At 24.8% G+C, this 57,671-nt stretch carries 58 protein-coding genes (2 of these 58 cut by a window edge); 48 read left to right on the top strand and 10 right to left on the bottom strand.

Going from position 1 to position 57,671, the window contains the following annotated elements; genetic code table 4:
* The 20 genes from AACK85_RS02975 to AACK85_RS02880 form a co-directional block, all read left to right on the top strand.
* Positions 1-908, top strand: partial view of a hypothetical protein gene (locus AACK85_RS02975; protein WP_338969270.1) — the 3' portion only. 532 nt of this gene lie to the left of the window's left edge; only the last 908 of its 1,440 coding nucleotides appear in the window; its start codon lies off the left edge, out of view; its stop codon occupies positions 906-908.
* A 73-nt stretch (positions 909-981) separates the two neighbouring features.
* Entirely contained in the window at positions 982-1,281 is a 300-nt protein-coding gene (locus AACK85_RS02970; protein WP_338969268.1) for a hypothetical protein, read from the top strand.
* Positions 1,265-2,359: a hypothetical protein gene (locus AACK85_RS02965; protein WP_338969267.1), complete on the top strand. Its 1,095-nt coding sequence runs from the start codon at positions 1,265-1,267 to the stop codon at positions 2,357-2,359. Before AACK85_RS02970 ends, AACK85_RS02965 begins: the two co-directional genes overlap by 17 nt.
* 93 nt (positions 2,360-2,452) lie before the next feature.
* Positions 2,453-3,997 carry a glutamine-hydrolyzing GMP synthase gene (guaA, locus tag AACK85_RS02960; RefSeq protein ID WP_338969265.1) on the top strand — a complete coding sequence of 515 codons (1,545 nt, stop codon included), beginning with the start codon at positions 2,453-2,455 and terminating at the stop codon, positions 3,995-3,997.
* A 164-nt stretch (positions 3,998-4,161) separates the two neighbouring features.
* Positions 4,162-4,734: a flavin reductase family protein gene (locus AACK85_RS02955; protein WP_338969263.1), complete on the top strand. Its 573-nt coding sequence runs from the start codon at positions 4,162-4,164 to the stop codon at positions 4,732-4,734.
* 195 nt (positions 4,735-4,929) lie between these two features.
* Entirely contained in the window at positions 4,930-5,115 is a 186-nt protein-coding gene (locus AACK85_RS02950) for a hypothetical protein (protein WP_338969261.1), read from the top strand.
* Positions 5,116-5,118: 3 nt separating this feature from the next.
* Positions 5,119-5,595, top strand: a complete 477-nt coding sequence (locus AACK85_RS02945; RefSeq protein ID WP_338970958.1) for an MmcQ/YjbR family DNA-binding protein — start codon at positions 5,119-5,121, stop codon at positions 5,593-5,595.
* A 120-nt stretch (positions 5,596-5,715) separates the two neighbouring features.
* Positions 5,716-7,182, top strand: a complete 1,467-nt coding sequence (gene guaB, locus AACK85_RS02940) for an IMP dehydrogenase (protein ID WP_338969259.1) — start codon at positions 5,716-5,718, stop codon at positions 7,180-7,182.
* Between the two features lie 61 nt (positions 7,183-7,243).
* Entirely contained in the window at positions 7,244-7,336 is a 93-nt protein-coding gene (locus AACK85_RS02935) for a lipoprotein (RefSeq protein WP_338969257.1), read from the top strand.
* A gap of 404 nt (positions 7,337-7,740) precedes the next feature.
* Positions 7,741-8,442, top strand: a complete 702-nt coding sequence (locus AACK85_RS02930) for a hypothetical protein (protein WP_338969256.1) — start codon at positions 7,741-7,743, stop codon at positions 8,440-8,442.
* A 286-nt stretch (positions 8,443-8,728) separates the two neighbouring features.
* The gene (locus AACK85_RS02925) at positions 8,729-10,237 is read left to right on the top strand and encodes a hypothetical protein (protein WP_338969254.1); all 1,509 of its coding nucleotides are present in this window, start codon (positions 8,729-8,731) and stop codon (positions 10,235-10,237) included.
* Between the two features lie 68 nt (positions 10,238-10,305).
* Entirely contained in the window at positions 10,306-12,390 is a 2,085-nt protein-coding gene (locus tag AACK85_RS02920; protein ID WP_338969252.1) for a hypothetical protein, read from the top strand.
* 197 nt (positions 12,391-12,587) lie between these two features.
* Positions 12,588-13,274, top strand: a complete 687-nt coding sequence (locus AACK85_RS02915; protein ID WP_338969250.1) for an MmcQ/YjbR family DNA-binding protein — start codon at positions 12,588-12,590, stop codon at positions 13,272-13,274.
* A gap of 92 nt (positions 13,275-13,366) precedes the next feature.
* A complete protein-coding gene (locus tag AACK85_RS02910; protein WP_338969248.1) occupies positions 13,367-13,747 on the top strand; it encodes a hypothetical protein in 381 nt (126 codons plus the stop codon).
* Between the two features lie 610 nt (positions 13,748-14,357).
* Positions 14,358-14,678, top strand: a complete 321-nt coding sequence (locus AACK85_RS02905; protein ID WP_338969247.1) for a hypothetical protein — start codon at positions 14,358-14,360, stop codon at positions 14,676-14,678.
* Positions 14,679-15,236: 558 nt separating this feature from the next.
* Entirely contained in the window at positions 15,237-15,830 is a 594-nt protein-coding gene (locus AACK85_RS02900) for a YqeG family HAD IIIA-type phosphatase (protein ID WP_338969245.1), read from the top strand.
* Entirely contained in the window at positions 15,793-17,118 is a 1,326-nt protein-coding gene (gene yqeH, locus AACK85_RS02895) for a ribosome biogenesis GTPase YqeH (protein ID WP_338969243.1), read from the top strand. Before AACK85_RS02900 ends, yqeH begins: the two co-directional genes overlap by 38 nt.
* A gap of 31 nt (positions 17,119-17,149) precedes the next feature.
* Positions 17,150-17,362: a DUF896 domain-containing protein gene (locus tag AACK85_RS02890; RefSeq protein ID WP_338969241.1), complete on the top strand. Its 213-nt coding sequence runs from the start codon at positions 17,150-17,152 to the stop codon at positions 17,360-17,362.
* A gap of 134 nt (positions 17,363-17,496) precedes the next feature.
* Positions 17,497-19,482: a transketolase gene (locus tag AACK85_RS02885; protein WP_338969239.1), complete on the top strand. Its 1,986-nt coding sequence runs from the start codon at positions 17,497-17,499 to the stop codon at positions 19,480-19,482.
* Positions 19,483-19,521: 39 nt separating this feature from the next.
* The gene (locus AACK85_RS02880; RefSeq protein WP_338969237.1) at positions 19,522-19,740 is read left to right on the top strand and encodes a YneF family protein; all 219 of its coding nucleotides are present in this window, start codon (positions 19,522-19,524) and stop codon (positions 19,738-19,740) included.
* Between the two features lie 107 nt (positions 19,741-19,847).
* On the opposite strand, the gene AACK85_RS02875 is transcribed toward AACK85_RS02880, so the two are convergent.
* Entirely contained in the window at positions 19,848-22,097 is a 2,250-nt protein-coding gene (locus tag AACK85_RS02875; protein WP_338969235.1) for a hypothetical protein, read from the bottom strand.
* A 502-nt stretch (positions 22,098-22,599) separates the two neighbouring features.
* Here AACK85_RS02875 and AACK85_RS02870 point away from each other — a divergent pair.
* On the top strand, positions 22,600-27,711 hold the full coding sequence (locus AACK85_RS02870; RefSeq protein ID WP_338969233.1) for an ABC transporter permease: 5,112 nt from the start codon (positions 22,600-22,602) through the stop codon (positions 27,709-27,711).
* A gap of 39 nt (positions 27,712-27,750) precedes the next feature.
* Here AACK85_RS02870 and plsY read toward each other — a convergent pair whose 3' ends face one another.
* A complete protein-coding gene (plsY, locus tag AACK85_RS02865) occupies positions 27,751-28,605 on the bottom strand; it encodes a glycerol-3-phosphate 1-O-acyltransferase PlsY (RefSeq protein WP_338969232.1) in 855 nt (284 codons plus the stop codon).
* Between the two features lie 112 nt (positions 28,606-28,717).
* Between plsY and AACK85_RS02860 the strand changes: the two genes are divergently transcribed.
* From AACK85_RS02860 to AACK85_RS02785, 16 genes are all read left to right on the top strand, one after another.
* Complete coding sequence (locus AACK85_RS02860) at positions 28,718-29,719, top strand: hypothetical protein (protein ID WP_338969230.1); 1,002 nt, start codon at positions 28,718-28,720, stop codon at positions 29,717-29,719.
* Positions 29,706-29,954, top strand: coding sequence for a hypothetical protein (locus AACK85_RS02855; RefSeq protein WP_338969229.1), 249 nt, complete (start codon positions 29,706-29,708; stop codon positions 29,952-29,954). The genes AACK85_RS02860 and AACK85_RS02855 overlap by 14 nt, the downstream gene beginning before the upstream one ends.
* Before the next feature lie 104 nt (positions 29,955-30,058).
* Complete coding sequence (locus tag AACK85_RS02850) at positions 30,059-30,274, top strand: hypothetical protein (protein ID WP_338969227.1); 216 nt, start codon at positions 30,059-30,061, stop codon at positions 30,272-30,274.
* A complete protein-coding gene (locus tag AACK85_RS02845; RefSeq protein ID WP_338969225.1) occupies positions 30,223-30,864 on the top strand; it encodes a hypothetical protein in 642 nt (213 codons plus the stop codon). The genes AACK85_RS02850 and AACK85_RS02845 overlap by 52 nt, the downstream gene beginning before the upstream one ends.
* Before the next feature lie 83 nt (positions 30,865-30,947).
* Positions 30,948-31,598 (top strand): hypothetical protein, encoded by a 651-nt coding sequence (locus AACK85_RS02840; protein ID WP_338969223.1) that lies wholly within the window; start codon positions 30,948-30,950, stop codon positions 31,596-31,598.
* 58 nt (positions 31,599-31,656) lie between these two features.
* Entirely contained in the window at positions 31,657-32,352 is a 696-nt protein-coding gene (gene pgsA, locus AACK85_RS02835) for a CDP-diacylglycerol--glycerol-3-phosphate 3-phosphatidyltransferase (protein WP_338969221.1), read from the top strand.
* A gap of 274 nt (positions 32,353-32,626) precedes the next feature.
* Positions 32,627-33,016, top strand: coding sequence for a hypothetical protein (locus AACK85_RS02830; protein ID WP_338969219.1), 390 nt, complete (start codon positions 32,627-32,629; stop codon positions 33,014-33,016).
* A 126-nt stretch (positions 33,017-33,142) separates the two neighbouring features.
* Positions 33,143-33,466 (top strand): hypothetical protein, encoded by a 324-nt coding sequence (locus AACK85_RS02825; protein ID WP_338969217.1) that lies wholly within the window; start codon positions 33,143-33,145, stop codon positions 33,464-33,466.
* 521 nt (positions 33,467-33,987) lie between these two features.
* Positions 33,988-34,653, top strand: a complete 666-nt coding sequence (locus AACK85_RS02820; RefSeq protein ID WP_338969215.1) for an MBL fold metallo-hydrolase — start codon at positions 33,988-33,990, stop codon at positions 34,651-34,653.
* Between the two features lie 213 nt (positions 34,654-34,866).
* The gene (locus AACK85_RS02815; protein ID WP_338969214.1) at positions 34,867-36,549 is read left to right on the top strand and encodes an ABC transporter ATP-binding protein/permease; all 1,683 of its coding nucleotides are present in this window, start codon (positions 34,867-34,869) and stop codon (positions 36,547-36,549) included.
* 232 nt (positions 36,550-36,781) lie between these two features.
* The gene (locus tag AACK85_RS02810) at positions 36,782-36,949 is read left to right on the top strand and encodes a hypothetical protein (protein WP_338969213.1); all 168 of its coding nucleotides are present in this window, start codon (positions 36,782-36,784) and stop codon (positions 36,947-36,949) included.
* A gap of 150 nt (positions 36,950-37,099) precedes the next feature.
* On the top strand, positions 37,100-37,354 hold the full coding sequence (locus AACK85_RS02805; RefSeq protein ID WP_338969211.1) for a hypothetical protein: 255 nt from the start codon (positions 37,100-37,102) through the stop codon (positions 37,352-37,354).
* 24 nt (positions 37,355-37,378) lie between these two features.
* A complete protein-coding gene (locus tag AACK85_RS02800; protein ID WP_338969209.1) occupies positions 37,379-37,615 on the top strand; it encodes a hypothetical protein in 237 nt (78 codons plus the stop codon).
* A gap of 80 nt (positions 37,616-37,695) precedes the next feature.
* Positions 37,696-38,595, top strand: a complete 900-nt coding sequence (locus AACK85_RS02795; RefSeq protein WP_338969207.1) for a riboflavin kinase — start codon at positions 37,696-37,698, stop codon at positions 38,593-38,595.
* Positions 38,543-39,508, top strand: coding sequence for a deoxyribonuclease IV (locus AACK85_RS02790; RefSeq protein ID WP_338969205.1), 966 nt, complete (start codon positions 38,543-38,545; stop codon positions 39,506-39,508). Before AACK85_RS02795 ends, AACK85_RS02790 begins: the two co-directional genes overlap by 53 nt.
* A gap of 22 nt (positions 39,509-39,530) precedes the next feature.
* Positions 39,531-40,058, top strand: coding sequence for a dual specificity protein phosphatase (locus tag AACK85_RS02785; protein ID WP_338969203.1), 528 nt, complete (start codon positions 39,531-39,533; stop codon positions 40,056-40,058).
* Positions 40,059-40,086: 28 nt separating this feature from the next.
* Here AACK85_RS02785 and AACK85_RS02780 read toward each other — a convergent pair whose 3' ends face one another.
* The gene (locus AACK85_RS02780; protein WP_338969202.1) at positions 40,087-40,503 is read right to left on the bottom strand and encodes a hypothetical protein; all 417 of its coding nucleotides are present in this window, start codon (positions 40,501-40,503) and stop codon (positions 40,087-40,089) included.
* A gap of 70 nt (positions 40,504-40,573) precedes the next feature.
* Here AACK85_RS02780 and AACK85_RS02775 point away from each other — a divergent pair, with 70 nt between their 5' ends.
* From AACK85_RS02775 to AACK85_RS02730, 10 genes are all read left to right on the top strand, one after another.
* Positions 40,574-41,533, top strand: a complete 960-nt coding sequence (locus AACK85_RS02775; protein WP_338969201.1) for a lipoprotein — start codon at positions 40,574-40,576, stop codon at positions 41,531-41,533.
* Between the two features lie 54 nt (positions 41,534-41,587).
* A complete protein-coding gene (locus AACK85_RS02770) occupies positions 41,588-42,007 on the top strand; it encodes a transcription antitermination factor NusB (RefSeq protein WP_338969200.1) in 420 nt (139 codons plus the stop codon).
* 22 nt (positions 42,008-42,029) lie between these two features.
* A complete protein-coding gene (locus AACK85_RS02765; RefSeq protein WP_338969198.1) occupies positions 42,030-43,502 on the top strand; it encodes a hypothetical protein in 1,473 nt (490 codons plus the stop codon).
* On the top strand, positions 43,492-44,823 hold the full coding sequence (gene xseA / locus AACK85_RS02760; RefSeq protein ID WP_338969197.1) for an exodeoxyribonuclease VII large subunit: 1,332 nt from the start codon (positions 43,492-43,494) through the stop codon (positions 44,821-44,823). The genes AACK85_RS02765 and xseA overlap by 11 nt, the downstream gene beginning before the upstream one ends.
* A gap of 5 nt (positions 44,824-44,828) precedes the next feature.
* On the top strand, positions 44,829-45,041 hold the full coding sequence (gene xseB / locus AACK85_RS02755; RefSeq protein ID WP_338969195.1) for an exodeoxyribonuclease VII small subunit: 213 nt from the start codon (positions 44,829-44,831) through the stop codon (positions 45,039-45,041).
* On the top strand, positions 45,034-46,656 hold the full coding sequence (locus AACK85_RS02750; protein ID WP_338969194.1) for a 1-deoxy-D-xylulose-5-phosphate synthase N-terminal domain-containing protein: 1,623 nt from the start codon (positions 45,034-45,036) through the stop codon (positions 46,654-46,656). Before xseB ends, AACK85_RS02750 begins: the two co-directional genes overlap by 8 nt.
* 1 nt (position 46,657) lies before the next feature.
* Positions 46,658-47,440: a hypothetical protein gene (locus tag AACK85_RS02745; protein WP_338969193.1), complete on the top strand. Its 783-nt coding sequence runs from the start codon at positions 46,658-46,660 to the stop codon at positions 47,438-47,440.
* Positions 47,433-48,266, top strand: a complete 834-nt coding sequence (locus AACK85_RS02740) for a TlyA family RNA methyltransferase (RefSeq protein WP_338969191.1) — start codon at positions 47,433-47,435, stop codon at positions 48,264-48,266. Before AACK85_RS02745 ends, AACK85_RS02740 begins: the two co-directional genes overlap by 8 nt.
* A 24-nt stretch (positions 48,267-48,290) precedes the next feature.
* A complete protein-coding gene (locus AACK85_RS02735) occupies positions 48,291-49,583 on the top strand; it encodes a DNA polymerase IV (RefSeq protein WP_338969189.1) in 1,293 nt (430 codons plus the stop codon).
* A gap of 71 nt (positions 49,584-49,654) precedes the next feature.
* Positions 49,655-50,497 (top strand): hypothetical protein, encoded by an 843-nt coding sequence (locus AACK85_RS02730; protein WP_338969188.1) that lies wholly within the window; start codon positions 49,655-49,657, stop codon positions 50,495-50,497.
* Between the two features lie 45 nt (positions 50,498-50,542).
* Here AACK85_RS02730 and coaE read toward each other — a convergent pair whose 3' ends face one another.
* From coaE to AACK85_RS02705, 5 genes are all read right to left on the bottom strand, one after another.
* Positions 50,543-51,334, bottom strand: a complete 792-nt coding sequence (gene coaE / locus AACK85_RS02725; RefSeq protein WP_338969186.1) for a dephospho-CoA kinase — start codon at positions 51,332-51,334, stop codon at positions 50,543-50,545.
* Between the two features lie 336 nt (positions 51,335-51,670).
* Positions 51,671-53,356: a hypothetical protein gene (locus AACK85_RS02720; RefSeq protein WP_338969185.1), complete on the bottom strand. Its 1,686-nt coding sequence runs from the start codon at positions 53,354-53,356 to the stop codon at positions 51,671-51,673.
* 226 nt (positions 53,357-53,582) lie between these two features.
* On the bottom strand, positions 53,583-53,837 hold the full coding sequence (locus tag AACK85_RS02715; protein ID WP_338969184.1) for a hypothetical protein: 255 nt from the start codon (positions 53,835-53,837) through the stop codon (positions 53,583-53,585).
* Positions 53,838-53,961: 124 nt separating this feature from the next.
* On the bottom strand, positions 53,962-54,858 hold the full coding sequence (locus tag AACK85_RS02710) for a lipoprotein (RefSeq protein ID WP_338969183.1): 897 nt from the start codon (positions 54,856-54,858) through the stop codon (positions 53,962-53,964).
* 112 nt (positions 54,859-54,970) lie between these two features.
* A complete protein-coding gene (locus AACK85_RS02705) occupies positions 54,971-55,867 on the bottom strand; it encodes a hypothetical protein (RefSeq protein ID WP_338969180.1) in 897 nt (298 codons plus the stop codon).
* Between the two features lie 92 nt (positions 55,868-55,959).
* Between AACK85_RS02705 and AACK85_RS02700 the strand changes: the two genes are divergently transcribed.
* Positions 55,960-56,766, top strand: coding sequence for a hypothetical protein (locus AACK85_RS02700; RefSeq protein WP_338969178.1), 807 nt, complete (start codon positions 55,960-55,962; stop codon positions 56,764-56,766).
* On the opposite strand, the gene AACK85_RS02695 is transcribed toward AACK85_RS02700, so the two are convergent.
* The gene (locus AACK85_RS02695; protein WP_338969177.1) at positions 56,763-57,572 is read right to left on the bottom strand and encodes a hypothetical protein; all 810 of its coding nucleotides are present in this window, start codon (positions 57,570-57,572) and stop codon (positions 56,763-56,765) included. The genes AACK85_RS02700 and AACK85_RS02695 overlap by 4 nt on opposite strands.
* A 1-nt stretch (position 57,573) precedes the next feature.
* Positions 57,574-57,671, bottom strand: partial view of a hypothetical protein gene (locus AACK85_RS02690; RefSeq protein WP_338969175.1) — the final stretch only. 1,477 nt of this gene lie beyond the right edge of the window; 98 of the gene's 1,575 nt are visible here — the last part of the coding sequence; the start codon falls outside the window, past its right edge; the stop codon is at positions 57,574-57,576.

Genomic DNA, 57,671 nt, shown 5'->3' with positions numbered 1-57,671 from the left:
ATTCAAATAATTTTAATTATTTTGGTAAATCCGTTATTAATCCATTACAAGATCCAAGATTCTATCCATACAATAAAAAAGTTAAGGGTATGAAATGAATTAGAATGTCAATTGCGATCGTTGCGATATTAATGGCTGTATTATTTATGACATTTTATACTTTTGCAATTAATCAAAAGATAAATATAGACAAATCTAATAGTGTATTTGGTAATCTATTTAATGGTTGAAAACCAGTTATTGAAGGTGATTATAATTATTCACAAAATATAAATTTATTAAATTTTACATTTTCTCGTGGTTTTTCAACTGGTACATATGGCTTGGTACTTAGCTATTTTTACGGTATTGCTGCTATTGCGACTTTTGTATATTTTACATTTTTTTTACCAATAAAAATTCCAGCAGAAGGATTTAGAATGCAACTCACTTTATATATTATTATCATATTATTTTTAATAATTAATTTATTTGAAACTACAAGTTTCTTTGATATAGATAAATTTATAAAAGCAAATATGAATAGTTATTTTAAAAGTGTTTTTTATAAAGATGGTGGAAGTTTAACATTAGATCAATTTAACTCAGATTTTAATACATTATGAACTGAAGTTACAAGACAAACTAAAACTGTTGTTTGAACACTTTTGGCTGTTCTTACTTCGGTATTCTGTTTTATAGCAGCAATTTTTGGTACTGCTGTAATAATAATTAACCCAAAAAGAGATCGTGAAAAAATAATGCGTGCAGTTATGTCATATCAACAAGCGATGGCAGCTGCTATGGCTGGAACACCATATTCTATGGATGAATCATTATATGACAAAGAATTAATGGCAATTTTAGAAGAACAGCGTATTAAAAAAGAGAAGAAAAATCAAACAAAAAAAGATAAACAAAAAGATTAATAACAAGTAATTTAATATTACTTGTTTTTTATTTAACTGTTGTTTTACAATATTAATGTAGAGGTGCATAACAATGAGTTATTATTTTCAACATAATTTGCAATTTACTACACACGGAATGCAAAGAATAAAGCAAAGATTAAATATGAATGATTTAGATGATTTTGAAGTAAAAGAAAAATGTGTTAATTATGTTGAAAAATCACCATATTTTTTTGAAACAAAGACAGATTTGTATTTTGAATTACCAATCAAAAAAAGAATGTTTTTTATTGTTAAGAAAAAAGATATGACAATAATTACTTGTACACCAATTTCAGTTGAAAGAGAATATATACTTACATCAGGAGATAATTATGGACCAAAATTTTAGCAATAATAACGAAACTGAAAAAGATGATGTTAATGAAGCAAATAATAATTCAACCAACAGAATTTCTCCAAATTTAATTTTACCAATGGTTTTTGCAAGAAATTGAATGAATAATAAAACAAATGAATTTACTTTTTTAAATCAAAATAATATGAAAAAAATAGCAGTTAAATTAAATAATATTCCATTTGTAGGTAAAATTTTTATTAGTGATTTAAATTTTGATATTGAAAAAATTTTAGTGCGTTTTAATAAAATTGCTGTTAAATATGATTCTTTATTTAAACAAAAAATTTTAAATCAAAAAAAAATAACTTTATCAAGTATGGAAGTTTTAGAGTGAAAGTATTTCTTCTTTTTAATGACAACTATTAATGGTATTTATAAATTTTATTTTGATGATAATGCCAAACCATTTAGAATGTTGGATGTTGTCGAAAGACGTTTATCAAATAAATATAATCACGAAATGCGATTAATATTAAATTACATTTTGACAGATTTTTATGACAAAATCAAAATGCAAAATTTCTTAGAAGACATCGATGGCTACATTAGAGAAAATAATTACAAAATATTTTCAAAAACAAATGAACGTGTAATTTTGGTACCAAAAAATTTTTATGAAACAAGAGATTTTAGATTTATTGATGTTTATTTTCATCAGTTAATTAATAATACTTTTTTAAAATGATTTAGTATTTCAAATTTAGATCGTGAAAGATTCTTTTTGACAAACAATGTATGTGCTAATTTTGTTGATGATAAAACTAAAATTAATATTTTATCTATTTTGCCATTACATCCTCAATTTGCTTTTGGCGTTGTAAATTTGGGACCTGGTCGTGGGGAAATAAGACCCATGTTTAAATACTTTAAAAACAATCGAATAAATATTGAAGTTATGCCAAAAGTTTTGGAACCAGATGTTGAGATATTAAGAATTGGAATAGAAATAAATAAAAATAATTTTTATGCTTATGTTCCGTATGAATTTCAACCACGTCAAATAGAATTGATAAATAAGTCTTTATCAATTAGAGTTGTAAAATTAGCAATTGAAAACATAAAAGGATAACAGAATTTTTTCTATTTTTTATTATTTTTAATTGTAAAAAAAGAAAAAAGTTAAAATATGCTATTATTTAATTAATTCAAAACGGGGGAGTTTATGAAAGAAACACAAATTTTAATTTTAGACTTTGGAAGTCAATATACACAATTATTGGCAAGAAGAACTAGAGAACAAGAAGTTTTTGCAGAGGTTGTTAATTTAAATATTACCTATGACAAAATAAAAAAAGATTATAAAAATTTAAAGGGGATTATTTTGTCTGGTGGACCTTCAAGTGCGTACGATCAGAATGCATATTCTGTTGATCCGAAAATTTTTGAATTAGATATTCCAATACTAGGGGTGTGTTATGGAATGCAATTAATGACAACTATTTTTGGAGGAGAAGTAGAATTAGCAGCTAATCAAGAATTTGGTAAATCAAAAATTTATTTTGATGTAGATAATTGCCCTTTATTTAAAAATATAACTAATGGTACACAAGTTTGAATGAGTCATGCAGATCATGTCACTAAATTACCAGCAGATTTTGTTTTAACTGCACATAGCGATTCATCTGTGGCTGTAATTTGAAACAATAAAATGAATTTATATGGTATCCAATTTCATGCAGAAGTTACTCATTCTGTTGATGGATTACAAATGATTAAAAATTTTTTATTTGACATTTGTAAATGTGATCCTAATTGAAAAATTGCAAATTTTGTTAGAGATACAATGGAACAAATTAAACTAACAGTTGGTAATAAAAATGTTATCTTAGGATTAAGTGGTGGAGTTGATTCATCTGTTGTGGCGGCGTTAATTTCAAAAGCAATAGGTCAACAATTAACTTGCATTTTTGTTGATACAGGCTTATTGAGAAAAAATGAAGCCAAAAATGTTATGGATGCATATAATGATAATTTTAATATCAATATAAAATTAATTGATGCTGCAAATATCTTCTTTGAAAAATTAAAAAATGTTACTGATCCAGAAGAAAAAAGAAAAATAATAGGCGCTGAATTTATAAATATTTTCAATCAAGAAGCTAAAAAAATTAAAAATGTAACTTTTTTAGCACAAGGAACAATTTATCCGGATGTAATAGAATCAAGTTCAATTAATCACTCATCAAAAACAATTAAATCACATCATAATGTTGGTGGATTGCCAGAAGAAATGGAATTAACACTTCTAGAACCAATAAGATTATTATTTAAAGATGAAGTCAGAAAAGTCGGAATGGAATTGGGTTTACCAGAAAGACTTGTAATGAGACATCCATTTCCTGGGCCAGGTCTTGGAATAAGAGTAATTGGTGAAGTCACAGAGGAAAAATGTAATATTTTAAAAGATGCTGATGCAATTTTTATTGAAGAAATGTATAAAAATAATTTATACGATGCAACATCACAAGCTTTTGTTACTTTATTGCCCGTAAAAACAGTAGGTGTTATGGGAGACAATAGAACTTATGAATTTGTTGCCGCATTAAGATGTGTTGAAACTATTGATTTTATGACTGCAACAGAATCACATTTACCATGAGATTTTTTAAGTGATGTAGCAAATAGAATTATTAATGAAGTTGATGGTATAAATCGAGTTGTTTACGATATCACTTCAAAACCACCTGGTACAATTGAATGAGAGTAAAACAATTAATAATATAATAGTTTTTTAATTTAATAATAATTACGAATTATAATTATATTTTGACAATTTAGATTTAGTTAAAATATAAAAAATGATATTTAATAGTTATAATTATGAATATTTTTATTATTTTAAAAATAAATATATGAAAGGTAAAAAAATAAATGGCAATTAAAAAAGTTGATTTAAAAAAAGCTTACAGATTATTGCAGATAGGACCAACAACTATGATTTCTGCAAAGCATAATGGTATTGAGAATGTTATGGCTGCTGCTTGAGTATCTCTTGTAGGAAATAATAAAGTTATGGCATTTATAGGAAAGCAAGCATTTACACGCGAACTTGTAGAAAAAAGTGGTTATTATGTAGTTCAAATTCCTACTGTTAAACAAATGAATACAGTTCTTTATGTAGGAGAAAATAGTTATAAAACAATTAATAACAAACTTGATAAAATACCAATATTTTATCAAGATGAATTTGATTTACCCTTAGTAGAGGGATGCGCAGGTTGATTAATTTGTAAAGTAATTCCGAATGCACGCAATGAAAAAGAACATAATTTATTTATGGGTGAAATTATTGGAGCATGAAGTGATGACCGTGTTTTTAATAACGGTCATTGAATTTTTGATGATGCCCCGGATGAATTACGTACAGTACATTATGTAGCGGGTGGACAATTTTATGCAATTGGCAAGGGAACAAAATTTAATCATGGACCTGGATCAGACTAGATAGAGTTAAAAAATATTAATTAAATGAAATCTATATTTATGTATAATTATTTTTGTTTAACAATAATATGTTAAAAATTTATATATATAAATTAAAAAAGTAATACTATAACATAATTAGTGATAGTAATTATTTAAATAAAAAATATATTTATTACTTTATATATTAAATTGGAAATAAAAGGTGATAATTTTTTGAAAAAAACAGATTTTTTTGGAAATGAAAAAGTTAACTTTGACAAATTGTTAGAATTTGGATTTTATTTGAAAAAGTATGTATATTATTATACAAAGATAATTGTAAATAATCAATTTAGATTAGATGTAATAATAACGTCAGATGGAAAAATTGATACTAAATTAACTGATGCAAAAACTTAAGAATTATACATTTTACATAAAGCAAATAATAACAGTAGTGAATTTGTTGATTTTATAATTAAGGAATATGATAATATTTTAAATCAAATTAAAAATGACTGCTTTGAAAAAGTAATTTTTCAAAGCAATGATGAAAAACAAATAATTGAATATGTTGAAAATAAATATCATAATAAATTAGAATTTTTATGAACAAAATTTCCAACTAATGCGGTTTTTAGACGCAGTGATACTAATAAATGGTACGCGATTATGATGATTATTCCAAAAAGTAAATTAAATTTAAAAGGCCATGGTGATATTGAAGTTTTTGATTTACGTTTAGAACCAGAACAAATTGAAAACTTAATTGATAATGAGAAATATTTTCCAGGTTATCATATGAATAAAAAATATTGATATTTAATTTGTCTTAATGGATCTGTAGAGATTGATAAAATAAAAAGTTTTATTGATGAAAGTTATATACTGGAAAAATAATTAGTAATATTTTAAGTATAATGAATATTTGCAATTAAATTAATAACTAAAATTTTATAATGAATAAAAAATATAAAGCTTGCAATTTTAAATAACAAAAGAAAGTGAAGGAAAATAAGCATGAAAAATGATTTAAATGGAAAGTTAATTATGGAGGGGATTACCTTTGATGATGTTTTATTAATACCTGCAAAATCTGATGTCTTACCAGATCAAGCTGATTTGAAGGCTAAATTAACAAAAAATATTACATTAAATGTACCTATTTTAAGTTCAGCTATGGATACTATTACTGAATCAAAATTAGCTATTGCACTTGCAAGAGTTGGTGGGGCTGGTGTTATTCATAAAAATTTAACCATTGCAGAACAAGCTTTAGAAGTTGAAAAAGTCAAACGCAACGAAGCAGGTTTCATTATTGATCCAATTGTAGTTTCAAAAGATGAAACAATTAAAAAAACAAAAGAGAAAATGAATTTTTATAATATTTCTGGTTTGCCTGTTGTTGATGACAAAGGTATATTACTTGGCATCATTACAAGTAGAGATATTAAGTATGCCCACGAAATGAATTATTTGGTTGAAAATGTAATGATAAAAGAAAATCTTATTACTGGACATGAAAATATTTCGTTAGCAGAGGCAAATAAAAAAATGTTATCTAACCGAGTAGAAAAATTACCTATTGTTGATGGAAAAAACAAACTAGTTGGTTTAATTACAACAAAAGATATTGAAAATAAATTAACTTATCCGAATGCTTGTAAGGATAAAAATGGCAGACTTGTGGTAGGTGCTGCAGTTGGAATTGGAAAAGATACATTGTCAAGAGTTGAAGCTTTAATAAATGCAGGAGTTGATTTTATCGTAGTTGATAGCGCTCATGGTCATAGCACAGGAATCATAAATACTGTTTCAAATATTAGAAAACAATATCCAGATTTAGATATAATAGCTGGAAATATTGTAACTGCTGCAGCAGCAGAAGATTTATACCAAGCTGGAGCAAATTCTGTAAAAGTTGGTATTGGTTCTGGTTCTATTTGTACAACTAGAATAATAGCAGGTGTTGGAGTTCCGCAAATTAGTGCTATAAATGAAGTTTATGAATGAGGGAAAGATAAAAATGTTACCATAATTGCAGATGGTGGCATTAAACAAACCGGTGATATTGTAAAGGCAATAGCTGCGGGGGCAAACTTGGTAATGCTTGGTAATTTTTTTGCAGGTACAGAAGAAACTCCGGGTGAGGAAGTAATTGTAAATGGTAAAAAATATAAAACTTATGTGGGAATGGGTTCTTTAGCTGCGATGAAACGTGGATCAAGTGATCGTTATTTTCAAACGGGTGCAAAAAAATTGGTACCAGAAGGAATTGAAGCTAGAGTTCCATTTAAAGGCTCTGTTGCAGAAATTGTTTTTCAAATCATTGGTGGTCTAAAATCTGGTATGGGGTATACAGGTTCAAAAAATATTGAAAATTTAAGAACAAATGCCAAATTTATAAAAATTACAAACGCAGGTTTAGTTGAATCGCATCCACATGATGTAGAAATTACCAGAGAAGCACCAAATTATTCAAATTAGGTTTACTTATTAGATATAGTGAGTTATGCTATTATAAGAATATTTTAGGGGGAAAATTAATATGAAAAAATTATTAAGCATGTTAGCTGTTTTAGGGCTCACAACTACTGGTGCAACATCAGTTGTTGCATGTGGCGCTATCAATTTAGCGTAGAAAACTGATCTAAAAGATATTACTTTTCAAACGTATACAAACTTAGTCAAAGATAGTAAAAATGTAACAGAACAAGAAGCAACAGATGCGATTAAAAATGTTTTTGATGAAATTTTAAAACAATTACAAGCAAACGATGCAACAAGCAAAGTTACAGAAAATGACTTTTAAATAAATGCAGAAAGTGTTATAGTAACAGGTGATTTATGAGATGGCGTAATAATAACAATTAACATATCATTAACTTCACAATATTTAACTGGAACAGCAAACTTTGAAGTAAATTTTGGCTCGTTTGTAGATTTAGTACTTTAAAAAATAATAGTATTGATTTTCAAACTTCAAATGATCTAATTACAGAAATAGAAGCTAAAAAAAGATGATTTAATTTAAATGAAGCTGATTTGAAATTAGCAAATAAAAATGTAGATATTTCTTGATTTGAAACAACAAATTTGACTGCCGGTGATAAAACTACTCCTGGTAGTGTAGACGTTTTAGCAGCTACAGCACAAAATAAAGAATTTTTAAACATCTCAAAAGCGTCAATTCAAACAATTATAAAAGAGTCAGAAACTATAGACACATCTGTTGGTAATGGAACCGGTATTATAGAAGGTATTTCTTCAATTACTGAACTATCAAATAAAACTATTTTTGCAAGCAGTATTAAAAAAATAAATATATTAACAGATGAGGGAAGAATATTTTCTGACGTTGAAAATGATATTACTAGTGTATCGTTTACTATTCAACTCTCAAATGAAACTATTTTGGCTACATCTGCAGACAATGCTGCAAATAAAATTTGAAAATTAAATGTAGATGGAACAATAAACTCAATAATAAATAATGAATCTAATACTGGAATTTCATCAATCACTCAACTTAAAAACGGAACTATTTTGGTTGGTACAAATTTTGGTTTAATTTATCAATTAACAGATGAAGGTAAAATTGATACATCAGTTGGCAATGGAACAGGTATATTAGAAGACAAAACTTTTGATGGATTTGTTAGGGCAATCACCGAACTTTCAAACGGAACAATTTTAGTTGGAACTGGTACAACTAATGGTGGTTCAATTTATAAATTGGTTAATTAATTTGCTATTTAATTATTTGCAAGTAAAAAAATCTTTGATTAAAATTAAAATTATTATGTAAAAATAAATGTTTTTAAAAAGAGAATATGTAAATCAAAACTATCGTAATTGGTAGTTTTTTTTGTTGTATAATAATAGTGTATTTAAATATTTATGTATATTTTTTATTTGTTTTAGATACATATAAATTGTTTTTTATTTAATTAAGAAACAATTTAATTAATGGTGTTTATTGATTATTTCGCCATCTTTTTGCTATTAGTTAAATTATCGAGGAAAATTAAATATGAAAAAAATATGATTATTTTTTGTGTTTTTAATTTTGTCAATTTGTTTTATTGGTATTTTGTATGACAATTTATCATTTTTTGAAGCAACAGAATTAAAAGTACTTAACAATTACAAAATTAGAGTAAATGTAAATTTAATAAATAAAATAGATGCGCCAACAGAAATTTTATCTTCAAATATAAATTCAGTTACATATCAAGAAGTTGAAACCGCTTTAAATTCAAGTGTGTTTAATGCTGTTGAAAAATTATCCCCAATTGCTACTAAAGATGACTATAGTTTTCGAATTTACAGCGATAATATCGGTAAACCATATGAAAATTTAAATCTAAATAATAAAGAAGGAACTGTATTTGTGAGAATATCTGCATCGTTGTCATCACAAATTTTAGTTGGAGCATCAAATTATTTAGAGGTTATTTTACCACCTGGTAAATTAGAAGTAATAAGCTTGGCTGAATTAAATACAATAAATTCCCCAACAAGTATTACTTGCAATAATTCAGCAGCTGTGACTTATAATGAAATACAACGAGCACTAGATCAAAATATTTTTATTGCTATAGAAAAATTGACAGATAAAGCCACTACAAATGATTATGAATATTTTCTTGCCAAAAATATTTCAGGTGATTCATTAAACACAATTGATTTAGAAGCAAAAGTGAATTCTGTTTATGTTAAAGTGATTTCTACATCATCTAGTACAATATTCAAAGATGAATCAGATTATATAAAAGTAATTTTGCCAATGCAAAAATTAAATTTGAAAAAAATAAAATTAATTACAAATAGTTTTATAGAAATTTCAGCAATTAATATTAAATCTGTTACTTATGATGAATTAAAAAAACAATTAATTAATTATGTAACACAAGCTATTGAAAAAATTGGTCTTAATGTTAGTTTTGGTAAAGACTATGATTTTATTTTAAAAACAAATAATATTAAGAATACATATGATAACATTAACTTATATCAACAAACAGGAGATGTCTATATAAAAATCAAAGCAAATAATGCTTCTGATATTTTAATGGGTGAAACATCAAATATTGCTGTTCCGTTATTAGGAGAACGCGTTGATATAAGTGAAATAAATAAAATTAATTTAGATATTCAACAAAATGATTTTAAAGACATAAATAAAATAGAAATAAATGAATTATATAATGTATTAAAAAAAAGTGTTTTGAAATCAATTCAACAAAATGCTTCACAAGCAACTTATATTGATTTTAATTTTGAAATCAATCAATCATTAATGAGATCAACTTCAACTTCAATTGATTTAACAGAAAAAAATCAAAAAATATATCTTAAAGTTTTTTCAAGTCTTGATAGTGTTATTATAAAAGGGCAAACCAAAAATTTTGTCATTAATTTACCATATTATAATCAATCAATATTTGATTTAATGAATTTAGTTTGAATTATTTTAGTTGCTGTTGTTTTATTTGGATCAATATTTCTTGTAGTGTGTGAAGTGCGAAAAACTAAATAATTTTATTTTAATTAATGTTTAAAAAAATATCACATGCGTGATATTAAATATTTATGGAGATTTTTAAAATGAAAAAATTAATTTCATTATTGGGAACAGTTATTTTGACTGGGTCCGCTGTTTCAAGTTTTAATTTGACAGATAAAAATTATAAAATATATAGTGAAAAAAATATTATGGCAAATGAAAATAAGTTGTCAGATAACAATATTGAACCACAATTACTTATTAATTTAAGTGCATTGACATCAATTGCATCGCCAAGTTCATTAACTGTTGCAAATTCATCTAATGTTAAATATGCTGAAATTGAAAACGCATTAAAAGCACCAATTTTAGTTGCAATTAAATCGTTATCTGTTTTATCATCACTTGTTGATGTTACCTTTAGAATTTATAAAGATGCATCTGGAAGTGCATATACCAATTTAGATTTATCTGCAAATAGGGCTGATGTTTATGTAAAAGTGACTGCTGGTCTTTTATCAACTATTTTTGTTGGCGCATCTGCATTTATTAAAATATCACTTCCAATCGCCCAAGACAGTAGAGCTGTTTTATCAAATTCGCTTGCAATTACTGCGCCAACTTCAATAACGGCTGCAACATCACGCTCTGTAATTTATTCAGAAGTACAAGGATCAATTAATAACAATATTTTACAAGCAATAAATACAATTGCTCCACAAGCCACACAAATTGATTATAATTATATTATTTACAAAGACAATACAGGTACAGCGTTTAGTAATATAAATTTGAGTGGACGATACGGAGATATTTATGTACAAATAACTGCTGCAAGTGATAGTAATTATTTGAAAGGTAACACTGGATATTTAAAAATTACTTTGCCACCAATTAAAACAACAATTGCTGCAATAACTTCTATTTCAACAACCGCAATTTCTGTAACTTCACAAAATCAACAAACTGTAACACATAATGAAGTGATTACAGCGATCACTACAAATGTTGCAACGGCAGTGCAAAAAATTGCACCAACTGCAATTTTAGGCACAGATTATAATTTTGAAATTTATTCAGACGCTTCAGCTAGCAGTGCATATCAAAATATTAATTTAATGGGACAAACAGCTTTAATATATTTAAAAATACAAGCAGTAGAATCATCAATCTTTTTACTTGGTCAAACAGTAATTCAAGTAATTTTAATTGGACAATTAACAAACATAAGTAATTTGATTACAACAGTTTCATCTCCAATGGATGTAAAAGCTCAAAATTCAGCTTCTGTCACTTTGAACGAAGTACAAAGTGCAATAGAAAATAACATCTTAACTGCAGTTCAAGCAGTTGTTGCAAATGCAACTTTTATTGATTTTACATATGCTGTTTTTGCAGATAATCTAGGAAATCAATATAATAATGTTAATTTATCAAATCAAACTGCCAATGTTTGAGTTAAAATTACCGCTGCAAGTGATAGCCTTTGAATTTCTGGGTCAACAAGTTATATTAGAATAACTTTACCCGCATTAAGAGCTAATCTTGGTGTGATTAATTCAATTTCTGCATCTGCATTATATATCAGTGCTATTGATTTAACATCTGTTAAAGAAAATGAATTAAGAGCAGTTTTAGATTCACTTGTTGTTGCAGCTGTTGCGAAAATATCATTAGCTGCAAAATTAGTAATAGATTTTACATATACAATTTCAAATACACCAACAGATGGAACATATAATAATTTAAATTTATCTGAAGCTACAGCTTCACAATCTCAAACTGTCTATGTAAAAATTACAGCAAATCCAACAAGTTTATTGCTTAGAGGATCAACAACACAAATTGGTGTTGCCTTATATGGTAAAAAAACAAATATTTCTGGAATTTCAGATGTAGCATCTCCTTTAGAAGTTTTGGCTGCGAATTCTGCAGCAGTTACAAAAACAGAAGTAGCATCAGCAATTGCAGATGAAATATTATGAGCAATTCAAGAAGTAGAACCATCTGCAACAAACAATGATTATAGTTATAATATTTATAATTGAAATGGTACAGAATATTTGCCATTAGATTTAAATGAACAATATGGTTATATTTCAATAATTATAACAGCAACAGAAAATAGTAGTATTATTTTTGGAGCAACAACAAATATTATAGTTATCTTGCCACCAATTATTTAAAGAGCAATTATTTTATTGTTATTAAAATTAATTTTCAATTAAACAACAAAAATAAATCACATCAAAATTTGATGTGATTTATTATTTTCATCGTTTTATTCATAAATTTGATAAAAAATACTGTTGTATAAATAATTGTTTAATTGAAATTTATATTAGATATAATTTTATGTTTAATAGTGAAAAGAGAGTCGAATATGAAAAATGAATTAAAAAGCCACGAAAAAAGCCCAATTTCTATTCCTAACTTAATTTCTTATGGTTTTGTTCAAGCAGGGGAACAGTATTTATACTCAGTCGATTTGTTAGATGAACAATTTGAATTAACTGTTGTTATTTCGCAAAAAGGTGAATTAATGACCTCTGTGATCGAAAAATTAACAGGCATAGAATATACTCTTCATCGTATTTCAGAGGCGACAGGAAAGTTTGTTGAAGAAATTCGTGAAAATTATAATCAAGTACTAAAAGATATCAAGGATCATTGCTTTTATTTTGAAATGTTTCAAAACTCTATAACTAAACAAGTTATTAAATATATTGATGAAAAATATCAAAATAAACCAGAATTTTTGTGACCTAAAACTCCCCATTATGCTATCTTTCGACATAAGGATAATAAAAAATGATATGCCGCCATTTTAATGGTGCAAAAACAAAAAATAGGATTAAAAGGAGTAAATAAAGTTGAAATTATCAATTTACGAATAGATTTTAAAAAAATTCTTCAATTTATAGATGATAAAAAATATTTTGCAGCTTTTCATATGAATAAAAAAAATTTAATAACCATTCCTTTAGATGGTTCTGTTTCTGTTTTAGATATTTTTTTATATATAGATGAAAGTTTTCAATTGACAAAAAATAAAATTAATTTATTTTAAAAAATAATTATTTGTATTAAAATAAGCGTGCCAAATAATACATTTTTGACATAGAAATATACAATTGTATGAAAAAATTATTAAGTTTAATTATGCCATCTGTATTTGCATTATCTGGAATAGTTTCAATAATGAATAGTTTACCTAAAGAAAATATTGAATTAAAAACTTCTGAGAGTTATTTTTTGAAGGAAACTTGAAGTCTAATTGAAATAAACGATGATAAATGAATACATACCGCTTTTTTACAGTTTTGTTTAGTGTCTATTTTAATTAACGAGAACATCATAAAACAGATTATGAAAACCCTCTTTTTTATGCTGGCGATTTCGTATGATGAAGTGGTTATGATTCTGATAATAACCTTTTTGTTGATTGACCAACTTGAGACACTCTTATTTATTATTTTGAAAATAATTGAATTGAATATATTATTGAAGATGATTATACAACAAAATTGCAAGAAACATTAATGGAATAAGATATTATAGTTTTTACTTTAAATTAATGTTTTCTACTCCAATAGGGTTTGGTTATCCTTACATGACATTTATATACTTGAAAGTCGTTAAATTTTAGAGGATGTACTGACAAATTATAGTTCTCATTATGAATATGAAGTTACAGTTACTGATGAATAATAATTAAAAAATTAATGTATATTATTTATAGATAAACAAAGTATGAAGAAAACAGAATCACTGTTTTGCTTTGTTTTTTTGTGTTTAAGTGTTTTCCTATTAATTTATAGAATAGGAGATTAATTTATGCAGAAAGAAAAATTAAATCTAGAAGGTGATTTATTAAATTTTTGCGAATTTAATAAATTTGATTAAAAATCAATTATTGACAAAACTATTTTCTTAGATAATAATACTATTTTATTAAAAATATTCACATTTATGAAAGGAACTTATACTAAAAATGAATATAAAATTAGTTTTGATTTTATAAATTTTCTTTAGTTTTCTTAAAAAATAGAAAAACCAACAATCATGAATAGCGGCCTCCTTCAGAGGTATCACATCAATTATTGAACTGTCAGATAAAACTATTCTTGCAAGCAGCTATCAAATTATTTATTTGTTGACGGACGATGGTAAAATATTTTCAAATGCCAAAAATGATATTTCGGGATTATTAAGCATTATCCAACTCACAAACGGAGCTATTTTAGCCGGAACAAATGATCATTCTATTTATAAATTAACGGATGAAGGAACTATTGACACCTCTGTTGGTGGTGGAACAGGTAAATTAGAAGATCCAACTTTTGATAGTTTGATTCATTCGATTTTTCAACTTGCAAATGTAACTGTTTTAGCTGGAAGCGGTACTTCAATTTACAAATTAACAGATGAAGGCAAAATTGATACATCTGTTGGCAATGGAACGGTAAATTAGAAGATCAAACTTTAAATAAAGATGTTTATGCAATTATTGAACTCTCAAATAGCATAATTTTAGCTGTAACTAGAGAAGGTCAAGATTTAAAAGATTTAGGTTCAATTTATAAATTAGTTAATTAATCTTTTCATGTTATTTGTTTAACATAAAATAAATTAAAATTTCATGCACTTATGTATGAAATTTTAATTTGTAATTTTAACTATTTAGAAATTTAAACAAATATTGGTATATTTATTATGTTATATTTCACCATAAAAATTTGAAACTTATAATACTATAATTAGAATGATAAGTTAAATTGTATAACATTCTTAAGTTATGTTATTTTTGTAATTAAATAACTATTGAATGAAAATGTTTTAACCAAAAAATAATTGACTTAATTTATAAATTTTCATTTATAGTATTGTTTTTTATTTATTGATGTAATTTTAACAATTATAAAAAATAATAAAGATGTTTGAGGTAAATATTTAACTACTATTTTAATATATTAAAATAGGCAAATATTTTATGATAAAATTAATAAAGTAATTTGATTGGAGAAAATTCGTGGCTAAAAGAACTAATAAAATTAAAAGTGGTTCACTGTTTTTGAATTATTTTAAGCCATCAATTTATTTGAAATCTTTTTCAAAAATTAATTTAGAAGGTTTAAAAAATGCTGGTATAAAAGTTATTTTATGCGATTTGGATAATACTCTAATTAGTTGAAACCAAAGAATACCCACAAAAGAAAATATGATTTTTTTTAAAGCTGTAAAAAATTATGGATTTGAATTTATAATTTTTTCAAATAACGTAAAATCCAGAGTTGAAAATTTTGCAAAAAAAGCAGACATACAAAATTATTTTTGGGATTGCAAAAAACCATTAATGGGTAAAATGCGATTGTTAAAAAAAATTTTACCATATAAAGAGAATGAAATTATTATGATAGGAGATCAATTGGTTACAGATATTTTAATGGCAAATAGAGCTCATATTCAAAGCATTTTGGTATCACCAATATCACGTTTAACAGAAGATAATAAAATAATTACATTTTTTGAAAAATTTATTTATAAACGTTTAGCACAAAGAAACATTTTGCATGAAGGTTTCTATAATGAAGGGAATATGGAAAACAATTATGAAATTCTTTAAAAAAAATAAAGCGAAATCAAATTCTATTGATGATAATAAAATCGATAATAGTAAAGAAAAAAACGATTCTGTAAGAGTTAAACAAAATTCTAAAATTTCATTAACACAATTAAAACCAGGAATTGGTAATACAACTAACATGGATAATTCAAAGCCAAAAAGATGTGTTGGATGTGGTCATTTATTGCAAACAGAAGACATGAATGAACCTGGTTATGTGAAAAATATAGAAATGCAAGATTATTGTTTAAGATGTTTTAAAATAAAATATTACAATCAACTTGTAAGCCAAGAAATTAATGATAAAGATTTTATACAAATACTTGATGATATAAATAAAATAACAGAAAAAATACGCTACTATTATGTTTTAGATATATTTGATTTACCAGGATCAAGAGTTACTTGATTAGAACAACTAATATCAAAAAAAGAAGTTGTTGTTTTAGTTAATAAAGTTGATTTGTTACCAAAGCAAGTTTCACAAACAAAAATTATTAAATATGTAAAAAACTTATTGAGTGATTCACCAATTAAAGATTCACAAGTAGTTTTAACATCATCTGTGAATAAGCATTATATTTATAAATTATTGGAATTAACCCAATCAATAAAATATGACCAATATATAGTTGGTGTTTCAAACACAGGGAAATCATCACTAACTAATGCATTATTGAAAGCTAATTTTCAAATTCCGTCAATTGTAACATCAAAATATGTAAATACTACATTAGATAAAATTAAAATTAATTTAACAGAGGAAAATTTTATATACGATACTCCAGGTTTGGTCAAATACCATCATATAGCTGTTGCAACAGCGCCTACTTATTGAGATTATTTTTTCTTTAAAAAAGAAATAAAACAGAGAACATATCAATTAAAACCTGAACAAACTATTTTTTATGGAGGTGTTGCTTGATTTACTTTCAAAAAAGGCGATAATGAAAAATTAACATCATTTCATTTTTGAGTTAATAGACAAATGCCATTGCATAGAACCAAAGCTTTAAATACAGATGATTATTTTAGAAAACACAGACATGAATTAGCTCCAAGATTGAAGGACTTAACTGGTAAAATTTCATTTGATAAACACGTTTTTAGTTTTAATAAAGAAGATGAAAATAAAGGTTATGATATTCACATTTCCGGATTAGGATGAATTAATTTTAAAGCATATGATGGATTGGAAATAATAATTAATGTACCAGCTATTGCTGAGAAAATAGGAGTTTTTAAATTACCAGAAATGATAAATGATTCATTTATCATTAAAAAATAATAATTAGAATTAAAATTGAGGGAACGACAATATGGAATTTCAATTGCTTATTAAAAAAATAAATGCTTTTGCAAAATTATCAAAAGAAAGAGAATTGACATACGAAGAATTACACGAAAGACATAAACTAAGAATGGAATACTTATCTGCATGAAGAAAATCTCTAGAATCTAAATTAGAACATATAACAGTTATAGACAAAAATGGTAATAAAATAAAAATACCTTCAAAGAAAAAAACATAAATTTTTAAAACTCAAGTATTTAAAAAATATTTGAGTTTTTATTTTAATTAAAATCATTATTAAAAGTAGTAAATATCAACTTTATTAATTATAAAATGCTTTATAATTTAAACGAAGGAGTTGAAATTACTTTAATGAATAAAAATATTTTGAGCATTAATGCACTTAGAATGCTTGGTGTGGAAATGGTTAATAAGGCAAAATCAGGGCATCCAGGAATAGTACTTGGTGCTGCTCCGATGCTGTATAGTTTATATACTAATTTTATAAATATTGATATAGAAAATCCAAACTGAATTAATAGGGACAGATTTGTTTTATCTGCAGGACATGGATCAGCATTATTATATTCTATGTTACATTTGGTTGGCTTTGATGTCACAATTGATGATATTAAAAAATTTAGACAAGTAGAATCAAAAACTCCAGGACATCCAGAATATGGATTTACAGAAGGTGTTGATGCAACGACAGGTCCATTGGGGCAAGGAATCGCAATGGCCACTGGTATGGCTTTGGCAGAATCTCATTTGAGTTCAATTTATAATAAATTAGATTATAAAATTATTGATCATTTTACTTATGTGATTTGTGGAGATGGTGATTTACAAGAAGGTGTAGCACAAGAGGCAATTTCTTTTGCGGGTAATTATAAATTAAATAAATTAATTATTTTACATGATTCAAATGATATCCAACTTGATGCGCCAGTAAATGTAGCACAAAAAACAAATATGCAACAATTATTTAAAGCAAATGATTGAAATACTTTAAAAGTTGAAAATGGTGAAGACATTCAATCAATTTATGATGCCATAAGTAGCGCTAAAAATTCGTCTAAACCAACTTATATAGAAATTAAAACAGTTATTGGACTTGGATCACCAAATCAAGGCACAAATAAAGTTCATGGTGAACCATTAGGAAATGATTTGGATGCAACCAAAAAATACTATGATTGAAATTTACCAGATTTTGAAATTCCAAATGATATTTATAATGATTATAAAATAAATGTAGCTGATCGTGGACATAATACATATTTGAAATGGCAAATGATGTTTGAAAAATATAAATTAGATTATCCAGAATTAGCAAAACAATTAATTGATGCTAAAAATTTAAATTTCATTTTAGATGAAGATGAGTTTAGAAAAATCATTCCAAAATTACCACAAGCTACACGTGTTTCTTCTGGTCAAGTATTAGATATAATTTCTAAAAATATTAAATATACAATTGGTGGTTCTGCAGATTTAACAGCTTCAACAAAAGCAAAAGGATTAGATGGAAATTTTGATGTAAATAATCGCAGTGGTAGAAACATTATGTATGGTGTAAGAGAATTTGCTATGGCATCAATAAATAATGGTATTGCTTTGCATAAAGGTCTTTTACCATTTGCTGGTGGTTTCTTTGTTTTTTCAGATTACATGAAACCAGCAATTAGACTTGCAGCATTAATGAAAATTCATTGTTTATACATTTTTACCCATGATTCAGTGGCGGTAGGTGAAGATGGACCAACGCACGAGCCTGTTGAACAATTGGCAATGTTACGTTCAATTCCAAATATTAATATTTTTAGACCGGCAGATTTTCAAGAAACATATGCATCATATTTGTTGGCATTGGAACAAGTAAATAAGCCATCGGCAATTATTTTGACAAGACAAAATTTACCAGAATTAGAACATTCCGATGTTTATGAGGCGGTTTCAAAAGGTGCTTATTTAATAAGTGATTGTTTAAATGCAAAAATAACAATTATCGCTACGGGTTCTGAAGTTAGTCTGGCTTTAAAAGCAAAAGAAATAATAGAAGAAGAAATGAATTTGAAAATTAAAATAGTTTCAATGCCTTCAATGAATATTTTTTTACAACAAGAATTGGAATATCAAAATAATATTATTGATAAAAGCACGTTTAAAGTTACATTAGAAATGGCAACTACTTTTGGATGAAGTAAATTTAGTGGAGATTATGGTTTTAATATCGGTTGAGATGAATTTGGCTTTTCCGGTCCAGGAGAAAAAGTAATTGAACATATTGGATTTACACCAAAAAATATTGCACAAAAAATAATAGATGAATATAAAAAACAAACTTATAAAAAATAATAATTTTTTAAGATATTATTGGAAGGGAGAATTAAAATTATGATAGAGTGATGAATAGGTTTAATTATAGGCTTAGTATGTTTGATTGTTGGGGGAGTTGCTGGATTCTTTATAACAAGAATGATAGTTAGAAAACAACTTCGTGACAATCCACCAATAACAGAAAATCAAATAAGAGCAATGTATCGTTCAATGGGAAGAAAACCATCTGAAGCTGATATTAAAAGAACTATGAATGCAGTAAAAAGAGGTAATTAAAAATTATTTCTATGTAAACTTTAATGTTTGTGTAATTAAAAAAATCATATCTATTCTAAGATATGATTTTTTTAATTTCCATTTTTATATGTTCAATAATTATTTTTTTAAATTCTATTAAATTTTTTAAATTGCAACTTACCACCATAGCCTGTTGATTGTAAAACAATATTATAATTACTTACTTGTTTATTTTTTGGATCAGTATATTTAATTTTGAAATCAATATACATAATATTATCTGCAACATTAAATGATTCATCGTAGATTTTAAAATTACCATCATCAAAATAAACTAAGAAATTATCTTTTTCATATCTGCCTGACCCATCAATTAATTTATTGATAACATCACCAATAGTAATTCAAACTTTTGACATACCATCACCAGTGTATGATTGTTGGAATGCTTCAAACATAGAATCGCTTGTAAAATTAGTTGTGCTCACATCAGAATCGTAACCAAATAATTTAAAAGTACCAGCAATACCTGCATGTGGTACTTTCGGTCTTAACAACATCATTAATCCATATGTAAATAATGAGGTAGTATTTTTGTCGATGGTTATTCCATTATCATCCAATAAATCTGGTACGTCAATTCCTGATTCAGTTACTGTTTGACTTATTTTTTTGAAAATAAGTCTTATTTTATCAAGTTCAATTGTAAAATTAGCTAAGTCTGCAAAATTTTTACCATTTACTTCAAATAATGTAGCTAATCAAGCTATTAAAGAAGAGATAGATTCATATCTTAATCCATTTAAAATTGGAACATTTAAATTTAGAACATCAAAAATATTATCTAATTTTAAATTCAAAACTGATTTTAAATTTTTTAACAATGCTTTTATTGGTGAATCTCCCGAAATTAATTTATTTAATATCTCTTCTAGCACATTACCAGAATACAATGAATTTCATAAACTTATACCTTTGTTATTGTAGACTTCTAAAGATTCGCAAAGTGCTTTAATCATTTCTGCTGTATCGCCACTAACTAAATTTAATGCTTGTCTTAAAGCGGCCACTACACCAGCTACATCTTCTCCTTGTGATACTTTTTTTAATATCTCTGTTAAAGCTGCAGCAACAATTCTTGAGAGACGAATTGATTTTCCGATTATGCTAATATTGCCACTTACAAGTAAACCAGCAATACCATCAAGTAATGGTGGCACAATATAACTCATTGATGATTTTGAGGGAAAGGTTAGTAAATCAATCATTGTGGATCATTCTTTTGAATCAGAACCAAATAAAATTCCAATCATTTTTTGTGTCCCAAAACCAATATAATCACCTTCTTTTGGCACTAAAAATATGTCTAACATTTTAATTAATTTTTGCAAATTAATGATTGTTGTACCGTTACTATTATTGTATTTTGAAGCATTAATGTTGTTAATAACAGTGATGTTATCGTCTGTATTACTAAACAAATGATTTGAATCAAATGGAACATGGTCTAAATCAAATTGTGATGCGTAATTTGAAATTAAACCTAATATTTTAATTAATGGTGAAATAACCGGCAATAAGCTTGTAATATCAAAATCACCACCGTTAAATAAACCGTTTATTAATGTGAAAATTTCAATGGCAATATTATCTTGTGCCTTTGTAGCATCATCATCATTAACTTCTGTTCCGGCCGGGGGCAAACCTATATTTTGATAGTCACCTTTATCTTCTGTTGGTCAAAATGAAGCTAATGAATTACTCAAATCAATTACTAAGTATTTACCAGAATCTAAATATGTTCTATTTTTATATGCGGAATCATCAAAAGCATCAGCAAGTCCATTTAATAATTCAGGCGTTAAAAAACCACTGATAGTTTTAACAAGAGAATTAATTGTACCAGAAAAAGAACTTGAACCTAAAATTGATTCTAATTGACTTGCAAGTGAAGGGTTAAATCCTTGTGCCAAAAGAGTAATTAACATTTGAACTTGTTGTAAAGTACCAACTAATGAGTTATCGATAGGTACAGTACCTGATCAATTTGTTAAATTAGTTTCTACGTTATTGTGCGTAAAATCAGCGTTGTTACCATCTGTGTCAAAATTTTGTCTAAAAATTTTGTCCATAGTATTATCTGTTTGTGCAATATCACTTAAAACATCATTTGCAGCCATAGATTTGTAATGTTGAAAAGCATAATTAGAATCTACTTTATCTTGTGATGCATCGTTTAAAATACCAGCTCTTGCTGCAACACCGGCTTGATTTATATATGCTTTGATTGTATTACTAATTGAAGATTTTATGCCATCATTGAAAGTACAAGCTGTAGTTGAAACTGTAGTTGTTGCTAATGACAAACTTCCTAAAATCAATAAAATTTTTCTCATAATTTTTTAAAACCTCCTTTAAATTAAAATGTTGTTTTTCAGTCATTATTACTTTATAGAAAAATAAAAAAATGTAAATAGTTCTTGCATTTAAAATATGAAAGATAAAATTAGTTTTATAATTGCACATTTTAAATTTTTGCTTTTTTGTGTATCAATTAAGCAAAAATTTAAAAATAATTCATGATTTATATTGACAATAATATATTTTGAATCAAATCTTACTATGTCATAAATTAGTATTTCAATAAATAATGATAATGATTAAAACCAAAACACTTTATGTTTAAAATTGATTAACAAAGATACAAGAACACATATCTATTATTTTTATAATTTGTGGTTATACAATAAAATACTTTGTATTAGCAGATGTATTATGAAATTAAATTAAACAAAAACTATGAATAACGACCCAACGTAATTATCAATTTAGTTGCATTTTTTGTTTCAACATTGTATTATTTTTAAGCGTTTCAAGAAAGAGACAAAAGAGGTAACTATGAAAATCAACAAATTCTCAAATTCAAGATGACTTTTAATTAAACAAGGCTTCATGTCATTGTTTAGATATAAAATTCAATTTATAGTTATCTTATTACTTTCATTTATAACTTCAATTTTATTAACAGCATCTGTTAGTACAGCAGAAAGATTAAACAATAATTTTGATCAATATGTAAATTCACACCAAAAATTTGATTATACATATTCATATCAAGTTCATTCTGCAAATGCAGAAAACAGTTCATCAACATATTTTGCACCATTTATGGATGTATTTCCAGATTATGTAAAAGAAAGGGCGGATAACTTAAAGGTTACGCGTGTTAAATCATCGTATAACATCAATCTATTTGGTGATGATAGTGTATATCATGATATTTTTAATGAATTAGTGATAGATCCACAAACATTTATGGATTTTTTTGATTCAGGTGAAGCTGGTGATGCTTTAATGCATGTGGAATATAATCCAATTACAAATGAAGTGATTTGAAATAAACCATTTTCGTTGCGAAATCCAGCTGGTGATGGAGATGAAACAACTTTTGTAAAAAAATTAGATGATATTGTAATTAAAAATATCAATATGGATAATTCTATTTTAAAAGATAGCATATTTTATAAATATGTTAAAAAACATAATATTAATTTGTCTGATACTTCAACAAAAGCATGACAATATTTAAATTTTATTTCTTTTTCTATTGGTAATTTTTTGCGAGACAGAATTTATAATTATTTTAATTATTTTATAAAAGCTGCTGTTGAATCATATTATAATAGTGGTCAATATTTTGGTGAAAATAATGATATTGCTGGTTTTTTTACTTGATTTAATAATGAATTGAAAAATTTAAGTGGTTTACCAGATAATGAAAAAAATTCATTTAAATTACAGGTTTGAGATGGAAATGCATCTCACAGTGCTGATCCAATAGTTAATTATAACCCGTTTATTTATCAATTAATTTCTGGGAGAAAATTTTCAACAGAAGCAAATATTTCACATTTTGTTGGTCAATATGCAACTGATTTATCAACACTTAATCCAACTAATGTAGTTGCAAATCAAGAACAAGTTTTGACAAATGAATCTGAAATATATCAAAAAGGCTATCGTGGACAATTAAATGTAATTATCTGTGGAAATATAAATAATCCTGATTGAACAAAATGACAAGTATCTTTTTTAGATGAATTAAAAGCACCTTTAATTTTTAAATCTTCTTTTGAAAGTTTTAATCAATCGTCTGGTAATAATTTTAATAATGTGTCTTATGATGATTTTTATAATCTACATCAAATGCTAGCTGCAGATTTATCAGGTTTTAATTTGGAAGTTAGAAATGAATTGTTTTCTATAAATCATCAAACAAATTCAACATTTAGAGTAGTTTTAATTCAAAATAATGATGCATTTTTCAAAACAAATATAAATATAATTCGTGGTAGAATGCCTGTACTTGCAAATGAAATTGTGATTTCACCGCAATATGCCAGAAAAAATAAATTGAAGCCAGGGGATAGCATTTATGTTGGTAATTCTACTTTAATTATTGCTGGTATTGGAACAGATGTGTATAGTTTTGTTCCAGCAGCTGATAAAGATAATCCAATTCCTAATGTTAATAAATCGGCAATTATTTATGCTCTTCCACAAGCGTGAGGTTATATTTTAGATAATATGAATGGTTTAATTAACAGTTATTCGAATGTTTTTTTAACAGATAATAAAACATTAACAGATAATTTAGACATTAAAGTAAGTAAATATCAAGCTTATTTAATGAATAAAAAAACTTCTGTTTTTGCTGCAATAGAACAACAAAGAAATTTTGATGTAAATATTGGTGGTGGAGATTATTCAACAGTTTCACCAGAATCATTTAATACATCAAATTATCGTGATAATTGAACTGCTTATCCAACAGCTATTTATGGTTTCACTATGTTGTGTTATATTGGAACTGCAATAGTCTTTGTTTTGACGATGGTTTCTTGTTGAATTGGTGTTAAAAAAAATATTGAACGTAATTCATCACAAATAGCTATTATGAAAGCTATTGGTGCATCAAATTGAATGATTTCACTTTCATACATTACGTATGGACTAATAATAACTATCTTCATTGTCCCAATTGGTTGATTGGCAGGAATTTTCTTACAATTGCCCTTTAGTGAAGCTTTTAACTCTTTTTTTTCTTTTGCATATAATCAAATTGTTTTTTCTTGAATTCCATTTATTGTTTCTTTATTTGCATTTGGTTTTATTTCAATTGCTATTTCTTTATTATCGGCGTTTTCAATTTTGAGAAAACCATTCATTCAAATAGTTTCACCTGGTGAAAGATGAAAAGATAATAAATTTGTTAATATGATTAAATTAAAATGAATGAAAAATGCTAAATTTTCTACTCGTTTTAAAATGCAAGTTTTTTCATCATCATTTAAACGTATCTTATTAATGTCTGGTGTTATTTTCTTATCAAGTTTATTAATGACTTTTTCATTAATGATTCCATCAATTATTTCAAATATTTCAACTTCATTTTATAAAGGCTTAAATTACAAAAATGAATTCGGATATCAAACGCCAATATATAATTCACCATTATCAAAAGCACAAATTTCATCATGACAAGGACCAACAGCTTTAAATGATGAATATGATTCAACAGGTGGTTACGATTTTAATGATGATGGTGTTGGTGATGGTCAATATAAAAAAATTGAAGACTATTTTGCATCAACACAAGCTTCAACTGGATTTGCTTTAATGCAATTTACAGATACAAATAATTCTACAGGTGGAAATTTAACAGATATTTTGAATGGGGTTGATTGAACAGTTGATCGTGTGGCTGCAGACCCAGCAAGTACAGCATCATATATTGCAGATTCTTTTGGTAATAACTTTTATTCTGGTGTTGGTTCTGCATTTTCAATTGGAAATATTACCGGAATGATTAATTGATTATCTAGAACAAACTATTTAACATCTGATGTTGAAAGAAGCAATATTTCAAAAATAGTAAATAACGGTATTTCAAAAGGTGTTTGTTCAATTTTAAGTACTATTTTAGGTATTCAATCTTCAACAGATCCAAATCAAACTTGATTGGATTGTACTTCTAGAGCTATTTTGACACAAATGCCACCATATGTATCAAATTACGCAATGCAATCTGTTAACCGCCAATCGCAATTTGCTTTTGGTTGAAATTACATGTTATTGCAAGATAAATTAGAATCGTTGTCAACGTCATTTTCGACGAATATCAATAATACAATTAGTTCAACAATTGGTATGCAAAATGCCAAATCAATTATTAATCCAATTGGTACTACAGATTCAATGTTTATTTCACAACAAACTGCAAACCAATTGCAACATGTAATGAATTCATATGAACAAGAATCACAAGTTAATGATTCATCAATTAAAGATTATTATGATGAAACAACAAATACTTTAACTGTTCCGGTTGTTGCAAATGAACAAGCTACTGCACAATACAAAGTTTATATTGGTGATACTTTAAATTATGATGTAAGACCACTGATTCAACAATCGGCTTTTAAAACCAATAATGGTTATCAACCTTTATTGAAACAATTCTGAGTTTATAATGATAAAGATTATGCAACATCAAATCAAAAAGATTTAAATTATGTTGCAAATGAAAATTATTTAAAAGATGGTAATGAAAGTCAAACAGAATTTAAATATTTATTAAATCCTTTTGAATTGCAAAATAATAGATTTACGTATCAAAATATTTTCAATGATGATTCAGAAGGGCAAGATGTTAAATCAGACACATATGCTTTTGCAAATTCTTATTTTGATAATAATGTAAGTAAATATAAAGTAACTGTTAGACCTTATTATTCATATGAAGACTTATATTTATATTTACCAAATGATAATAATTGGCTTGATTTGTCAACTTATGAAACACCAGATGGTTTAACTCATAACAAAAAAAATCAATATGTAGAAGAAATTACAGATGCAAGTCAAGTACCAGCATCTGTAAAAAAAGGTAAATATCAAAATGTTAATAGTTGATTAAAAATTAAACCATATTCATTGCATTATACCGATGCTTATGATGAAAATGATGGATCACTTGCAAACCTATTAGATAAACATATATCGTGATTAAATTCGCAATCATTAACCAATTCGGGTGCTTTAATCACAGCACAAAATGTTAATAATGATGCAAACAAATTTGATACTTTTAAAAATTTAAAAATCAAATACAAAGTAGTTGCAACGGCCGAAATATATGGAACACCAACATTTTATACTTCAAATTTATTTGCAAATTTGATTTCCGGTTATGATATTTCAAAAGCAAATCAATTTAATATAAATCCAAATACAGTTACAGATGCAAATGGCGAAATATTAATTGACAGTGCTGTAAAAAATGCTATTAATGAAGATGCAACTAAAACATCAACCTTTTATTATAATGATATTAATAATGCTCCGCTTAATTGATTTACAAATAAATATTCTAGTGCAGATGAGGCATTTGATTTAACAACATACTATGCTGATTCTCAGCCAATTAAATTGGGTAATTATTTAATTACAGCGCCTTCAAATTTTGGTGGTCATGGAACTATAGTTGCTTCACAAAATTTATTATCTGAAAAACAAGGTTTAATAAATAGAATTACTGCGGTATTTATTTCTATGTCAATTGTTGTGATTACAATAATTGTTGTTTGTGCAGTATTGTTAATATTAATGATTACTAATTTATTTGTAAATCAATATGAGCGTTTTATGACTTTAATGAAAGTTGAAGGTTATACAAAATGATCAATTGCAAATTCAACGGTAAATATTTTTACACCATTTGTGTTTATTTCATGAGGATTAGGCTCTTTGATAACGTGAATAATTATTAAGGTTACGCAATCAATTTTATTCACGAAAATGAATATAGCATTACCATTAAATATGGGTTGATGAACATTTTTAATTTCATTTATTTTGACAACTATGGTTTTCTTTGCTTCATTTATTTTACTATTTTCTCGTATGGGCAAAAATATGACAGCTACATTATTACGAGAAGATGAATAATATTTTTCACAATAAATAATAAAACCCAGCTAATAAAATTTAGCTGGGTTTTTCTTTTCGTTTGTTTTCGGTATTATCTGTTGGTGGTTCTTTTTTAGTGACATTTTCATGTGTAAAATTTTTAGTAATATTTTGATCATGTTTTTTAAATGATAATTCTTTTTCTGTTTTATTTATTAATCTCTCTATATTTTGTCTATGTTTGAAAATTAATAATAAACTACTTAAAGTAATTACAATTGCAATTGTTACATAACCATCAAAATAATGTGGTGCAAAATTAACACTTTGATGACTATGCAAATGATTCACTCACGTAAAATAAACATGGCCATCGCTATATGCATTTTGACTATATGTTAATCAAGTTAAATCAAATGTACTTGTTCCGTAAATTCAAGGAATTCAAGCACAAATAATGATGACAATAGTAGCTGTTATTGAAGATAATGAAACTTTTCTTCAAATAAATATTAATGTTCATCAAACAAATGCAAAAATAAAAAAGTTTAATCAATTACACATAACAATCAAACCAATAAATGTAGAAACTGCTTTACCACCTTTAAATTTATAGTATATTGGAAAACAATGTCCAATAACTGCAAATAACATTGGAATAAAATAGGATGTATCTGAAAATAAATTATTATTAATCATAGATAAGCCAACTGCAAAAAAACCAGTGACTACAACTTTTATTGCGTCTAAAAAACTAATAAACAGACCTCAGCTTTTTCCAATTACTCTAGATGCATTGGTTGCGCCAGCGTTATTTGAACCTTGAGATCTAACATCTCCTTTAGTTTTTAAAAAAACAATGATAATTGAGAAAGAAATAGAACCAATTAAATACCCGAATACTGATGCAATTATGATTCCTAAATAATGCATAGTAAACCTCCCGATAATATTTTACCTTAAAATGAAATATAAATATTAAGAATAATATATAATAAAAAATAAGAGTTAAGTTTGATTTCTATTTAGAAAGAATAATTTTTATATGATTATTACAAAATTACATCAATTAATAGATACTGATTTATTGTTTTCAACATTATTTTTTAGTGAAATAGCTAAATTTAAAAAGGCAAAAAATAAAATTAAAGGTATAGATATTTTTCTAATTAGAAAAATGTATGCAATTGCAAAACTAAATATGAAAACTAAAATTTATATTGAATTTAAAAAAATTTCAAAATGAATTTATTATGGCCATTATGTAAATTTATCAAGAATGATTTGCGATATGAATATTAGATTAGATTTTTATAATGAATTAATAAATTTTTATAAAAAAGAAATAGTGATGTTAAATTATAAAGTTGATGATTTTTCATTTGCAAAACCTGGACAAATTTTTTCAACAATTTTTAAACCATTATTTTTTAAATTACTTGGTTATTTAATTAATTCTATGATCAATAATTTAAAAAATTGTAACCTGAGTGATAAATCATTGCAAATAATTGAAAGGTTTGAATGATATATTAAAGTAATTACAAATAAATTAGATTTTCAGTTTGCTATAAAAGATTTATGAAAATTAAAACATGAATTAAACGAAACAATTTTTATTTATACAAATTTAGAAATTGAAAGTTTTGATGATCAACGTTATAATTTTTTACAAATAGTTTATAAATATAAATTGATTTTTGGTTCTTTAGAAAATATATTAAATATTTTTTATATTCAATTAGGTGAATTGTATTTATGTTACATAGAATCAAAAAATAAATTTAAAGATACAAGGCAACTTGAATTACCAAAAAAAATAAGTTATAAATTTAATAGTAGATTCATTGAAAGAATAGAGATGGATGATGATTATCAAATTAAAAATTCTATAAACACCAGTGAAGAACATTTACTATATAGTTTAGATATAAATAAATATCAATATTCTCCAATTAAAAGATTTTTTACAAATAGTTTTAGAAAACTAAAAACAGATAGAAGAGATAATCAGAAAGGGAATGTTATCAATAATGAAAAAAGATAAAATCAATTATATCAACAGTATTCAACTAGAAGAATACAACGTAGAACTAAAAAAATTAGAAAAGATGAAGCGTAGAGGTATAATATACTGATTAATCTTTCCATTTTTTGGAATGTTCATTTATTTTTGATGTTATAACAGGCGAACAGAAATGCCCAAATTTCAAGATCCAATAGATTCTATTAAATTAAAAATTGCTCATGAAGAATTGAAATTATTAAAAAATATAAATTAATTTCTAAAATTTATATAATATTTAAATTATGGTTAAAAACAGAAAAAATTAAATAATTATATCTACACTCGGTATATTAATGAAATTACTCTTAATGTTTTATATTGTCTAAAATGTGTTATTCACAAGCTGCAGTAGATAATAGATATGTTCTTTCAGATACAACATCTGAAACTGCAAATTCTTTATTTGGCAATGTTTCAGAGACTAATTCACAATTAGACCCAACAAATACTGGTGTTTATAAAGATACAGGTTATGTTAAAAAATGATTACAAATTTTCATGATATTGTTGAATCTGATATCTTTAAATTCTTAATTTCATTGGATACATCAAATAACTTAGGTAATTTAAAAACAAAAGTTGAATCTTTATATAATAATAGACAAGTAATTAATAAAATTTTATGAGATTGCGTCCACGAAATAGATTGACATACAGACAATCAAAAAGTAGCTGCTAATGATTTTGGATCATCATATATTAGTATGGCCTTAAACAATAAAACGGTTGTTAATTCAATTGAAAAAGCTGTACCTTTTTTTAACACAAGTGAAGATGGCAATCTAAATCTAACTAAATTGTTTACAAATGAAGCTGGCGAAATTACACAATATGCACAAGTTCAATTATTTAAACAAAATTTAGAAACTTGATTAAAAACTAATTTTTCTGGATCAACATTAGCAGCTATTTTAAGTGAAATAGTTTCTAAAATAACAGATGCTCCAAAAAACATCAGCGGAATTTTTAATATTGAAATTCAAGGTATTGAAAATGGGCTGTATGGTATTGGACTTGGAGAATTCTTTTTATTAATTGGTATGTTTATTGGAACGTTAATGCAAACGCTTATTTATGATAGAGCTAAACGTTTTAAAAAAGCAAATGCAATACAATACATTTAGGTAAAGTCACTTTAATGATGGTTATAGGATTTTTACAAGTCACTTTATTAACTCTTACAGTAGTAGTTACAGGTTGATAAGTAATGGGTGCTGGAACAATTTTATTGCTTTGATTATGATTACTTGCAATAGAAATGACATTTGTTGTTATAATTTCTTCACTGTGATTTTCTTTAAAAGATGAGACAGTTGGTAAATTTATTGTCGTTGTTTATATAGTTTTAAATTTAGCATCAGGTTGAGGTACATTTCCAGCCTTTATGCAATTTGGTTTCTTTGATTTTGTTTCAAATATAGTTCCATTTACATATGCTCTGCACGGGATAGGGTCAATAGTTTATGGAATAGGGTCAATTGATATAAATTCGGCTGATACTTTGTATATTCTAATGCAATGAGGAATTTTATGAATATTCTTTGCAGTATTCATTTCATTGGGAATTGGGATGTCAATTTTAAGAAATAGAGAAATTTTATTTGGTTCTTATAAAGCAAAATGAATTGTTGATGGCTTAGTTGCATTAAATATGGAAAAAGAACTGGCAGAATTTAAATTAATAAATAATAAATATAATTGAAAAGCACTTGGTAATGATTGAAATAAAGATTTATATTGAAAAGTCAGAGAATTGCATCCATTTGAAAGGCAATTTAAATGATTTAAAAATAAAAGCAAAGATTCTGAATTGAAACCAAATTATTCAGATGATTATATTATTTCCAGAAATGAATAATATTGGCTTAATTAATTGTTAATTGATATAATTTAGTATATGAGGAGAAAACATATTTATGAATTTAGCAAATAGGATTACTATTTTAAGATTAATTTTACTTCCGATAGTAATAGTTTTACTATTAATTTCAGGTTATGGTGCTTTGAATGAGTGAAATATTTGAACGAGTGAAGTTTCAATTGGAGCATACCATTTAAAAATTGCTTGAATTTTAGCAGCAATTATATTTGGAATTGCTGCATTTACTGATTTTTTGGATGGTTGAGTTGCGAGAAAATATAATCAAACAACTACATTTGGTAAATTTGCTGATGCAGTTGCAGATAAAATTTTAAATAATTCAGTAATTATTATATTTGCAGTGATGCAAATATTACCAATTTGAATGGTATTAATAGGTTTTATTAGAGATTTCACAATAGATGCATTAAGACAAATTTTATCATCAAAAAATATACTAATGGGTGCTGGTCCTTTAGGAAAATGAAGAACAGCTATTCAAATGGTTGGACTATTTATTTTATTTTTTATTAACTTTCATACATTTGGTGGTTCTTGAAATCAAACGGGAACATATGATGAATATGGATGAATAAATCAATTAGCTTTAATTCCAATGTATTTGGCAACTTTGTTTGCAATCATTTCAATGTTTGATTATATAAATAAAAATAAAAAAGTGATTTTGGGGTCATTAAAATCTGATGAAGATGTAAGCATAAGTAAGGAGAATAAAAAAGATAATGATTAATTTATCAAGATAAATATTTTTAATTTAGATACAAAATTAGCTTTAATTTTATATCTTTTTATTTTTTAAAATACTGAAAATTAATAATTATAAATAGAAATTTCTTTTAAAAAAACAAGTTTTTTTAAAAGAACTAATATTTAATATTTTAAATCAATTTGGAGATGATTTATTTGAAAAGGTTATTATACAAGTACTAGGTTCAATAGCAATTACATTAACTGATGCATCATCGGTCGTATCGTGTATTTCTATTTCTTTAAAAAACGATAAAATGAATTTAAATTCTCTAGTTAATTTAGATTTCATAAATATTTATGTAGACGATAATCGTTATGTTACATCAAAAGATGTAACTGATATTATAGAATATTTACAAACACAAATTTTGCAAAGAATACAAACAAATAAATTGGCAAGTGTAGTTACAGCTGCTGATTTTACAACAAATGTTCCAGATATTATTGTTCCTGGAAATTTTTCTGTAACAAACACAATTGAAATATTAGTCACTGTCACAAATGATTCACAATATTTGTTTGGTTCAAAAAATGTTCAGATAATATTTAATTCAGGTCAACGCTTAGATTTATCAACTTTAAACAATAAAATTGAATATCAAGGATCAAAATTAATTACAAAAAATGAAGCAAAACAAAAATAATTTAATTCAAATGAAACTAAATTAAAATTAATAAATTCAAGTGTAGATATTTCATGGTTTGAAGTTATAAATTTCAAAGCAGGAGATGCAAATGCACTAGGAAATATAGATATTTTTGCTCCATGAATGTATAATGGACAATTTAAGAATACAGCAATTGTGTCAATTAAGACAACTATAAAACAGTCAGGTACAATTGATACATCTGTTGGTAATGAAACTGGTGTTGTAGAAAATAAAACTTTTAAATATGGTATTAATTCAATGATTCAACTTGCCAATGGAACTATTTTAAGTTTTGCAGGAAGTACATATGCAGGGTCAATTTGTAAACTAACAGATGAAGGTAAAATTGACACATCTGTTGGTGGTGGAACCGGTAAACTAGAAGATAAAACTTTTGATGGAATTATTGAAAGTTTTGAGAACTTGCAAATGGAATCATTTTAGCTGGAACAGATAATGGTTCAATTTACAAATTAACAGATGAAGGTACAATTGACACATATGTTGGTAATGGAACTGGCAAAATAGAAGATAAAGCGTTAGATGATGTTTTATCAATTGCCCAGCTTTCAAACGAAACTCTTTTAGCTGGAACAATGAATAGCTCAATTTATAAATTAGTGAATTAATTTTATATAAATAAAAATTTACATTTTCCGCAAAATTTGTATTTTAATTATTATTAAATATTAATTTTAGATAATATTATTTTATTTAAATTATGATTATTTTTTAATTGAAATTTTACATACAGGATTCAAAATCTGTTTTTTTATTTAATAATGAATTTGTATTTTAAAATACAAAGGTGAAAAATTAAATAAAAAAAACTTATTTGAAATTTCATATTTGATTAAAATTATTCGAACTATGAAAAATGTACAATTTTCAGAATTATCAAAAAATTTTTATTATTTTTAAGTAAAATTTATAGTAGTATTAAAAAAATAAAAGGAGATACAAAAGTGATAAAAGTATTTAAAAATATTATTAACAACAACAAGGACTATAATTCATATTTAGTTTATAATGAAAATAATGAGGCAATTTTAATTGATGATTCAATGATTGCAGATGAAATAATAGATTGATGTACAAAAAACAATATAATAATTACTGACATTTTAATAACTCATAATCATTTTGATCATATTTATGAATTAGAAAAATTTGTCAAAAAATATAATTCAATTATTCATATTAATTTTAATGATGTAGAAGGATTGTTTGATGCAAATATAAATCTTAGTGCAATTCGAAATGAAATTAATAATTGACAATTAAATCGAGAATATATTGGTAATGTAAAATCATTTATGTTTAAAAATGAGATGAAAATTAATAATTTTGATATTGTAATTTGCCCAATGGGTGGGCATACACCAGGAACAACTTTTTATTTTTTTAAAAATGAAAAAATGATTTTTGTTGGTGATACTTTATTTAGAAATGGTTATGGCTATAGAGAAAACATTCCAAGAGTAAACACAGAATCATTTGATAAATCAATTGAATTTATTTATGCTAATTTTGATAACACTGTTAAGATATACCCCGGACATAATGAAAGTGGTTTTACATTAGAGCAAGCGCAAGATAATCTTAAAGCAAAAGCCTTATTTGAGAAATAATATTTAATATTATTTCAATTTCTTTAATATTAGCAATTTTATTGCGTGTATTTATAATTTATTTAGTATTTTTATTTTAAATTGAAATATTTATGCAAAAAAAATGCATAAATTGTTGACTTAATTAATAAAGCATGTATAATTTTTTTTGGAGGTTAATTCTTTATTACATATGGAATTAACATCAAATATATAGAGAAAGGAATTATAAAATTGTTAAAAAATAAAAGCGATTCAACTATCATCGATAATGATCAACATAAACAAAATGTTGCAACTCGACTTAGCGCTGATACGTTAATTAGATTAACAAATATTAAAAAGCAATATGGTAAAAAAGTTGTTTTACATGATATTAATCTTGAAATAAAAGAAGGCGATCGTATTGGAGTTATCGGTCCAAACGGTGGTGGTAAATCAACTGTCAGTGAAATTATTGCTGGTATTAGAAAACCAACATCAGGAACTGTAGAAAAAAGAAACGGTTTAATTTTAGGAATTCAATTTCAAGAATCAAAATATCCAATTGGTATTACAGTAATTGATATGATTAAATATTATTTAGAAACTTTTTCAATAAGAATGACAGACGAAGAATTAACTGAATTGTTGAGAATTTATCAATTACTTGGTTTTAAAAATAAATATGTTCAAAGTTTATCTGGCGGACAACAACAACGTTTAAATATATTACTTGGTTTAATTCATAACCCAGATATTGTTATTTTAGATGAGGTTTCTACAGGTTTAGATATTGAAGTTAGAAGTCAAATTTTAGATTTCATAAAAGAAAGAGTTGTCAAAACAAATAAATCTTTATTCTTAGTTACTCATATGATGAGCGAAATAGAAGAATTATGTAATAAATTTATCTATATTCATCGTGGAGAAATTCGAGAAGCAGGTAATGTAGAGGATATAGTAAAAAAATATGGTTCTGTTCATAATTATACTTGAGAAAAATTTAATGATGAAAAAAAAGCAGATTTAGAAGCAGAATATCAAGTTGAAAAAGAAAAAGCTGCATTAAAAAATGAAAAACGTTCAAAACATAAAAATAAATTTGACAGAATAATTTCATCAGGAAAAAATAAAAATAAAAATATTCCTTTAATTAGTTTGTTAATGAAATATTATATTAAAGGTGTTGCTGTGCCATTCTTTGTATTTATCTTTCCAATTTTAATGTTATTTTTAATGGGAAATATGTTTACAAGTGGTGCACTTGCAAACGATAAAGAAACAGCAATTAGAAATTTACATTCACTTGTTGGTTCTTATGGCGCAATGGCTGCATTGGGAATAGGCTTCTTTGTGATTCCGTCAACAATAATTGAATTTAAATCATCAGTTTTAATGAAGAGAATTGGTGCTACAAATATTAAACCAATATTCTTTTTATTTTCAATTCTTGCAGTTGGTTTTCTATTAATTATAGTTTCTTTGTTTTGATCATTAATGTGAGCAGGAATTATGTATGGGCAAAAATATGGTTGAGCTGAAGTTTCAGCACCTAAAGAAATTGGACAATCAATTGCGTTGTTTATTCCAATTTTAGCCTTAGCAATGGCATTTGGTTTAACATTTGCTTCAATTTTCAAATCATCAACAACTTATAACGCTGTGATTAATGTATTATATATGCCAATTACATTTTTGAGTGGAGGTTTTTCACCAAAAGAAAGTATCCAAAGTAGTACAATTTTGAATGCGCTATCATGAATAAATCCATTTAAATATTCTATTTATCCATTTGTGGATGCTTGAAATGGAAATAATGGTATGGGTATTCCGTATTCATATAATACTACAGATGTAATTTATCTTATGGTATCAATTGTATTACTTGTAGTTTTAATTATTGTTCCATCATTTAAATTAAGATGACAAGATTAATGATGAATTTTGTTTTCTATTACAGTAGAGTAAATTAAATTATAAAAATCAAAAACATATCTATTTATAGATATGTTTTTGATTTTTATTGGTAAAATTAATAAATTATAATTATTTTTTTTGTGAATTTAATTTGCAACTTCAAGTTTAAATAATTAAATCATTGACTTTTCACAAATAAGGATGTACTATCAACTCATATACTATAGTAAAATAAGAGAAGATTTTACATATGAAAAACTTATTAAGTATATTAACTATTTTTGGACTTACATTATCAAGTACAACATCAATTATTTCATGCAGTGTTATTTCTATGGATGGCAATGGTGATAATGAAAATAACAAAAATATTACAAAACAAGATGTAATTAATTTAGTTGAATATGTTCAAACGTAAATTGCAGAAATTTTACGTATAAATAATTTAACCAGTACAGTTACAAGTACATATTATACATTAGATACGTCAAAAATTAAAACAGGTGATTTATCATCTGGTGTTGTTGTTGTAATTAAAGCGACGGAAGATTCAAAACTATTAAAAGGTTTGAAAAATATTGTTGTTAATTTTTATTCTACTTCAGATTCTGGTTATGATTTGAGTACTTTAGATAATGATATTGAATATTGAACGTCAAATACTGAAATTACAGAAATAGAAGCTAAAAATAGATGATTTAATTTAAATGAAACTGAGTTGAAGATGATTAATAAAAATGTTAACATCGATTGATTTAAAACAAATGATTTTATTGCTGGAAATACTGCTCATTGAGTCAGGTCGTTTTTTATGATAAAATAAGGTTATAAGAGGTGATTCTTATTTATGACTAAAAAAAATCAACGTCTAAATTATTTAAACGAAGTCATTTTCAAAAGAGATCTTGATGGAAGAATTAATACAGATTTGTATTATGTTCATAAACGTTTACCAGAATGTAATCATTTGATCATTTATTTTGATTATTCTATTTTAAAATATCAATGTACAAACTGTGGAATGTTATTTGCAAATATGAAGAAACGTGATTTAAAAAAAATGATTTCTAGAATTGTATTTTAAATCTAAAGTAGTAAATTAATTAATTTACTACTTTAGATTTTTTAATATATAATTAAAGTGTTTAAAAAGGATTTTGAATAATGATAATAAAATATAACCCTTTATTAAAAAAGAATATACCAAATAAAAAAAGTATTTTGTTGTTGACTACAAAAGAACAATTACTAATTAATTTAGACTATTTTATAGATTTTGCACTTGCAAAAAAAGAAAAATTAAATTTGGAAACTATCTATATTTTAATAAACTTAGAAGATATGAATAATTCAAATATCATTTCTTCAGTTTTAAATAAAAAAATAGAAGATTATCCTATTGATATATTAGTAATATCTATAAATGAATCAATTTTACTAGATATTTATACCTATTTATTAAAACTTATTAATGATTTTAATATTAAAGCAATATCTATTACAGATGATTTTACGTTATTTGATAATATTTATAATAAAGATATATTTTCATACATTCAGTTAATTGCAAATGACCTTAATTTAGACAATAAGCCATTTATTTTAGAATCAAAATTGCCTGTTAAAATTAATGCAATGGTTAAAGAAAATGATTTCAAAAACATTTGAAAAAATTATCATTTTGATTATTCATTTTCTGAGATAGTAACACATGGAAAACAATTGGGAAGAAAAATAGGTTTTCCAACTGCAAATATCTATTTTAATTTGCCATTAGTTATTAATGAAGGAGTTTTTGTTTGTAAAGTTAAAGTAAATCATAGATATTATTTTGGAATGGGATGTTATATGGGCTTAAATTCAGAAATAAATAAATATGTGTATGAAGTGAATATTTTTGATTTTGATCAAGACATATATAACAATTTAATTATAGTGTACCCAATAAAATTCTTAAGAAAAAATGTAAAAATAAAGTCTATTAGCGAATTAACTAAATTATTAAAAGACGATGAAGAAAATAGCAGGATATTTATCAAAGAATATGAGAAGGGTAGTTGATAATATGAGAAGGGTAGTTGATAGTAACCTTAGTTTAGGATGTTTTCTAGAAATGAATTCACGTAATGATTATTTAAAGGGCACAATTAATAATGCAATAAATTATGATTGTGATACGTTTATGTTTTTTACAGGATCACCTACAAGATTTGCAAGAAAGAATACTAATGAAATAAATATTCCTTATTTTAGACAGATGATTAAAACTCATAATTTTGATTTAGATAAAATAGTTGTTCATGGCCCTTATATAATTAATTTGGCGAATGCTTTAAATGAACAAACAAGAATTAGTTCTTTAGAAACAGTGAGACAAGAAATTAAAAGGCTAGATGATATAGGTGTCAAATTATTAGTTTTACATCCTGGTGGTACAGGTGGCGGTAATCGACTAAATTCTTTAAATGCGCTAGTAAAATCGTTAAATGAGATTATTCTTGAAAATCAAAATGTAATAATTTGTTTAGAAACTATGTCAGGTAAAGGAAATGAAGTTTGTATCAATTTTGATGAAATTGCCTATGTTATTGATCAAATAATATTTAAAGATAAAATAGGTGTTTGTTTTGATACTTGTCATTTAAATGATGCGGGATATGACATTAAAAATGACTTTGATAGTGTTTTAACAGAATTTGATTCTAAAATTGGTTTAGATAAATTAAAATGCATCCATTTAAACGATTCAAAAAATAGCAAGGGTTCACATAAAGACAGACATCAAAATATTGGTTATGGTACAATCGGATTTGAGTCTTTGTCGAAAATAGTACATAATGAACGTTTATATGGAATTCCAAAAATTTTGGAAACCCCATATATTGATAATAAAATAATTTCAATATATAAACAGGAAATAGAAATGTTGCGAAATAAAAAATTTAATGATGAATTTGCAAATTTTATCAAAGATTAATTAGAAAGCGATCGGTTGTTTAATGGGAATATTTAGTTTTTTATCTGAAAAACCTGCAACAAGAATTATCAAAAATTTATATCTTGGTGATAAAAATAATGTTCCAGCAGATGCTGATTATATTATGGTTTGTTCAAAAGAACTTTTAAAACAATATAAAAAAAGAAACAATATGAATTTATCTACAAATGAAGAATTTATTATTGCAAAACATGGCAAAATAGCTTTTGCAAGACTTCAAGATTGACCAAAATTAAAAAATATTAATTTAGAAACGACAATTAGAATTTTAAATTGAATAGATGAAAAATTAGCTCAAAATGCAAAAGTATATGTTCATTGTATGTTGGGAGTAAATAGATCTGCCTCTCACGTTTTTATGTATTGTGTAATAAAAGGTTATATTAATCAAAAAAAATATAAACTCGCTATGAAAGAATTTAAAGAAATTTATCCAGGAATAAATCCTTTATTCGGATGATCCAAATTGCTTAAAATTTATTTTCCATATACTCAATTTTTGACAAATGAAATTAAAGCGAATAAATAAAAATAAATACAAATGTTTGTATTTATTTTTATTTATCATTAATTCTGTCTATTCTTAATCTTAAGGGTTTATTTAGACTGTTAATTATTTTATTAATATTAAAAATAAGTCCTCTTGTTTGTGGATTTACATCATTTATAATTGCATTTAATATTTGAAATAATATTTTAATAAAATCAGTTCAAATTATATCTCCGTTCTCTGTTGAAAATGATGGTAATATTGGATAATTTATATCAGATTCATTTAATAATTGTAAAAATTTAGTTCGATATTTATTAATTGAAACTCTATCTAGCAACATTTTATTATCATTATCTGCATAAATTTTTAAAAAGTAATTTAATATTTCATTGCACTTAATTTCTATTTGTTCTTTATTAACATCAATAATTTCATTATCTAACATATGAAATAATGTTTTAATATCATTATCTTTTTTCATAAAAAAATACCTCAATATTTTAATCTATATTTAAAATATACTATATAATATAATGGAAATGAGTGATTTTATGAAAAAACTATTAGCTTTTTTTGGTGCTTTAAGTATAATTGCAACTGCCAGTCCAATATATGCAGTTTCTTGTGCTAAAAATACTCAAATTTCTTTTAATAGCAGTGTAAACGATCTCAAAAATATAAGTACAAATCAAATATCTTTTGGTGTAACTACTGCTGAGAATCCAGTTGACCCAGATAATCCGATAGATTCAGTACGAAAAGAATTATCAAGATTAATGCAAATTGCAGGTGCAGTTACTTTTAAAAATTCTCATGATTATTTAACATGATACAGCAAAAATATTACAGAAGACAGAATAAAAATTTTTAAAAAACCTAATGTAAATCAAGAAATATTAGATGTAAATGAAATAGGTATAGGTGTAGATACAAGAAATAGTATATTTACGATTTCAAAAGATGAAAATACTACTGAATTTTATATAAAATTCAATTTTGCTGAATTAGAAAATACATATTATAAAATAAGTCTAACCACTAAAGCTTTAATTCAAATAGATAATGATAATTATATTTCTGGCTTGAATAATAGTTTTTTAAACCCAAGTCAAAATAAAAAAATTGATATACAGACAGCATTAGTAAAAAAATTTTATTCAACTATATTTGATGATAATGGAAGTTTAAAAGTAAAACCAAATAGTTCTAGTTGAAAAATAGTTAGATATTGATTCTTTTTACAAATACAAGATTTTATTAAAAATGACTATTTCTGAATGTCTTTTGTGAATTTTGATGATAACAGTTTAGCAAGATATACTTTAATAGATATGTTTGAAATGAATTTTGAATCATTCTTTTCTGAAGTTCAAGAAGAATACACAAATTTTTTAGCGGAAATAATTAAAGGTGCACATAACAATACCATAATTAATAATAATCATAATTTTAAATTAGCCAAAACTTCTGCAACTGATGATTTCTTTTCGGTTATATTTAATTACATCTAAGAAATTTATAATAAAATTCTTTGACAAGCAACATTAATAGAAAAGAGATTTTGAATGGATTATAAAGAAAAAATAGATAATAATGCAGAAAATAGTCCAAGATTGCATCGCTTGCAAAGAATTAAATATTTGTATAGATTCTTTTTACTTAAAATAGACAAAAACGTCGCAAAACAAGAAGTCATTGATAATTTTCAAATAATTTTTAAAAACGAAATAGAAATAAATAGTATGTTAAATTTAATAGATAATATTGATGAACTAGTTGAGAAAATTATTAAGCAATTAAAAGGCGATTGATCATGAGAAAGAATTAATCCAATAAAAAAAGCAATTTTGATTAATGGTGCGTATGAAATTTTAATGTTAGAAATTCCAAGAGCTATTACAACAAATGAAGCAATGGAAATTGCTAGAATTTATATTCCAGGAGAAGATATAAAATTTATTAATGGTTGTTTAGATAATTTATAAAAGAATAAGCGAGGTTTCTAAAGTGTTCTTTAATGATTTAATAGATTTAAAAAATCAATATCAAGAAATTATAAAAGATAGATTAAAAAAAATTTATTATTTTATATTAAACTTATTTAATGAATATAATAAAAATAATTTTAAATTTAATGAAAATATTTCTGGCGCAGAAATGAAATTATTTAAAAATATTACTTGCCTTGCATTTTTTTATAAAAATATTGTTGATATTAATGAGAAATTGTTTTTAGATATAAACAAGTTTAGAATAAATTCATTAAACAATTTTCAGCAAAATAATTATGACAAAATTGTTATTTTTGGTAATGAAGAAGAAGTTAAGAATTTAAAAAATGAATTTAATGAAATTAATAATATAAATTTTGAAGCAAACATTATAGATATCTTTAATAATTATTGATTTTTTATTCTTAAAAAAAATTCTGAAATAAAATATCTTATTGATTTTTCTACAAAGCAATTTTCTAAATTATCAATTAATTTTTTTATAGATGCAAATCATTTAAAACATTTAAATGAATCGAAACACGAAAAAATATCAACACAATATAATTATTTTTTTAATATTTTGTTTAATGAGAGAATTATAAAATGATTTGATAAAAATGATGAAAAATATTCTTCAGAATTTTTAGAGATACAAAAAAATAAAATAGATAATTTAGTAAACAAAATTAATAATAATCAACTTTTAGTTTTTTTAAATTTAAATAATAAAAGGAAATATTTTGAATTTGCATTTTTCAATTTATTAAATTTGTATTCAAAAATATTAAATACTAATAATTTATCTATCTTGATTTATGGCTATTTAGAAAAAATAGATGCAACTTTATTTTCGTTGTTAATTACAAAAAATGTAATTGATGAAAAAGAATTTAAAAATATTTTAAGTTCGAAATTAACTATTAATGAAAAAGAAAAAAAGGATTCTAATTTATTTGATTCATCTTCTTTTAATGATTTTAATATAGACATGAATAAAAATAACGATTCTATTGATAGAACTTTTGATTTAAAGAATTTAAAAAATGAAAATGATGATTTAATAGAGACGATAGATTTAGATTCATTTAATTTGGAAATATTTTCTTTAAATAAACCATCAACTTTGGAATTAGACTTAAAAAAAGATAATTTAGATAACGAATTTGAAATTATAAAAATATCAACTTACTTTGAATATTTTATGGATCAATTTATTGGACAAAAAAATAATTGAAAAATTAATAATGAAATTTTTGATGAGCAAAAATTTTCTAATTTTAAATCAGCTGTATCTCTAATGAATATAAAAGAGACTTATATATTTTTGAAAAATAATGCAAATATTATTTTTTCAAAAATATATAATTTTGAAATAGATAAATTATTTGAGCTAAGAATTAACTACTTATTTGATCATGTGAAAGAAAAATATACGATGTGTCAAAATTATTTGAACGAAAACAGAGGTGACAAATATGCAAAATAAATATGTGCTGTCTGTTAGTGAATTAAATAATAATTTAAAAAGAATAATTGAAGATAATGATAGTTTTATTAATATAACAGTTCAAGGAGAAATAGACAATTTAGTTTTTAATAGATCTGGTCATGTTTATTTTACATTGAAAGATATTAACAGTTCTATAAATTGTGCAATGTGAAAATCTAACTCTCATCAATTAATAAATATAAATGCCAAATCAGGAATGAAAATAACAGCGACAGGTAAAATTGGTTTTTATCTTCCAACAGGTAAAATTACTTTTGATGTAGCCAAAATTCAATTAGATGGAATTGGTGAACTTGAAATAATTTTCAATAAAAGAAAAGAAGAATTAATGGTAAAAGGCTGATTTGATAAATCTATAAAAAAAGAAATTCCAAAATTTCCAAATAATATTGGTATTATCACATCACAAACAGGTGCAGCGATCCATGACATTCAAACCACAATTCAAAGAAGATATCCAATAGCAAATATTTTTATTTTTCCAACAGTAGTTCAGGGAGAACAAGCGCAATTTGATATTGCAAAAAAAATTAAACAGGCAAATATGTTTCCCACAAAAATGGATATTTTAATTGTTGGAAGAGGCGGGGGAAGTTATGAAGATTTATGATCATTTAATGAGCTTATCGTTCTTGAAGCAATAAGAAATTCAAATATTCCTATTATTTCAGCAATTGGACACGAACCAGATGTAACACTTACTGATTTTGTAGCAGATAAAAGAGCTGCAACACCCACTGCAGCAGGTGAATTATCAACACCAAATATTAAAGAATTAAAAACAAATTTATTGGAATATAAAAAACAATTAATAAAAGAATTAAAAAATAAAGTAGATAATTACAAAAATAAAGTAGATACATTATCAAAGACATTAAAATTTTTGATTGATAAAAAAATACTGATTAATGAACAAAAAAATAATAAGTTAAAATCTGATTTTATAAAAATTGAATTAAAAAAAGAAAATGATATGAATTTATTTCTAGAAAAAAATAAAAATTTAATGAAAGGAATTATTTTAAATAAAATTAATGATATCGATAGGAAAATTAATAATAATGAAATTTTTATAAAAGCTAATATAAATAATAAAATTGTTTTTTTTACAAATTATTTAGAGAAATTAGAAATAAAATTATCAATGAGTGATCCTACTTTACCGTTGCAAAAAGGATATGCGTTAATAAAAAATCGGGAAGAGCATATTATTAGATCAATAAAAAATTTAAATACTAAAAATATAAAAATAAAATTTAATGATGGCGAAATAAACGCAACTATAGATAAGGAATAAATGTTATGGATAAAAAAAACTTTGACGAATTAATTAAAAATATAAATGAGGTAATTCAAAAATTAGAGTCTGATAGTACTTCACTGGAAGATTCAGTTCCGTTATTTGAATCTGGATTAAAAAATATAAAAGAAGCAAGTGAAAGATTATCTGATTTAAAACAAACAGTTAAAAAAGTTTTAGAAGATAATTCAACAGAAATTATTTTAAATGAGTAAAAATTATAATTTAAATTGAAATGATCTCTATTTAAAATCTGATGATGAACTAATTTTAATTGCAAGCGAAATTAGAAATTACCTGATAGAAAATATAACCAAAACAGGTGGGCATATTGGAAGTAGTTTAGGATTGGTAGAATTAACTTTATGTTTGATGAAAAATTTTCATCAAAATAAAACTGCTATGTTATTTGATACTGGTCATAATTCTCATGTATATAAAATATTAACATATGGATGAGATATAATTAAAAGCTTAAATACATCTACTAGCTCTTCTGTTTTTCAAGAAATGCTCGAAAACAAATTTGATTATTTTTCTTCTGGTCATTCTAGCACTGCACTATCTTTTTTAAATGGATTTCAAATAACAAAGTTTAAAGAAAACTTAATTGCGATAGTGGGAGATGCGGCTTTCGAAAACGGTATTTCATTTGAAGGCCTGTTTTCAATTTCACAAAAAGAAGATAAAGTTATAATTATTTTAAATGATAATGGTGAAGGAATAGGTAAAAATTATTTAAAATCTCCAAATTGAAAAACATTTTTTGAATCAATGAAATTTAATTATTATTTTTGTAATGAAGGAAATAATATTGTAGCTTTAAATAAAATAATTGAACAAATCAAAAATACTAATCAAAAAAGTGTTTTACATATAAAAACAATTAAGTCACTTGGTTTAATTTCAAAATATCAAAATGATAGCAATCATTTTATTTCAAATACAACATTAAATGAAAATGATTCCCAAATTATTGTTTCTAATTTACTGAAAGAAGAACTAAATGATCAAAATACATTTGTAATAAATCCAGGAATGACATATGCATCCATGCAACAAGACTTAATTTCAAATAAAAATTTTTTAGATGTCGGTATAAATGAAGAGCATGCAATTTTATTAGCCGCCTCGTTATCATCACAAAACAAAAAAGTCTATTTATCTATTTATTCGACATTTTTTCAGAGAGAATACGATTTTTTCATTCATGATGTAATTAGAAATAAACTACCCATTACATTTATTATTGATAAAGTAGGAATACAATACAATACTGGAAATAGTCATCATGGAATTTATGATTTATCTATAGTAAATTTATTTAATGAGGTTGTAATAATGCAACCAAGAAATAAATTTGAATTAGAAAAAATGTTTTATTTTGCAAAAAAAAATAATTCAATTAACGTCATCAGAAACGAAAAATTAAATTTAGATTCATTTTTGAATATTGATTTTGAATTTGGACAATGAGAAAAAGTAATTTTTGACAGCAATAATAAAATATTAATATGCTATGGTGATGCTGTTAATGAATTTGAAAAAATAATTAAAGCTAAAAATATAAAAATAGACTTAATAAATGCAAGATTTATAAATCCAATTGACATTAAATTATTAGATGAAATAAAAGATAAAGAAATAATAGTTTATGAACAAGTAATTCAAAAAAATAATTTAGCAACAAATATAGAAAAAAATATAAATAAAAAGATAAAATCAATCTGTATAGAAACATTTTTTGTAGGAAATGGTCATAAAAAAGACATTCTTAAAAAAAATAATTTATATTATGATGATGTATTAGATCAATTAACGGAGGGATAATGTGGAATTTAATGAAGATTTTTATTTAGAAAAAATTAAAGATGATTTGCGAGAATTTAAAGGCATTGATACGCAAGATCCAAACCAAGTAAAAAAAATTTTAAATGATGTTAGAAAACTTAAAAAAGCTTTGCATTTAAGAGGTAAAAGTGTCGATGATGCAAAAGATATTATAATGGATATGCTTTCCATGAATCAATTGGAAGCTAGCATGATAGACGATTCAATAGCTGTCGTTGATTCTATTGATGAGACAATCGATGAAGATAGATTAAATATTATTCATTTTTTTGACGAAAATGGAAATGAAGTAAAAACAGATATTAATAATAAACCAAAGTTGTATACTGAAAATTTTGATAAGATACAATTTGATGGATATGGAGAACCAATTATTCCAGATAATATTAATAATTATTTATATTCTAAAGATGATTTAATTGTTAAATTAGACAACAACTTAAGACCAATGTTATGGGATGAAAACAATAATCAAGTAATTTTTGATAAATATTGAAATCCAAAAAAAATAAATCCAGATACAAAAGATATTAATGCACTTTTAAATATAGATTTTACAATTGATGAAAAATATATAAATTATAAAAAAGAAAAAGAAAAAATTAATAATCAAGATTTTTATAATGCTATGAGAAAAAATTTAAAAAATTTTGAAGACAGCGAAGAAGAGAACTATGGTTTTGTATTCTTTCAAAAAATTGCCGATTGAATTCAAGAAGAACAACAACTATATTTTAAAAATAAGGATAAACTAGATGAATAACAAAAAAAGATTAGATGATATATTGGTTGAAAAAAAACTTACACCAAATAAATCAAAGGCTAGATCTTTAATTATAGATAAAAAAGTACTTGTAAATAATGAAAAAATTATTAAACCTGGAACGCTATTTAACGAAACTAAGATTACAATCAAAATTATCAATAATGAAAGAAAATTTGTCTCAAGAGCAGGGAAGAAATTATTTAAAGCCGTTAATATCTGAAATATTGATCTTAAAAACAAAGTATGTCTTGATATTGGTTCATCAACTGGAGGTTTTACACAAGTTTGCTTAGAATCTGGCGCAAAAAAAGTCTATGCACTTGATGTGGGAACAAATCAACTGGAATGATCTTTACGAACAAATCCAAAAGTAATTTCTATGGAAAATACAAATTTTAGATATACAAAAAAAGAAGATTTTAAAGATACGATAGATTTTTTTTGTTGTGATGTTAGTTTTATTTCGCTTGAGAAGATTTTTCCTTCATTAAATAATATTATTGACGATAATATTTCTGGGGTATTATTAATAAAGCCACAATTTGAATTAACTGCAGCGGATGTAATTAAAGGAAAAATTACTTCAAGTGAATTGCACATAAAAGCAATTAATCAGATTTTTAAATATGCAAATAATAATAATTTTTCTGTAATGAAATTATCATTTTCTCCAATATTAGGTAATAAAAAACAAAATATTGAATACATTATGTTGGTAACTAAAACCAAAAATAACACTAATTCGATTATGAACGATGAAATTATAGCTATTGTGAATAATGCTTGAAAATATTTTAGTGAGGATGATAGTGATGTTGAATAAAAAAAAGTAATTTTTTTATTAGATATGGATTCTTTTTTTGCATCATGCGAAATGAGTATTGACCCTAGACTAATAAATAAACCTTTTGCAGTTGCTATAGATTCAAGAAGATCAATTATTACTGCTGCAAATTATGTTGCAAGAGAATTTGGGGTTAAATCAGCTATGCCAATTTATAAAGCTAAGAAAATTTGCCCAGATATAATTTTAAAAGAACCTAATTTTAAACTCTACACTAATATGAGTGAAGCTATTTTTAATTTAATAGCAAAAGATTTTACAAATAAAATAGAAGTAGCATCAATTGATGAATGTTATATAGATGTAACAGATATTTACAAAAAATATGAATCTGTAATGGAACTTGCAAAAATTATTAAAGATAAAATATTCAAAAAATTTAATATGACATGTTCGATAGGCATATCAGATAACAAATTATTAGCTAAAATGGCAGTTTCAAAAAATAAACCTAATGGTATAACGCTTTGAAGACAAGAACATATATCTACTTTTTTCTGACCATTAAAAATCAGAGAATTATTTGGTGTAGGTATTGCAACAGAAATTGTTTTAAGAGATGAATTTAATGTAAATGTTATTGGTGATCTTGCAAAAATCGATCAAAAAGCACTCAATAATCATTTTGGTAATATCATTGGCAATAAGTTAAAAATGTCAGCACTCGGACTTGGAGAAACTGAATTAAATTTAAAACATAATGAATTAAATGGTATCAGTAATGAATTAACATTAGAACAACCAACTGATAATGAATTTGAATTAATCGATATGTTAAAAGAATTAGCATACAGAGTGCATGAAAGAGCAAGTTTGAGATTATTAGAAGGTAAAACTGTTTCATTAATACTTAGAAATTATAATAAGAATAATGGAATTTTTGATAAAAGAGAACATTTGAAACATAAATCATTTCAAATTACATTAAAGCAACCCACAAATGATTTTGAAATTATTTTTTGTGCTATACATGAGTTATTTTTATCAAATTGAAAAGGGGAGACAATATCATTAATTGGAATTAGATTAGATAATGTAAAACCAGCTTTAATTAAAAGAATTCAATTGTCTTTAAACGATATTAACTCCCCTTTTCATAATTCGGCTAATTCGGCCATTATAGATTTTTTAAATATAAATTTTGGTGCTGAAGTTATTATTTCTGGTAAAAAAATTGAACGTTATTTTGACAGAAATCCAACTCAACAAAAATATTTATTTTTGGATCGTTCTCATTTATCAAATAAAGATATAAAAAATATTTGAAAAGAAAAAACAGATAATGATAAACAATAATTAGTAAATATCAATAAAATGAATTATAATTATAGAGAAGTAATATAAATTTTATTTAGAGGAGAATTATTATGGCGTTACCATTATATCCTAGATTTTGTTCTGTGCATCAAGTTATTCATATATGTGATTTGATGGATCCTATGAAAGCATCGGAGAATGCTCAAAATGAATTAGAAGTCAAAGTTCGTAAATTACACGGAAAACAAACAGAAGAAGAAATAGCTGCAACTGAAGCTAAAAATAAACCAGAAAAAGGTTCTCTGCAAGATATTTTAGCTAACGCTAAAAAAAGAATAGGTGAAGAAAAAGCAAAAATTAAAACTTCAAATTCAAAAAATAATTCATCAAATGATGGTGAATTAACTAAAATAGATGAATCAGAATTAACAAGTAGAATGGCCGCTTTAAGAAATAGAATGCTCGGTAACTTTAACTCCCCTGCTGGATCTGAACCCCCCCTCTCTGGTGGTGGTTTAGGTTCTATAATACAAGGTGCAAAAACAGCTATGGATGAACAAGGATTTCATGATGAATACATACCGCCTTCACGATCAACACGTGGAGAAAAAATAGTGACTAATGATTCTGGTAAAAATAAAAATTTTAATAACACTGCTTCAAGAACAAAGAAAATAAATTATAAAGAAATCGATACAAAAGAATTGTTAGAAAAGGCTAAAAAACCTTCAAAATTAAGTATAAATAATCAAAAAACTGAAAAACAAAACGAAGTTGTTTTAGAACAACCTTCAAAAAAAACACCGGAAGTTAAGGAAACAATGAAAACAACTAAAAAAAATGAAGATGCTCCTCTTTTTACTGCAGAACAAACTCAGGAATTAATTCAAAAAGCTGTGGATTTCGCGTTAAAAGAAGCTGCTTCGATAAAAAAACAAAATAATAAAAAATAATTTGTAATATTTAAAAAGCCAATAAATAAATAAAATGTTGGCTTTTTAAATATTGGCAGAATTACTGTTATTTTTGTTCTTATTTTCTCTTATTTTTTTAGCATTTCTATCTATTTTAGATAATGCTTTTTCTAATTCATCTGGTTGTAATTCTTCTAGAAAATTTGGCATTTTTGTTTCTTCAAATAAAGGCATTGGTATTTCAAAGGCCTTATTTTTACTTTTTTCTGGGTGTTCTGCTAAATAATCCAAATAAATGCCATCCAATGCGTTGTCAATGTTTTTGAAGAATTCTTCTAAAGTGCTGTTGTTATCTATTAAAATACTTCTTTCTTTAAAATTATTTTCATTATTTAATATAACATCTTTTTGGAAATTCATTATTCGTTTTATTTCTAATTCATCACGAATATCGCGTCTTTTAAGGCGTTTAGTCAATATTTTTGAGTCGGAGTTAATGATATACATATAATAGTCAAATGATACCTTCAACAGTGGTAAATTAGCTGCTTCAATAACAATTTTGTCTGCATTAGAAAGTTCAATGATTTCAATAATTCTATTACGAATTAATGGTCACATGATTGCCCCTAATTTCATATTATTACGTCTTGAATTGAATATGTATTTTCTTAAACGAGTACGATCTATAGTACCATAAGCATTTATTGCATGTGGGAAATGGCGTTTTATAAAATCCTCAACTTCTGGATAATTAAGTACTTCTTTTGAAATATCATCTGCTCTAATTTTTAAAAAACCGTGATGTGTAACTAAGTAACTGACAACAGTTGTTTTACCTGTACCCATTAATCCATAAATTCCAATAGTAATCATGATACATTTACCTTTCAATTGATATTTCATTTGATAGTTTGAATTATCTTAGTCTTTTATGTATATAGTTTAAAATTGCTAACACATTATAATTCTAACATATTTATAATTTATTACATTTTTAATTACTTAAATAATGTAAATATTTTGTTTTTAAACAATATTATAAAACAATTATGAAATTCTTAAAGAAGCATTATTTTAGCTGAAATTTATTAATAAAACATAGAAAATTACAATTAAATTTACAAATAAAATAATTATAATCAAAAATATCTATTGCAAATAATTTTGCGCATAGATATTTTCTTTGTTTTCGCCATCTTATAATTTAAATTATATTTTTAAACTGTTAAATACATTTGCAATGAATTGTTTAATTTGTATTTTCATAGGAGACATCATCGAAATAACTGATGAACAAATATCTCTATATTCTTTATAATTTCTTGAATCTCTAGCAGCATTTAATCTGGTAACAACATTTAATTGATCATTAATAAATGCGTAGTCATTTGCTAATCTATATTTTAAACAGTATCCTACTTTTGCTAATAATTGGTTTTGCGTCATTGCGATTGCGTATAATTGTTCAATTGATCCTTCTGCTTCTAATAAATTTCAATCTGTCAATGCTTGTTCATACTTAGTTGCTAAATCATTTATTGCTGATAAATTGTACGAAAAAACTCCTGGTGTTGTTTGTGCGGTTTGAACAAGTAAATTTACAAATCTTCTATCAACATCGGTTGAAAATTTAATATACTCAATAATTCCTTGTTGAACATCATGTAAAGATTTATCTAATTTTCCTGTCAATAAATTATTGTACGAATTCTGCATTTTTTTATAGATAGAAGCACCAGAATTTTGAGATAATTCAAATAATCTTAAAGTGTTTGAATAAAAAAATTCAGCATGAGCTTTAGTATCTTTATTAAATTTTTGTCATTTAGATGTTGGATTTGCAATAAGTAAATCTTCAAAACCATTATTTGTATTTATTAACGGTTTTCTTTTAATTATTTCAGGTCGCTTTCCAGAAATTCGTACTGGCGAAAAACTCATATGTTGATTTTTTATGGGTTCAATACTACTCGGACTAGAAAAATTTTGACTATTAAAATAATTATTATCTCTTGGAGCATAATAATTATTTCTATCATTATCATAATCATTGTCATTATTATTGTTGTTTCTATTATTATTATTATTTCTATTGTTATTTGCATTATTTAATTGATTATTGTTTACATTTTTTGACATCAAATCAAATCCTGATGAAATTTTGGTTCAAATAAACATAGATGAGAAAAAAGCAAATAAACCAAGAACAACTACAACTGCTAAAGGAATTAAAGGAACAATATATTTAATTGTTAAATTTGTAGTATCATGTGATCCAAACAAAGATGTAGTTAATCAAAAAATATTTGCATTAACTTCTAAGACAATATTTTTAAATTCAGTAACAGATGTATAACCATATTGAACAACAATTGCTTCATATTGTGAAATAAGTGCTAGAGAACCTCAAGCAAAATAAATTAATCCTATAAAACCAAAAGTAATAGTAATTGCAATATACAAAGTTATTGAAACAAACGGTTTATGAATGTTCAATTTATCATTATTTCCTTTGATTTTATATCCAGAAGACATTTTTATCATCATAATTATTGTGTATATTAAATTAAATGATCCAATTGTCAACATTAAATAAGAAATCATTCATGCATTATCTTCTGTAACTGTTAAAATAACATTTATAGTTCCATTAATTTTAGAAAGAATAAATATGTTACTTAATTTACTAAATCCATTAGAGGTTATATCTACGCCTTCTGCAGCTCCTGAAATTCTTAGTATTTCATCAAAAAAACTTTTACCATTTGATATGATTGAGTCTAACGCTAAAAGATTAGAAATACCAAAAAAAGTAAAAATTAAACTAATAATAAAAGTTGCAGCCAAATAATATTTAGCATTTGCATTAGCTTTTAAAGGTTTAATAATCTCCACTACATTCTCCCCCATTGATAAAATTGATGAATAATAAAACTATAAATAGTTATTTATAATCTATCTCTTACATTATACATCAAGAAAATTAATTATACAATTTTCACGATTCAAAGGTCGTTATTCATGATTGTTGATTTTCATTGTTTGTTATGATGTTCAAAAATTAATATTTGTGACAATAAAAAAGTCTTGCATTTTCTTGTAAGACTTGCCTTATATAAAATTAATTTACTAATTTATAAATAGAATTACTTGAAACTCCAGCTAAGATAATTCCATTTGCAAGTTGAGCGATTGAATAAACATAACCGTCTAAAGTTTTATTTTCCAATTTACCAGTACGATAACCAACAGATGTATCAATTTTTCCTTCATCTGTTAATTTGTAAATTGAACCTACATATGTTTCAACTAAAATTGTATTGTCAAAAAATTGAAAGATTGAACAAGCAGCTCCATCTAAAGTTTTATTTTCCAATTTACCAGTTCCACTACCAACAGATGTATCTATTTTTCCTTCATCTGTTAATTTGTAGATTGAATTAGCATTAGTTACGACTAGAATAGTTCCAGTTGAAAGTTCAATGATTGATCGGATTGTGCTATCAAAAGTTTTTATCTTCTAGTTTACCAGTTCCACTACCAACAGATGTATCAATTTTGCCTTCATCTGTTAATTTGTAGATTGAATTAGCATTAGTTACGACTAGAATAGTTCCAGTTGAAAGTTGAGTGATTGCATCAATAATTCCATCAAAAGTATTATCATCCTTTATAATATCAGTTCCGCCACCAACAGATGTATCAATTGTACCTGATTGTTTTATGATTGTTTCTATTAAAGTTTTTGCAATATTTTGAAATTGCTCATTATACGTTTGTGTTGCAAAAATGTCTATATTTCCTAATATATTTTCACTACATGCATCAAAATTTGCAATTTCAAATCACGAAATGTCTATATTTGTATTTATTGCTTTCAATTCAATTTTATTTAAATCAAATCATTTTTGTTTAGCTCCAATTATTGAAATTAGATTATTTGATGTTGATGTTTGATATTCAATATTATTATTTAAAGTTGATAAATCTAAACCTAAATTAATTATTAATTGAATATTTTTTGATCCAAATAAATATTGCGAATTACTTGTAGCAGAAATTGATATTTCAACTGCATTTATTGAAGAAAAATCACCAGTTTTTATAACATCTGCTGTATTTGTTGTAAAGTCAACAGACGAAACATCTGAAGTTGCTAATTGACTTGTATTTATTACTTGTACAATTTGTGTTTGTAGATACTCAATAATGTAAGTCACATCTTGTTCTGTAACATTATGATTGTCTTTAACGTAAACATCAATAGAATCTAAATTATCTATAGAATCTAAATTTATTTTATCAGTGTTTAAAAAAATATGAACACGTGACACAACTGATGATGAACCAGTTATTGTAATTCCAATTGTTCCTAATATTTCTAATAATCTTTTCATATAAAATCAGTCTCTCAATTGATTTAAAATATCGTATATTAAACTTTACAAGAAAACAAATTTTCTTTTAGGTTTACTAAAAAATGCATAAAATTTAATTAATTACTAAAATTTATGATAATTTTTTTGCCAAGCAAAAGAATTTTATCAATAACAGCGATTTTAATACATCATTTTTGCAATGCATATTTATACTTTTTATTATTAAAGAGCCTTTATTAAATTCTTGTTCATTTAAATTTTCTTTTGCAAAAAAATAATATGCTTGACAACAAAGATCATAAATTTTTTCATCTTCTTCAAAATTTATTGAAGTTATGCTTTTAAAATATTCGAAAAATGTTTTTTGTGATTTTATTTTTAGTAAATTATTTTTTGTATTTACTCCATAATTTTTAGGATCTACAAATTGTTCACCGTTATTATTTACATTTGAAAATTCAAATGAACTCTCCAATGTGTCATATATATCTACTGCTTTAATTTGCGATTTAACACTATTTGTTATTAGTATTTTAGGTTTAAATTTAAATTTTATTTTTTCAAATCATTCATTAATAATCGCTTCATCATTTGCCTTTCCCGCAAAAACCAATGTTTTAATATTTTTTTTATTAACAATATTGATAAAATCATAAATCAATTTTCTGTATTGTTCATAAAATATTGATGCATTCATTTTCTTTTTTCTTACCATTTTAATAGATTTTATTGCTTTTTGATTATCTCTTTTTAAGATATCTTCATAATTTCTTGCAAAAGAAAAATTAATAGTTATAATAATATTTTTTAAATATGTTGCTTCTTCATCTGAATTAAGATTTACAGCACCTAACTGTTCAAATTCTTTTAAAAAATGTGATTTATTGATGAATTCTGTATCTAAAATTATGCAAGGAAATGAGATTTTTTTTAAATTTTGTTTTAAAATATCTTTGTAGACAATAAAATATTGATGTTCATTTAAAAAATATTTGCCATCTTTTTTGTAAATTGATTCTAGATTCATTATTATCAATCGTCTTTCTATTGTTATTTCACGCAATTAATATTATATTACATATATAAGAAAAGTTAAATAAAGAATTGAGGGTTATTTCCATGGTGTTAAAAACTTATGAAAATATAGTGAATAAAATTGTTACTGATTGGTTTAAAAAATCTTTAGACGATAAAGAAAGTGCATTCAATATACCTCAAAAGGAAATATTTGACAGTCAAAATAGCTCTGTAAAAAGAATTTTAAATGAAATAAATCACGCAAATACTATTGATGAAATTGAAAATATTATGCATTCTATAAGAGTGAGTTCTTCTTTTACAAATGTTTTGAATTCTAATAATAATTTTTTAAATATAGTTGAAGATATTATGAATGAATCAACAGATTTAACAGAAGATGAAAATAAACTTAATCCAAGTGTAATAATTTTATATTCTTTATTAGAAAAAAAAATGAATTCATTAACATTCACAAGTGAAACAATTAAAAAAATAGGCGCAAATGAAACCCCTTCAAGACAAATGCTTGATGATTTGAAGTGACTTTTTTATCAAAAAATATCCTCAAATCTTGATAAAGTTATTAGTTATCAAAATATTAATAAAATGTACGATAAAGATATCGAACAAATTAAATGAATAAAAAATGATTCACCCTCTTTTGATGAATCGTATGAAATGTTAAATAGAATTTATAAAAAAATAGACATTAAACTTATTAATAGTAATGATTCAGCCAATTTAATAGATATTATTTCGCAAACTGCATCACTAAGTAAAGTAAAAAATATTTTATTAAGCAAAAAAATCCAAAATACTATAATCTTTTTGAATTTAATGGAAGAATCAGTATCTTATCTTAAACTTGCTAATTTAATTTATAAAGAGATTGAAAGAAATATTTAATCTAAAAATTTGTAACTATAAAATAATTTTAAATCATCTATACTAGTTATTGAAATAATTTTATTTATTTGATCAACATTCAAGTGCAAATCATTAATTTCTAATTTTGAAAATTGTTCTTTAAGTATTAATTCAAAATCATTGATGTTTGAATTAATTACACAGTATTTATAATTTTCATCCGGATTAGTATTTTCAATTATGGTTATTTTATTATCTTGAATTTGAGAGTTTATTAATTGATCTAATTTGTTATTTTCAAAAGTATAATAATCATCTTGATTCATTGTGTAACTTAGAAGCATTTTACCAGAAACATTATAACTATTAAAAATAGTTAATGCTAATGTTGAACTAATATTTACACTTGGTTTTATATTGCCGATATCTAAATATTCTATTTTTTTTACAAAGCTATTTTCAACCCTAATACTAGAATCAATAAAATCATAAATTATGTCCCCACTTTGCTTTTCAGCTTTATAAGATATTGCAAATTTATCAAAAAAATCTTTAGATTCAAATGACAAATTATTATATTCTGAGAGAGAAATTTGTCCATCCAATATTTTGTATGTCCCTAAATCATTTTTAAAATCTGTATGAATTCATTCACCATTTATATTTTTTAAATACCAAAAATAAACTGGTTCTAATAAATATGGTGAATTTTTAAAAAGTATTTTTATGTCGTTACTTGTTGCGTTAGCCGGTAAAGATGGAATATTTCTTACAGTACATGCACTTATGAAAAGATTTTGAATACTAAAAAATATAGTTAAAAAAGAAACAATAATTTTTTTCATATTATTCACCTACTTCATTCAATTTAAAAAATTTAAAAAATTCTTTATTTTTAAATTCTAAAACTACGTTGGATACTAGTATTTTTTCGTCGTTCATTG

Source organism: Spiroplasma endosymbiont of Labia minor (assembly GCF_964019845.1).
GTDB lineage: Bacteria > Bacillota_I > Bacilli_A > Mycoplasmatales > Mycoplasmataceae.
The sequence above is the reverse complement of the archived record's forward strand: the minus strand, read 5'-3'. Positions and strand labels throughout refer to the sequence as shown.